The 57,671-nt window shown below is 52.8% G+C and carries 49 protein-coding genes and 1 tRNA gene (2 of these 50 cut by a window edge); 22 read left to right on the top strand and 28 right to left on the bottom strand.

The window, feature by feature from the left end:
- The 5 genes from ACVL1J_RS14930 to ACVL1J_RS14910 form a co-directional block, all read right to left on the bottom strand.
- Window positions 1-411: the 5' portion of a hypothetical protein gene (locus tag ACVL1J_RS14930; protein ID WP_341237097.1), read on the bottom strand. It extends 501 nt beyond the left edge of the window; 411 of the gene's 912 nt are visible here — the first part of the coding sequence; it begins with the start codon at window positions 409-411; the stop codon falls past the left edge of the window.
- Between the two features lie 3 nt (window positions 412-414).
- Window positions 415-1,152 (bottom strand): phosphonate ABC transporter ATP-binding protein, encoded by a 738-nt coding sequence (locus tag ACVL1J_RS14925; RefSeq protein WP_341237098.1) that lies wholly within the window; start codon window positions 1,150-1,152, stop codon window positions 415-417.
- Complete coding sequence (gene phnE / locus ACVL1J_RS14920; protein WP_159568498.1) at window positions 1,149-2,030, bottom strand: phosphonate ABC transporter, permease protein PhnE; 882 nt, start codon at window positions 2,028-2,030, stop codon at window positions 1,149-1,151. The genes ACVL1J_RS14925 and phnE overlap by 4 nt, the downstream gene beginning before the upstream one ends.
- 18 nt (window positions 2,031-2,048) lie before the next feature.
- Window positions 2,049-2,915, bottom strand: coding sequence for a phosphate/phosphite/phosphonate ABC transporter substrate-binding protein (locus tag ACVL1J_RS14915; protein ID WP_341237099.1), 867 nt, complete (start codon window positions 2,913-2,915; stop codon window positions 2,049-2,051).
- A gap of 136 nt (window positions 2,916-3,051) precedes the next feature.
- Complete coding sequence (locus ACVL1J_RS14910; RefSeq protein ID WP_341237100.1) at window positions 3,052-3,954, bottom strand: VTT domain-containing protein; 903 nt, start codon at window positions 3,952-3,954, stop codon at window positions 3,052-3,054.
- A gap of 183 nt (window positions 3,955-4,137) precedes the next feature.
- On the opposite strand from ACVL1J_RS14910, the gene ACVL1J_RS14905 reads away from it, so the two are divergent.
- Entirely contained in the window at window positions 4,138-4,422 is a 285-nt protein-coding gene (locus ACVL1J_RS14905) for a sll1863 family stress response protein (RefSeq protein ID WP_159568495.1), read from the top strand.
- Between the two features lie 12 nt (window positions 4,423-4,434).
- Here the strand turns inward: ACVL1J_RS14905 and ACVL1J_RS14900 are convergent, their stop codons facing one another.
- On the bottom strand, window positions 4,435-6,042 hold the full coding sequence (locus ACVL1J_RS14900) for a neutral/alkaline non-lysosomal ceramidase N-terminal domain-containing protein (RefSeq protein WP_341237101.1): 1,608 nt from the start codon (window positions 6,040-6,042) through the stop codon (window positions 4,435-4,437).
- 13 nt (window positions 6,043-6,055) lie between these two features.
- Window positions 6,056-8,515 (bottom strand): hypothetical protein, encoded by a 2,460-nt coding sequence (locus tag ACVL1J_RS14895; RefSeq protein ID WP_341237102.1) that lies wholly within the window; start codon window positions 8,513-8,515, stop codon window positions 6,056-6,058.
- 126 nt (window positions 8,516-8,641) lie between these two features.
- Between ACVL1J_RS14895 and ACVL1J_RS14890 the strand changes: the two genes are divergently transcribed.
- Entirely contained in the window at window positions 8,642-9,241 is a 600-nt protein-coding gene (locus tag ACVL1J_RS14890) for a TetR/AcrR family transcriptional regulator (protein ID WP_341237103.1), read from the top strand.
- A gap of 4 nt (window positions 9,242-9,245) precedes the next feature.
- On the opposite strand, the gene ACVL1J_RS14885 is transcribed toward ACVL1J_RS14890, so the two are convergent.
- The 3 genes from ACVL1J_RS14885 to ACVL1J_RS14875 form a co-directional block, all read right to left on the bottom strand.
- Window positions 9,246-10,598, bottom strand: coding sequence for a DUF4382 domain-containing protein (locus ACVL1J_RS14885; protein ID WP_341237104.1), 1,353 nt, complete (start codon window positions 10,596-10,598; stop codon window positions 9,246-9,248).
- 92 nt (window positions 10,599-10,690) lie between these two features.
- Window positions 10,691-13,063 (bottom strand): TonB-dependent siderophore receptor, encoded by a 2,373-nt coding sequence (locus tag ACVL1J_RS14880; RefSeq protein WP_341237105.1) that lies wholly within the window; start codon window positions 13,061-13,063, stop codon window positions 10,691-10,693.
- A gap of 91 nt (window positions 13,064-13,154) precedes the next feature.
- Window positions 13,155-14,495, bottom strand: a complete 1,341-nt coding sequence (locus tag ACVL1J_RS14875; RefSeq protein ID WP_341237106.1) for a sigma-70 family RNA polymerase sigma factor — start codon at window positions 14,493-14,495, stop codon at window positions 13,155-13,157.
- A gap of 552 nt (window positions 14,496-15,047) precedes the next feature.
- Here ACVL1J_RS14875 and ahpC point away from each other — a divergent pair.
- Both ahpC and ahpF read left to right on the top strand, forming a co-directional pair.
- The gene (ahpC, locus tag ACVL1J_RS14870) at window positions 15,048-15,611 is read left to right on the top strand and encodes an alkyl hydroperoxide reductase subunit C (RefSeq protein WP_159568490.1); all 564 of its coding nucleotides are present in this window, start codon (window positions 15,048-15,050) and stop codon (window positions 15,609-15,611) included.
- Window positions 15,612-15,708: 97 nt separating this feature from the next.
- Window positions 15,709-17,280: an alkyl hydroperoxide reductase subunit F gene (gene ahpF, locus ACVL1J_RS14865; RefSeq protein WP_341237859.1), complete on the top strand. Its 1,572-nt coding sequence runs from the start codon at window positions 15,709-15,711 to the stop codon at window positions 17,278-17,280.
- Window positions 17,281-17,327: 47 nt separating this feature from the next.
- Here the strand turns inward: ahpF and ACVL1J_RS14860 are convergent, their stop codons facing one another.
- Genes ACVL1J_RS14860 through ACVL1J_RS14850 form a run of 3 tightly spaced genes read right to left on the bottom strand, consistent with a single transcriptional unit; the run spans window position 17,328 to window position 19,674 of the window.
- Window positions 17,328-17,651 (bottom strand): DUF3325 family protein, encoded by a 324-nt coding sequence (locus ACVL1J_RS14860; protein ID WP_159568488.1) that lies wholly within the window; start codon window positions 17,649-17,651, stop codon window positions 17,328-17,330.
- On the bottom strand, window positions 17,644-19,362 hold the full coding sequence (locus tag ACVL1J_RS14855; protein WP_341237860.1) for a PepSY-associated TM helix domain-containing protein: 1,719 nt from the start codon (window positions 19,360-19,362) through the stop codon (window positions 17,644-17,646). The genes ACVL1J_RS14860 and ACVL1J_RS14855 overlap by 8 nt, the downstream gene beginning before the upstream one ends.
- A 12-nt stretch (window positions 19,363-19,374) precedes the next feature.
- Window positions 19,375-19,674: an iron uptake protein gene (locus ACVL1J_RS14850; RefSeq protein ID WP_341237861.1), complete on the bottom strand. Its 300-nt coding sequence runs from the start codon at window positions 19,672-19,674 to the stop codon at window positions 19,375-19,377.
- A gap of 161 nt (window positions 19,675-19,835) precedes the next feature.
- On the opposite strand from ACVL1J_RS14850, the gene ACVL1J_RS14845 reads away from it, so the two are divergent.
- The 3 genes from ACVL1J_RS14845 (at window position 19,836) to ACVL1J_RS14835 (ending at window position 23,394) form a co-directional block, all read left to right on the top strand.
- A complete protein-coding gene (locus tag ACVL1J_RS14845) occupies window positions 19,836-20,417 on the top strand; it encodes a hypothetical protein (RefSeq protein ID WP_491665456.1) in 582 nt (193 codons plus the stop codon).
- A gap of 56 nt (window positions 20,418-20,473) precedes the next feature.
- The gene (locus ACVL1J_RS14840; protein ID WP_341237863.1) at window positions 20,474-22,399 is read left to right on the top strand and encodes an alkaline phosphatase D family protein; all 1,926 of its coding nucleotides are present in this window, start codon (window positions 20,474-20,476) and stop codon (window positions 22,397-22,399) included.
- Between the two features lie 104 nt (window positions 22,400-22,503).
- Window positions 22,504-23,394 carry a DMT family transporter gene (locus tag ACVL1J_RS14835; protein ID WP_159568484.1) on the top strand — a complete coding sequence of 297 codons (891 nt, stop codon included), beginning with the start codon at window positions 22,504-22,506 and terminating at the stop codon, window positions 23,392-23,394.
- A 23-nt stretch (window positions 23,395-23,417) separates the two neighbouring features.
- Here the strand turns inward: ACVL1J_RS14835 and ACVL1J_RS14830 are convergent, their stop codons facing one another.
- The 3 genes from ACVL1J_RS14830 to ACVL1J_RS14820 all read right to left on the bottom strand — a co-directional run bounded on the left by ACVL1J_RS14830 (window position 23,418) and on the right by ACVL1J_RS14820 (window position 26,407).
- Entirely contained in the window at window positions 23,418-25,046 is a 1,629-nt protein-coding gene (locus tag ACVL1J_RS14830) for a Tad domain-containing protein (protein ID WP_491665455.1), read from the bottom strand.
- Window positions 25,039-25,476, bottom strand: a complete 438-nt coding sequence (locus ACVL1J_RS14825; RefSeq protein WP_341237865.1) for a TadE/TadG family type IV pilus assembly protein — start codon at window positions 25,474-25,476, stop codon at window positions 25,039-25,041. The genes ACVL1J_RS14830 and ACVL1J_RS14825 overlap by 8 nt, the downstream gene beginning before the upstream one ends.
- A gap of 355 nt (window positions 25,477-25,831) precedes the next feature.
- Window positions 25,832-26,407 (bottom strand): hypothetical protein, encoded by a 576-nt coding sequence (locus ACVL1J_RS14820; RefSeq protein ID WP_341237866.1) that lies wholly within the window; start codon window positions 26,405-26,407, stop codon window positions 25,832-25,834.
- Between the two features lie 133 nt (window positions 26,408-26,540).
- On the opposite strand from ACVL1J_RS14820, the gene ACVL1J_RS14815 reads away from it, so the two are divergent.
- The 4 genes from ACVL1J_RS14815 to ACVL1J_RS14800 are packed head-to-tail and all read left to right on the top strand — an operon-like array spanning window position 26,541 to window position 28,865.
- Window positions 26,541-26,924 carry a PA2779 family protein gene (locus ACVL1J_RS14815; protein WP_341237867.1) on the top strand — a complete coding sequence of 128 codons (384 nt, stop codon included), beginning with the start codon at window positions 26,541-26,543 and terminating at the stop codon, window positions 26,922-26,924.
- Window positions 26,921-27,874 (top strand): PA2778 family cysteine peptidase, encoded by a 954-nt coding sequence (locus ACVL1J_RS14810; RefSeq protein ID WP_341237868.1) that lies wholly within the window; start codon window positions 26,921-26,923, stop codon window positions 27,872-27,874. The genes ACVL1J_RS14815 and ACVL1J_RS14810 overlap by 4 nt, the downstream gene beginning before the upstream one ends.
- Window positions 27,874-28,137, top strand: a complete 264-nt coding sequence (locus ACVL1J_RS14805; RefSeq protein ID WP_159568480.1) for a SemiSWEET transporter — start codon at window positions 27,874-27,876, stop codon at window positions 28,135-28,137. Before ACVL1J_RS14810 ends, ACVL1J_RS14805 begins: the two co-directional genes overlap by 1 nt.
- A complete protein-coding gene (locus ACVL1J_RS14800) occupies window positions 28,134-28,865 on the top strand; it encodes an SDR family oxidoreductase (protein WP_341237869.1) in 732 nt (243 codons plus the stop codon). The genes ACVL1J_RS14805 and ACVL1J_RS14800 overlap by 4 nt, the downstream gene beginning before the upstream one ends.
- 7 nt (window positions 28,866-28,872) lie before the next feature.
- On the opposite strand, the gene ACVL1J_RS14795 is transcribed toward ACVL1J_RS14800, so the two are convergent.
- Entirely contained in the window at window positions 28,873-30,159 is a 1,287-nt protein-coding gene (locus ACVL1J_RS14795) for an NAD(P)/FAD-dependent oxidoreductase (protein WP_341237872.1), read from the bottom strand.
- A gap of 203 nt (window positions 30,160-30,362) precedes the next feature.
- On the opposite strand from ACVL1J_RS14795, the gene ACVL1J_RS14790 reads away from it, so the two are divergent.
- The 3 genes from ACVL1J_RS14790 to ACVL1J_RS14780 are packed head-to-tail and all read left to right on the top strand — an operon-like array spanning window position 30,363 to window position 35,301.
- Window positions 30,363-31,523 (top strand): efflux RND transporter periplasmic adaptor subunit, encoded by a 1,161-nt coding sequence (locus tag ACVL1J_RS14790; RefSeq protein WP_341237870.1) that lies wholly within the window; start codon window positions 30,363-30,365, stop codon window positions 31,521-31,523.
- A 24-nt stretch (window positions 31,524-31,547) separates the two neighbouring features.
- The gene (locus tag ACVL1J_RS14785; protein WP_491665454.1) at window positions 31,548-34,718 is read left to right on the top strand and encodes an efflux RND transporter permease subunit; all 3,171 of its coding nucleotides are present in this window, start codon (window positions 31,548-31,550) and stop codon (window positions 34,716-34,718) included.
- The gene (locus ACVL1J_RS14780) at window positions 34,702-35,301 is read left to right on the top strand and encodes a TetR/AcrR family transcriptional regulator (RefSeq protein ID WP_159568476.1); all 600 of its coding nucleotides are present in this window, start codon (window positions 34,702-34,704) and stop codon (window positions 35,299-35,301) included. Before ACVL1J_RS14785 ends, ACVL1J_RS14780 begins: the two co-directional genes overlap by 17 nt.
- A 34-nt stretch (window positions 35,302-35,335) precedes the next feature.
- Here the strand turns inward: ACVL1J_RS14780 and cueR are convergent, their stop codons facing one another.
- Window positions 35,336-35,755, bottom strand: coding sequence for a Cu(I)-responsive transcriptional regulator (cueR, locus tag ACVL1J_RS14775; RefSeq protein WP_491665453.1), 420 nt, complete (start codon window positions 35,753-35,755; stop codon window positions 35,336-35,338).
- Between the two features lie 2 nt (window positions 35,756-35,757).
- Window positions 35,758-37,989 carry a heavy metal translocating P-type ATPase gene (locus tag ACVL1J_RS14770; RefSeq protein WP_341238058.1) on the bottom strand — a complete coding sequence of 744 codons (2,232 nt, stop codon included), beginning with the start codon at window positions 37,987-37,989 and terminating at the stop codon, window positions 35,758-35,760.
- Between the two features lie 124 nt (window positions 37,990-38,113).
- On the opposite strand from ACVL1J_RS14770, the gene ACVL1J_RS14765 reads away from it, so the two are divergent.
- Complete coding sequence (locus tag ACVL1J_RS14765; RefSeq protein WP_341238059.1) at window positions 38,114-38,314, top strand: heavy-metal-associated domain-containing protein; 201 nt, start codon at window positions 38,114-38,116, stop codon at window positions 38,312-38,314.
- Here the strand turns inward: ACVL1J_RS14765 and ACVL1J_RS14760 are convergent.
- A complete protein-coding gene (locus ACVL1J_RS14760) occupies window positions 38,311-38,946 on the bottom strand; it encodes a class I SAM-dependent methyltransferase (protein WP_341238060.1) in 636 nt (211 codons plus the stop codon). The genes ACVL1J_RS14765 and ACVL1J_RS14760 overlap by 4 nt on opposite strands.
- Before the next feature lie 36 nt (window positions 38,947-38,982).
- Between ACVL1J_RS14760 and ACVL1J_RS14755 the strand changes: the two genes are divergently transcribed.
- The 3 genes from ACVL1J_RS14755 (at window position 38,983) to ACVL1J_RS14745 (ending at window position 42,982) form a co-directional block, all read left to right on the top strand.
- The gene (locus ACVL1J_RS14755) at window positions 38,983-40,380 is read left to right on the top strand and encodes a sodium-dependent transporter (RefSeq protein ID WP_341238061.1); all 1,398 of its coding nucleotides are present in this window, start codon (window positions 38,983-38,985) and stop codon (window positions 40,378-40,380) included.
- Between the two features lie 80 nt (window positions 40,381-40,460).
- Window positions 40,461-42,431: an alkyl/aryl-sulfatase gene (locus tag ACVL1J_RS14750; protein ID WP_341238062.1), complete on the top strand. Its 1,971-nt coding sequence runs from the start codon at window positions 40,461-40,463 to the stop codon at window positions 42,429-42,431.
- A gap of 107 nt (window positions 42,432-42,538) precedes the next feature.
- Complete coding sequence (locus ACVL1J_RS14745; RefSeq protein WP_159568471.1) at window positions 42,539-42,982, top strand: VOC family protein; 444 nt, start codon at window positions 42,539-42,541, stop codon at window positions 42,980-42,982.
- 16 nt (window positions 42,983-42,998) lie between these two features.
- Here the strand turns inward: ACVL1J_RS14745 and ACVL1J_RS14740 are convergent, their stop codons facing one another.
- From ACVL1J_RS14740 to acs, 5 genes are all read right to left on the bottom strand, one after another.
- A complete protein-coding gene (locus ACVL1J_RS14740) occupies window positions 42,999-44,333 on the bottom strand; it encodes an NAD(P)H-dependent oxidoreductase (RefSeq protein ID WP_341238063.1) in 1,335 nt (444 codons plus the stop codon).
- 77 nt (window positions 44,334-44,410) lie between these two features.
- On the bottom strand, window positions 44,411-45,019 hold the full coding sequence (locus ACVL1J_RS14735; protein WP_341238064.1) for a DsbA family oxidoreductase: 609 nt from the start codon (window positions 45,017-45,019) through the stop codon (window positions 44,411-44,413).
- Window positions 45,020-45,303: 284 nt separating this feature from the next.
- A tRNA-Ser gene (locus ACVL1J_RS14730) sits at window positions 45,304-45,394 on the bottom strand.
- A 69-nt stretch (window positions 45,395-45,463) separates the two neighbouring features.
- Window positions 45,464-47,509, bottom strand: a complete 2,046-nt coding sequence (locus tag ACVL1J_RS14725) for a VC_2705 family sodium/solute symporter (RefSeq protein WP_341236446.1) — start codon at window positions 47,507-47,509, stop codon at window positions 45,464-45,466.
- 112 nt (window positions 47,510-47,621) lie between these two features.
- The gene (acs, locus tag ACVL1J_RS14720) at window positions 47,622-49,604 is read right to left on the bottom strand and encodes an acetate--CoA ligase (RefSeq protein WP_159568467.1); all 1,983 of its coding nucleotides are present in this window, start codon (window positions 49,602-49,604) and stop codon (window positions 47,622-47,624) included.
- A 203-nt stretch (window positions 49,605-49,807) separates the two neighbouring features.
- Between acs and ACVL1J_RS14715 the strand changes: the two genes are divergently transcribed.
- Both ACVL1J_RS14715 and ACVL1J_RS14710 read left to right on the top strand, forming a co-directional pair.
- A complete protein-coding gene (locus ACVL1J_RS14715; RefSeq protein WP_159568466.1) occupies window positions 49,808-50,347 on the top strand; it encodes a TIGR00645 family protein in 540 nt (179 codons plus the stop codon).
- 34 nt (window positions 50,348-50,381) lie between these two features.
- Window positions 50,382-51,902, top strand: coding sequence for a fumarate hydratase (locus ACVL1J_RS14710; RefSeq protein ID WP_341236447.1), 1,521 nt, complete (start codon window positions 50,382-50,384; stop codon window positions 51,900-51,902).
- 10 nt (window positions 51,903-51,912) lie between these two features.
- On the opposite strand, the gene ACVL1J_RS14705 is transcribed toward ACVL1J_RS14710, so the two are convergent.
- Together ACVL1J_RS14705 and ACVL1J_RS14700 are read right to left on the bottom strand one after the other, a co-directional pair.
- Entirely contained in the window at window positions 51,913-52,683 is a 771-nt protein-coding gene (locus ACVL1J_RS14705; RefSeq protein WP_341236448.1) for a M48 family metalloprotease, read from the bottom strand.
- Window positions 52,684-52,804: 121 nt separating this feature from the next.
- Complete coding sequence (locus tag ACVL1J_RS14700; protein ID WP_341236449.1) at window positions 52,805-54,718, bottom strand: propionate--CoA ligase; 1,914 nt, start codon at window positions 54,716-54,718, stop codon at window positions 52,805-52,807.
- Between the two features lie 174 nt (window positions 54,719-54,892).
- Between ACVL1J_RS14700 and ACVL1J_RS14695 the strand changes: the two genes are divergently transcribed.
- Both ACVL1J_RS14695 and ACVL1J_RS14690 read left to right on the top strand, forming a co-directional pair.
- Complete coding sequence (locus ACVL1J_RS14695; RefSeq protein ID WP_491665452.1) at window positions 54,893-55,927, top strand: extracellular solute-binding protein; 1,035 nt, start codon at window positions 54,893-54,895, stop codon at window positions 55,925-55,927.
- Between the two features lie 187 nt (window positions 55,928-56,114).
- A complete protein-coding gene (locus ACVL1J_RS14690; RefSeq protein WP_491665451.1) occupies window positions 56,115-56,717 on the top strand; it encodes a TetR/AcrR family transcriptional regulator in 603 nt (200 codons plus the stop codon).
- An 88-nt stretch (window positions 56,718-56,805) separates the two neighbouring features.
- On the opposite strand, the gene ACVL1J_RS14685 is transcribed toward ACVL1J_RS14690, so the two are convergent.
- A protein-coding gene (locus ACVL1J_RS14685) for a MaoC family dehydratase (RefSeq protein WP_491665450.1) crosses the window boundary here: on the bottom strand, window positions 56,806-57,671 show its 3' portion. The gene runs 25 nt beyond the window's last position; only the last 866 of its 891 coding nucleotides appear in the window; its start codon lies off the right edge, out of view; the stop codon is at window positions 56,806-56,808.

Here is a 57,671-nt window from a genome sequence, read left to right as displayed (position 1 = left end):
GGGCTGCTGTTGCGCAACCCGTTTTAATTCGGTGTGAATAAAATTGGATCGATCCACCACACCTTGATCCACATTCTCAGGGTAAGCACAGCCGCAATCGGCCACGTCCAAAGGCTCGCCCAACTCGGCTTCTACATTGCCCAGAATGCAATCGTGTTTCAACACGCGCTGGTTGATGTGAACAAAGTCTTCAGGCGATTTGTTGAACCAGTTGAAGTCACCGTTGAAACAAATGCGAACTTCACCGGTCTCATGTGCGGCCAGTTGCTCAATGGTGTCCAGCGCGTGCGCATTGCCATACACACCACCCACCACGTACAAGACATCGCAGGCAATCAAGGGGGCTTGCGCAATTTTTGCAGCACCGTATTGGTATCGAATGGGGCAACTGCGCCCGGCACTGTCGTTCATCTTTTACTCGTACAAACTGTTCAATTGTTCTTGCGTCAACTCATGGCTGGCGCAATCGAGAACCACCTCACCGGCCTTCAGGCCAATTACCCGGTGACTCAACAATGGCACCAAGCTCACATTGTGTACCACGGTAATCAAAGTGGCATTCTCACTCGCTTTCACCAGCAATTCACACACTTCATCGGCAGCCGTGGGGTCCAGCGCAGCAGTGGGTTCATCGGCCAATACCAATTGTGGCTGCTGCATCAGCATGCGGGCAATGGCCACCTTTTGGCGCTCGCCACCGGAAAGTTTGTCGGCCCGCTTGTCTGCCAAATGTGCCATACCCACAGCCTTCAATGCCGCTTGCGCGCGCTGTGTTTCCTCGGTGGTGAAAATACGTGCCCAACTGCGCAACCGTGGCATGCGGGCCAAACCACCCACCAGCACGTTTTCCATCGCGCTCAAACGGGTGACCAAATGCAAGCCTTGCAGTACTTGCCCCACTTCGGCTCGCACTGCACGCAAATCGCGCTCGCGCTTGAACGGATACACAGCACGTTGATTGACAACAATTTGACCGGCTGTGGGCTTCACGAATCCGTTCAAACAACGCAGCAAAGTGGATTTTCCTGCACCATTGCGTCCAAGAATGGCCACCTTCTCGCCATGCGCAATTTGAAGTGAGTCCACTTTCAGAATGCGCCGCCCGGCAATCACCATTTCAAGGCCCTGAATTTCAATGATGTTGCTGCTCATAGCAAGGCCGTCCGAATTCTGCGGCTGATGGCATCAAATGCAGTCACCATGAGCACCACCACGATCAGGATGGTAGAAAGCCTGCCCCATTGAAACAGCGACACCGCTTCGGAAATCAACAGGCCCAAACCACCGGCACCGATGATGCCCAGAATGGTGGAATCGCGAATATTGTATTCCCACAGGTACAGGTGGCTGCTGACCCATTGCGGCAACACACTGGGCCACACCGACCAGAAAAAGGTTTGAGAAGGGCTTGCACCCACACCCTTCACCGCTTCAATGGAAGCCATATCCAGCGTTTCAATGGATTCGGCAAACAATTTGCCGTAAGTACCCAAGCTGTGAAAGGCAATTGCCAAAATACCCGCCGTGGGGCCAAGGCCAACAATGCCCACCAACACCAAACCGAATACCAAAGTGTGAATGGATCGGGACGTGTCCAGCACCAGCCGTGACAATGCAGTGAGCAAACGGGGGGCCTTGATGTTCTTTGCGCTGAGCACACCAAAAGGCAAGGCTAAAATAGCGCCCAACAAAGAGCCCAGCGTGGCAATTTTGAAGGTAGTCCAGGTGGCAAAGCCCAATTGCACCAACCACCGTTGTTCAACTTCTTGCCGGTTCTCGGTGCGCAGCACGGTGCCATCGTCGCTTGTGTATTCATAGGCGGGGTCACCCAGCCACACATCCACAAAACTGGGGCGGGCAAACTCGGTGGCAGTTTTGATGAAATTGGCCACTGGGTTTCGGCCCATGGTCAAATCACCCGCCGTGGCCAAGCTGTACACGCAGGCAAAAACAATGAGCGCATACAAAAAAACCAGCCCAAAAAAACCGAGCCGGCCTCGCAAGTGAAGCTTGAACTGCATCCAATTCATGGTGTGAAAGCGCTTCCCTTATTTGGGCTGCAGGCGGCCGGTGGCCAAGCCTGCATCACGAATGGGCTTGTAATAGCTGTTGTCTTTTTTCGCAAATCCTGTGTAGCGCGGGGGCAGCAGGTTGGGCTGGTTTTTCAGCTCGGCACCAATGCCCACCAAAGCCTCTTGCAACTTGGCCACAAAAGCTTTGTCCTCGAACAACTTGCTGCTCACGGCAAATGCATCGTTGGGCAAGGGGTCGGAAGTCCAGATGATTTTTGAATCTTCGGCCTTGATCAGACCGTCGGCAATCATGGCATCGCGGTTGCGGTTGTAATCGGCACCTGCATCAATCGCACCCTGGGTGACCTGGGTTTGAATGGCCTGGTGGCTGGTGTTGATCACTTTCGAGAAATAGGTGTCAGGATTAATGCCCTGCTTTTGAAAGTAATGGAAGGGAATCAGGTAACCCGATGTAGAACCTTTGTCGCCGAACGCAAATGTTTTGCCTTTCAAATCAGCCACACTTTTAATGCCACTTTTCGGATTCGTGATCATGATGCCAAAGTATTCTGGCTTGCCTTCATATTCAATAGTGGCCACAGCCTGTGCCTTGGCTTCGTTGTTGGCCAGCACATAGCCCCATGGGCCCATTAGCGCAATGTCGGTTTCACCGTTGGCCAATGATTTCGCCAACCCTTCCCAGCTGCTCACGGTGCGCAATTTCACGGGTTTGCCCAACTTCTTTTCCAGGTATTGGGCCAATGGTGTGTAAGTTGCGTCGTTTTTGTCTTTGTCGGGTTGATACAGACCCACGCCAAATTGAATAACCTCTTGGGCAATAACGGGGGTTGAAACAAGGGCAAAGCTGAAAGCGCCGAGCAGGGCTTTGGTCAATAAACGCATGGTCAGGTTCCGTAATGAAATGGATAGTTGGAATAAATCGAAAGTTACAAGGCTTATTACGCTAAGCAAGCCACAAAGGTTACAGGAATTTGAATTGAATTCGGCGGCGATTATTGCGGCTGTGGAGCCCAAACGCTTAATTCGATTGCTTGCTGGCCAGCCAAGCCTCGTATCCGCCCTGCATGGCCTTGGCTCGCTTGTAGCCTTGCTTGCGCAACAGCCCAGCCACATGTGCTGCGCTGACATCGTCAGGGCAGGCACACATGGTCACAATCAAATCTGTCTTGGGCCATGCACGTGCTGCAGCAATTGCACTTTCTGCATTGGCGGGCAACCAACCTGCCATGGGCTCTGCTTCTTGAACAATGGCTGGGCGAAGGTCGATTAAACGCAGGTTGGATTGCCCGGCTTTGACCCAGGCCAAAACTTCCGCAGCAGGCACTTTCGGCATTTTCAGGCGAGATTGAAAAGCGTCCCTTCGAGCCAGCTTCCACATCAACCAAAAGCTGCAAATCAGCGCCGCAACCACACCTACAATAAACAGATTGTCCTGGAGTGCTGCGAATATCGCGTTGACCTGATCCTGAAACAACCAGCCAGCGAGCAAGGCCGCCATGGCCCACAAAAATGCGCCCAGCGCTGAGGCCAAGGTAAAGCTGAGTATGGACATTTTCACGGCACCGGCAATGGGTGGTGCCACAGTCGAAAAACCAGGAATAAATTTGGCCACCACCAGTGACCAAGGGCCCCACACGCGGAAACGGGATTCTGTTTGACTGACACACGATTCAGGATTGATCGACAATTTGCACAGCACCGCCAAGACCCGGTAACCGTAATAACGGCCTGCGAGGTACCACACCCAATCGGCAATCAGCGATGCTGAAGTTGCAACCACGGCCAGCAAAAAGACACCTGACCACTGCCCCGACAAACTGGCCGACAGAATCATCGTGGGAACTGCAGGCACAGGGGCACCCAACTGCTGCAACAGCACGTTGAAAAAAACCAATACTTCAGTGGTTTCGAACAAAGACATGGAAGATACAGCCCTTCACTGCATTGCGGTTGTTGAGCCGCCCACTATAGATAGCAACATCATAAGCAATTTCAACAGCCGCGATTCATGATTAGAGTAAGCGCTCTTCGAATGAGCGTACTTTCAGTCACAAAGTGTTGTTACCCTGATACTTCCAGTTTTAAACATGAAGGAGTACACACCATGGCAGACCTCGAACACTACAAGGCAAAACTGAATGCCCAGTTGGACGAATGGAAAGCAGACCTGGACAAACTCAAGGCCAAGGCCGACGGTAAGTCAGCTGATGCCAAGCAAGAGTTGAATGAATCAATCGACGCACTGGAAGCCAAACTGGCCCAAGGTCGTTCGAAACTTGAAGAATTGAAAGGTGCCAGCGCTGAAGCCTTCGAAAGTTTGAAGGACGGAGCAAACAGCGCCTGGGACAACATCAAAGAGGCCTTTGACAAGGCCAAGTCCAAGTTCTAAATATCTTGGGGCTTACCGCTCAAACAGCGGATCGTAAGCCTGCAAGTTCAACGCTGGGGTTGTAAAAGGCCCCAGCGACACCGTTTCCTCGTAGAAAGACTGGCATTCAAAAAGGCCATTTCCAAACTCGTTTTCCGTCAGGATATAACCCAGCGAATTGTGGGTCAGGCCCATTAACATCATCGGGTTGCTGCTTCGTGCGCGAATGGAATCTGCCATGCCTTTGGAGCCCTCGCCGGGAATCGTTACAAGTTCCAGCACTTTGCCTTTGCCCTGCCCCAGCTGAATTCTGCTGACAGGTGTTTCAGCGTACAAGGCCGCTTGTGGAAGATTTTCATAACCAGGAATGTTGGCGGCCAACTGTTCGCCCAGCGGCGTGAAGTTGTAATAACCATTGAAACTGCGCAAGCCACCGGCCCCCACAAACAAAGGATTGGTCACCGGCAAAAAGGCTGTGGCGTGGTTCACCAACAAACCACCCTCCACCTTCTTGCGCGTCGGCAAGGTATTCATGGCCGCCTGTGCCACAGCCACCCCCATGGCATTGGCTTTCTCATAAGGGTCATTCGCCGCTGGCGCACGCGGTGAGGAATCGGCAATTGCTCCGTTGTAATACAGCACAGTGGAATTGAAATTGCGCTCCAGTGTGCGCAAGGCACCGCCCACCCAGTCGGTGTGAACCAAGCGGTTGCTGGAATTCAAGACAGTGGGGTGTGCCGAGTAGTTCAACACCGACCCCAACACATCACCACGTGCCGTGCGGGCTTGCAGCAGGGTCAGCGTGGGGTCAGGCGTTCTTGAGTCATCGGGATCGCAGCGCCTGAAGTTGTTCAATCGGGCCTCACCTTCGAGCACTGTTTGCGCAAAATCAAGGTAAGCAGGTTTCAAATTGGCCACTGCCTCGGCAGCTGCTTCTGCAGCCAATTGATACAGGCCACCTTTCAAGGCCGGGTCGCAGGCTTGTGCCGGATCCGCCTGCTCGCAACTCAACCAGCTTGCCGGCACACCGCCCCAAAGCCCTTGCAAATCGGCACCGGAATGCGAATGCGTTTGGGCAAACAACACATTGTTGGGCGGCACATTTGCAGCTTGCGCAACCGCTGCTTTCAATTTGTTTTGAATCACATTGCCCGCGCCAATGGCGTCGATGGTGACAAACACCACACGGTTGGCTGGTTCGGTCTGCCCTTCAAGCACAAACACGCGTACGAAGGTGCCATCACCGATGCCGTTGGCAGGTGGACCACCAATGTCAAAATTCACAAAATCTTCAGGGCCATTGAACTCAAAACCACCATAACCACCCAGATTGAATTGCTGCAGCTTGCCAACAATGGGCGTGCTGCTGGTGACCACACCCTGAATTTGTGCGGGTGTTGGGTCAATGTTGCGCTTGGCCGATGCGGCACGAAACTGGGAAGTGTCGAGTAAATTGGGATTACCGCCACCGCCATTGCTGCCGCCGTTACCCCCGCCATTGCCAGGCGGCGGGTCCACAATGACCGGCGAGGAATTTTCATTGGTGTCGGTTCTCGATGCGGTCACCGGGTCGTTGTTCGAACCCAAACACGCTGACAACAGCAGGCAGAGCCCCATCACATTCCATTGAATTATTTTCATTGCCACATCCCCACTATTTCAATGACGGGTTGAACCCGCGAGAGCTGCAAGGCATGCCGTTGCACACATCAATCAATGCACCCTGCTTTTTCAGGAAAGCAGCCTTCATGTCCATGTTTTTTTGTTCATTTCTCGGATGCCCGTGCGGATCGGCACCGTAACCACTGGCCATTGGCCGGTTGTCCAGTGGTGGGGGCGCACTGCCATTGGGGTTGGCCGAGCCATCGGCGTTGGTCATGGGGCCGCTGTCCCACACGGTGAGGGCATTGCCCACATGGGGATACTTTTTGATGCAGGGCAAACCAAAATAAGGATGATCATCGGGGTGCCTGCGACCAAACGACACATTCGGGAACTGCTCCTGTTCAGCACGCACTGCGGGGTGCACTTGCTTGAGCACCGCTGGCCCGCGCTGGGCGGAAGGCCCACCCACCACCGCCGGGCATTGCAAGGGCGCTTCAATGGTGCGTGCCATGACCTCGGCAGTGTTCATGTACACCTGATGATCTGCAAACGCCGGGATCAGCAACACGCGCTTGTTCGGGCGGGTTCCGGGCAACTCCCGGCCTGGCACCAAACTCCAGGCGTAACCATTGTTCTCGCCCCGGTCCCACAGCATTTGAATCAGCGAAAGAATGAATTGTTGATCCAGCGAGGCCGGATAAGCCTCGTAAAAAGCCGGGGCATACGGTGCAAAATCAACAGACCGCTGCAACAAGGTGGAATACGCCATGCCCGGCACACCCAGTGTCGCGGCTTGAATATCCGGTGAAATGGCAGTGACGGGTCCACCGTTGATGCCGCCTTGCGAATTGCCATCGTAAAAAAGTTCGCTGCGGTCAATCAGGCATTTGCCGTCTTTCTGAAAAGCAGGATGCGTGCAAAAACCATTCACGGAAATCATGGCACGCCCAAGCATTGTGAAGTTCAGGAACCCTTGCTGCAGGCGATCGGTTAAACGGTTAAAACCACTAAAATCGGCCAACATCGCTACAGTGCTGGCCAGGTCACCACCAGCTGCATCCCAGAATGGATCGTACTTGCGGTTGTCATCCGGGTCGTCAGGCTGGTTGCCCGTGGCCAAGCCTGCCCAGTCCACCATGCAGAACAAAAAGTTGTGGCGTTCGGCCATGGCCCGCACATTCAAATCATAGGTGTTGCCTTCATCGCGCGAGCCCAACAAACCATGGCCGTACAACGAGGCACGCGCTGGCTCGCCGGTATCCAGATTCTTGCGGGCGATTGAACAAATGAAAGGCACGCTGGCATTCGGTGTCAACGGGTTGCGTTGGGGCAATGCGGTGGCCGGGCTGCCCGTGGGCACCAGTGGGTAGTTGTAAGTGCCGCCCGACAAACAATTGGGGCTGGTGAGAAAACACGGCACATCAATATGCCCCCGAATTCGACGGGCGGTAATTTCACTGGCGGATCCGTTTTCAGGATTTTCAATAACGGCATCAATGGTGAAGTTGGGCGATTGTTGTGCAGTGGCTTCAATGGATACATCGCGCGCATGAATTAAGCGCTCCGTGAGATTGCGACCCGAGGCCACTGTGAAATCCCAGGCCAGGTAAAGATTGTCCCGTTCAACCCCGGCCATGCTCAACACACTGAATATATTTTCCATCAGCGGCTTGCGCGCATTTTGTGCCGCGTTGGCCAAGGGCAAACCATCTCGATAGGCTTTGAACACTGAACCGGGCTCGATGTTGTCGCCCGCACTGTTTTTCAGGTTGCGCAGGGCCACAATGTAACGGCGACCCGGTTCCAGGTTTTTCGCGACCCGAATAAGCAAGGCGGGGCCGGGCTCAGCACTGGGCAAATTCAATTGCCCTTGCGTAATGTTGGCATCGAGCTCGGCCCAAATCAGCTGCTTTTTCAAAGTCAGCGTGTCGATCAATACGATCGGCTGATTGCGCTGCAAACTTGCTTCGATATGGGTAATGGGTACAGCACCCGTTTTTTGTAAATCCAGACCAGGCACGCGCGCCAAGATGGGCTGTCCTGGAGAAAATCCGTCGTTGCGGTTCCAGTCTGTGGGGTCAATTGGTTTGCCCACAATATTTTTAGGCATGGCCAACACATTCAAATTCACCCGCATTTTGGTGTCAGTTTGGGTGTCGGCTGTCGTGAAGTAATTGTTTGGAAACGGGAACAGGCAATAAGCTGGGTCCAGTGGATCACAACGCTCGGCACCCGCTGGTGCTGCACCTGTTCCTGCTGGCTCGGTTCGAACAACCGGGTCTTTGGGAAACAGGGGTGGCGAACCCCCACCACTGTTACTCCCGTCACCCTCGCCATCATCGTCCGAATCACCAGGATTGTCTGAATCCACAGGCGTATCAGATTCTTCCTCGTTGGGATTGGTCATTGTGGGGCTGTCGGTTTGGGGCGAACCAGAATCACCCATGCACCCGCCCAATAGCACAGCCCAAGCCAATACAATGGCCCCACCCCAGTTTGTCGTCCTCATGTCTCTCTCTTTTAGCGTGGGGTCTTGTGTTCGACCCTTAAGTTACATTACTGTAACCAAAGATTAATTTAAGAAGTTGTAATATGTCTAGTGTAGTTTTTCCACTGTAAATTCAACGAGTTAAACATGTTAAAACAAGCGCAAACCCGCATGAAACCTGAGGATCGAGAGCGTCAATTGCTCGATGTTGCGCAACGGATGTTTGTGGAAAGCGGCTACCAAGGCACGGCCATGGAAGACATTGCCAAGGCTGCAGGTGTGACCCGGCCAGTGGTGTACAAACTGTTTGGCAACAAAGACGGCGTGTACCTGGCATGCCTGAAAAAAGCCCGCGACGTGCTCAATGCTTACATTGTTGATCACGCCTTGAAAGGCGAAGGTTTACAAGGTCGCTTGCGTGGAGGTATCGAGGGCTATTTTGCCTTTGTTGAATGCGAGCGCGATGCGTTTCGTTTTCTCTACGACAGTGGTGCCGCAGTGGCAGGACCCGCCTCGGTTGCAGCCAGTCAACTGCGTTTTGACACAGTCAATCGCATTGCAACGTTGCTGAGTGATCTGAAAGGTGTGGTGTCTGACGAAGAAATTGTAGCCACAGCCCACGCCTTGTCGGGCGCGGGTGAACAACTGGCGAAGTGGTGGTTAACGCAGCCCCTGGTGCCCAAAGCCACGGTGATCAACACCATGTTTAATCTGCTTTGGGCGGGGCTGGCTCAACACCAGGGTTGAATAATCAAGGTGCTGGTGCGCTTGAGAAATCGAAGTCATTGGTGATGACTTCACGAGGCGCATCTACGGTGCCCACAAATCCGGGATCAAAACTGGCTGCTGCAGTTTGTACCACCGGTGTTAAATCCACGGGCTCGGCAATGGCCATGACCATGTAATCCCCTTCCACTGCGGTGTCGATGGTGAAGTTGAACGTGCCAGTTGATGTGTACGGCGCTACCTCAGGCGCATCCACCGGCAAGGTGAATGAGTAGCCAGCCGTGTCTCCCATGCCGGTCACCACGCCAGCCGAATCAAACGTTTCATACGACAGCTGAGCCGAATTGATCAGCACTGTGGCACCCACAGACAAGGTTTGCGTAATGTCCACAAAAGTGGCGGGCTTCATATCGTCGGTATTGGTCACTGTACCAACCGCATCACCTTCAACAGTTGCTGGCAGCAACACAATTTCATTCTCGTCAACCGCGGTAGTTGAATCTGGATCCAGATTCACCAATTCGCCTTCGGGTACCACCACATCGGTGACCACTTTGGTGACGAAACCAGGCGCTGTGAACACCAAATCATAGGTGCCGGGCGTAACCTGCGCCAGAATGAAGTTGCCGTTCTCATCAAGGTCTGTTGACTCGATTGGCGCAGTGGCACGAACCACTTCACCATCTTGCTGAAGAGAAACACTCACACCCTCGGGCACCAGGGCATCGGCCACAGAACCACGCACGCCCGACGACAAACGGGGAATCGCTGTGAGCACCGGTTTCAGCAAAAAGTTGCCTGAGCCACCGGCCTCTACCACCGACTGACATGCATCAAAATCAATCAGCAAATCGGCCACCTGCCCCTCGGCCACATCAATACCCACATTGATCTTCACACCGCTTTGCTGGCCACTCGGTGTTTTCAAATCTTCGAAACCACCAGCGCTAAATACCACATGGTTGGGTGCGCGACTTGGGTCTGCGTCGGGATCAAATTCAATGTCGGCAGGATCAGCAGTGGCATTGTCCACCAATACCAAACGAACCTGCTGCACCCGACCAACAGGCAAGGTGACCTCGCCAAGTTCCTCGATCACGCCATTCTGTAAATCAAGCAAATCAATTTGACGCGGCTGTTCCAGCACCACTTCCGACCAGCCCGCACCATCGGGCTCTGCGTTGGCGCTGTTGTTCACCCGAATGCGATCAACGGTCACAAAGACATTGTCGTAACCACAAGACGGTGCATCGGTCATTGCGGTACGCAATGTACCTGTTCCGGCAGAATCACCGCCACCGCCTCCACACGCTGCCACGAACAGTGCCGCACAGGTAACCGCCAATGTGGATTGAATGAGTGTTTTTCTCTTGTGCATCGCTATCTCCTTGAATGCCCGATTAAAAATAGGTCTGAATAAATTCGGGCGACCTAGTTCTAACGAGCATTCAACAAAAAGGGTATACAGGCTTAAAACTCCAGGCTTGCAGTCAGGCTGACAGCGCGTTTGCTGCCAAAGTAGATGTTGCGAAACGTGCCTTCATTGAAATAAGTTTTGTCTGTTACGTTTTGAACCAGAACACCCACTGTTGCATTTTTGCCCTGTAATTTTGTGGTGTAGCGCAGGCCCACGTCGGCGACAGTCCATGAAGGAAGAAAAACGGAATTACTGGCGTTCAAAGCGCGCTTGCCTGCGTGGCGCACACCAAACTGTGCGGTCAAACCCTGCACGCTGGTGGCCTGGTCTAGCCACAAGGTAGCCTGCCGTTCCGCCACGCCCTGCGGAACCTTGCCATCATTGGCGGGTGTGCCGGTATTCAATGCTTTCGCATCCAGCGCCACAAGCCCGGCATTGATGCGCCCGCCTTCCCAAATTTCCCCAGTACCTGTCAGTTCAAGCCCACGATGGCGGCGAGTTCCAAAATACCCAAATACATTGCTGGCCTGGTCCAGGTAACTCAGCGGTACTTCTGTCTCAAACAAGGCAGCTGTAGTGATTAAGCTGCCATTGAACCACTCGGTTTTTATGCCGACTTCAGTTTGCTCAGCGGTAACTGGTTCTAATTGCTCGTTTCGGTTGTTCGCAGTGTTCGGTGCGGTACCGCCCTGCTCCAGGCCTTCCAGGTAACTTGCGTAAATTGATGTACTTGGCACCGGCTTGTAGATCAAGGCCATAGTTGGCGTGGTTACCGTGTCTTCGTACACAGTGGGGCTGAAAACCGAGAAAAACTCCACATCTGAACTGCGCAGGCCCAACAAAGCCTGCCATTGGTCATTAAAAGTAATGAAATCAGAAACAAACATGCCCTTGTCGCGATTCACGAACGCGACATAAGTGTCGGGCGCCTGGGTCATCGGGTCGGGAATTATCACTGGGTTATACAAATTCGACGTCCCGGCCACCTGAAATACGCCGTCACCAAAAGCGGCAACCAGTTTGCGTTGTGTATAACCGGCTGCCAGTTCGTGGCGCACCGCGCCCCAGTTCACGTCGCCGCGAACTGCAAATTCCATATTGCGTGAATCACGCGTTTCACCGGGCGATTTGTATTCTTCAATGTCAAAATCGCCATTGGGTTGAATATTTCCGATATTCGCGCTGAAGTCGTCACGATACAGGTGTGCATCATTGATCTTGAACGATGCCTTCCATTTGTCGTTGATTCTGAAATCAGCGGCCAGTGCATATTCGCGGGTTAATGTGTCGTACGTGGCCCAGGGTTGCCCCAGGTAACGCGATGGGTCAACACCCTGTGGAACCTGCCCGTTGGTGTTGAGTTCAAGCGATGGTTGGGTGGTGCCCTCACGCTGGTCTACCTGTGCATCGAGTTGTATGGTCAACCTGTCTGTGGCCAACCAGTCAAGCGCAACCGAGGCAAACCCGCGATCAGTTTCAACTTCATCTACAAAATAATTTTCTTGCCCGCCAGCGGCATTGATCCGAATACCTACCCGACCATCTTCGGTCAATGGACCGCCCACATCGATACCAGGCATGAAGGTGCCAAATTCATCCACAACAACTTCCGCCTTTCGCTGCCAAGTGGGTGTTGGGCGCTCTGTCACATAGTTAATCGCGCCGCCCGGTGCAGCAAAACCTTGCAAGAAACCCGTCAAGCCGCGCATCACTTCCACGCGCTCAATGTTTTCAAACGGGGTTTTCGCCTGGTTGGCAAACAACACGCCATTTTTGTAATAGTTGGTCCAGTTGTTCAAGCTTAGGCCGCGAATGGACACCGCGTCGTAGTAACCCACCGCGGAGAACGAACTGGTCAGTGAAGGGTCTAGCCGCACCAGATTGGCGAGATTGTTCACACTGGCACTTTCAAGTTGTTCGCTTGAAATGACATTCACAGAGAACGGCGTTTCCAGCAATGAACGTTCACCCAGAACACCAATTTTTGCATTCTTTGCAGAAAAACCGGCTGCTGCAGGTGCGCCGTACACAGGTTCGCCATCGGCGGTTACGGTCACTGCCTTCAAGGTTGCTGCACCAGTTGGAGAATTTTTAACCAAGGTATAGCCAGTCGATGTTGGCTGCAAAGCCACACCAGTACCCGCCAACAATTGCGTGGCCGCTTGCTCGAAGGTGTACTGACCGGTCAAGGCAGAATTGCGAAGACCATTGGTTAAAGACGGGTCATAAGACAACACCACACCTTGCTGCTGGGCCAGCAAATTCAAAGACGCTGAAAGGACCCCTGCCGGGATATTGACTGTGCTTTGTTGGGCAAACACCGAGGCACTTGCAAAAAACGAGGCCCCACCAACACCGGCCATGGCCAGGTGCAAACCCAAAACAACGGGAGAAAGCTTGCGGGGCAATGCAAATGAAGAAGACATAATTATTTTTCCAATTCACCAAATGGGTTGAAACAAAGGTTCAACCCATATGCCAATTGAAAAACAAAAAAGTACAGTGATAGACAACAATTTATTGGGTGTGATCGCGAGCCACCAACAACACAGGGCTTGCAGCCAATTTGTGGCGCTGAATCAATTGGACCGGCAAAGCGTCCTGTAGCGCGGCCAGGGCAACTTCTGGCTTGTTCAGCGGGAAAGTACCCGAGACAAGCCAGTTTTCCACTGCGGCATCACAATGAATTTGCGCGGCTCTGTAACGGCTGATTTCAGCGGCCCATGTTTTCAAGGAAACAGAATTGGCAACATACAGGCCACGCACCCAGGCTGCCCTGTCTGCTGAAAGCTCGCCGTGCATGACTAGACCATCAAACCCAAACTCCGCTTGCTCACCAGCCTTCAACAGGTGTCTTGTGCCTTGTATCAATGGTTGCCATTGAACCATGTCTTCAAACACTTCAATTTTAGTACTGCGTAATTTTTGTTCAACAGAAAATACAGTGCCCAAGGCTTGGGCATATCCTTCCCGGGTTCGCACCACGGGTTTTGGTTGTTGTGAATCAAAGACACCTGCTGTACGAATCATGATTCGCCCACGCCGTAACACAACCAACTTTTGAGTTGTTGTAAATGCAAGTTCCACCGCAGTGTCGGAATCAAGCGTGATTTCACTGCCATCGGGCAAGGTGTGAGTTTGAATTTCGCCCTTGGCGCTTAGCAAGTCCGCGGAATAATCGCTGCGACGATACCCATAAAACAACCCGCTGGTACCGAACAAAACAGCCAGTGATTTAAGCAGGGCACGGCGACTGAAACGCGGCATGGCTGCCAAGGCCCGGGAAGACACTATTCGCTGCTCTGGATTGATATTCGAAAGATGTTTGGCACCTTGCTCGAAGTCCAGACAGCTTTGTTGCGCCTGGGCCATGTATTTCTTGACCATGCTCAACGAAACACCCAATTCCAGCGCGATGTCTTGCTGCTTTTTGCCTTCCAGTTGAGCCAACAAAAAAGCCTTGCGAACTTTCCATGGCAATTCTCGCAAGTATCGATCAAGCTCCAGCAGTGTTTCGAACAAGACGGCTTTTTGCTCTGGGCTAGGTGTATGTTCGCAGGGATGAGCCGCCAACGAAGCAAGATATGCTTTTTCCAGATCTGCCCGCCTGTAATGGTTAACCAACAAACCATGTGCCATTGTGGCTAACCAGGCTTTAGGTTCACGAATGGCTGGCAACTTTTGTCGCTGCTCATACAACTTCACGAAGACGTCTTGGGCAAGCTCACAGGCCACGTCATTGCAACTTAAGCGACGTTGAAACCAGCCCGCCAACCAATCCACATGTTTGCCGTAGCAATGAACGAACTCGAGATCCAGAGCGTGTTCCTGAAATGTGGAATTACTATCACTGTGCATGAAAAACCAAGCTGAATCAGCGCTTAAATTTTTATTAATGAGAATTATTTTCGTTTATATTGACAAGGTTTTGCACCGCTGTCAAGATCGGCCCATTACCAGTCACAAACCTGTGCCATGAAAATTTCCGCACCGCACCATCCATTCGCAATTATTGCTGCCACATTCTCTCTAATGTCAGCTTGGTCCCAATCAAGTCTTGATCCGCACCACCCCGCAAGCAAAAGCAGGCACTTGTTAATACGCAAGATCATCAACAACCTGAACATGCTTAAACAGCATTCCGAGATCGATCCCACCTTTGCCGTAGTCGTCGCCAACATTGAGAAGTCGTGGACAGAGATTGCTCAGGCTTGTGGCATGGAATGTAACTGCCAGACATATTCCCTTTTGCATTAATCACTTGCAGCAAACAATAAAAAGTTCACTGAACGATAGTGAAAATTTATTCTAGAATTTTTCCAATAATATTTTGCAATCGCACAAAATTTTGGTTAAAATCACTTTGAATTTAAATTACTAACTGTTCATTAACTTTTTGGAGGACTGCAAATGTCTCTGATCAACACCACAATCAAGCCGTTCAAAGCCACTGCGTACTGGAATGGCAAAGAAATCAACCTGACCGAAGCCGACGTGCTGGGCAAGTGGTCCGTTTTCTTCTTCTACCCTGCCGACTTCACATTCGTATGCCCCACTGAATTGGGCGACCTGGCTGACCAGTACGAAGAATTGAAAGCCATGGGCGTGGAAGTGTTCTCTGTGTCCACCGACACCCACTACACCCACAAAGCCTGGGCTGACGCCACAGAAACAATCGGTAAAATCCGCTTCCCAATGATCGGTGACCCCACCGGCCAGATCACACGCAACTTTGACGTGATGATTGAAGAAGAAGGTTTGGCACTGCGCGGTACATTCGTACTCGACCCACAGGGCGTGATCAAGGTCATGGAAGTGCACGACCTGGGCATTGGCCGTGACGCATCTGAACTGAAGCGCAAAATTCAAGCTGCCCAGTACATCGCCAAGAACCCAGGCCAGGCTTGCCCAGCCAAGTGGAAAGAAGGCGACGCCGCTTTGACTCCATCACTGGACCTGGTTGGCAAGATCTAAATTCAAATCACCTTTGAATTGGTAGTAGTAAACCGCTCCCCACAAGGGAGCGGCCCCATGTTCAAAAACACATGAAGAACATCCCCCGGAGTACCCCATGCTCGACGCAAACATCAAACAACAACTGAAGACCTATCTGCAGATGCTGCGGCACCCCATTGAATTGGTGGCCTCGCTCGACAACAGCGACAAAGCGCGCGATATGGAACAGCTTGTACAAGAAATCGCAGAGTGTTCAAACCAGGTTTCCGTGCGCCTGGACGGCGACTACAACCTGCGCCCCTCCTTCTCGATTGCCAAGCAAGGCGAAGAAGGCCGCGTGCGTTTCGCCGGTTTGCCCATGGGCCATGAATTTACATCGCTGCTGCTGGGCTTGCTGCACGTGGGTGGACACCCACCCAAGGTGGAAGCAGACGTGATTGAACAAATCAAGGGCTTGCAGGCGCCGGCCAATGGTGGTCACTTTGAAACCGTGATTTCGTTGAGCTGCCACAACTGCCCCGACGTGGTTCAAGCTTTCAACACCATTGCTGCATTGAACCCGGCCTTCAGCCACACCATGATTGATGGTGGCATGTTCCAGCCACTGGTGGAGCAGCGCAAGGTGATGGCCGTGCCCACCGTGTTTCAGGGCACCCAAGGTGACAGCAAGGAAAGTTTTGGCTCAGGTCGCATGACGCTGGAAGAAATTATCGCCAAGCTGGACACTGGCGCTGCTGAAAAAGACGCGGCCAAACTGAACGCCAAAGGCGAGTTTGATGTGTTGATTGTAGGCGGTGGCCCAGCAGGTGCTGCCGCTGCAATTTACGCCGCGCGCAAAGGCGTGAAAACTGGCGTGCTTACCGAGAAATTTGGTGGCCAGGTATTGGATACCCTCGGCATTGAAAACTTCATTTCCGTGAAAGAAACAGAAGGCCCAAAACTGGTGGCTGCACTGGAACAACACGTGAAAGAATACGACATTGACGTGATGAGTTTGCAACGCGCCAAAGCCTTGCAAAAACTTGCGGATGGCAAGGTTGAAGTGGAGCTGGAGAATGGCGCCAAGCTGACCAGCAAAACCATCATTCTGAGCACCGGTGCACGCTGGCGCGAAATGAACGTGCCCGGTGAAGCCGAGTACCGCAACAAAGGCGTAGCCTATTGCCCCCACTGCGATGGCCCCCTGTACAAGGGCAAGCGCGTGGCGGTGATTGGCGGTGGCAACAGCGGTGTTGAAGCCGCCATTGATTTGGCCGGCATTGTGAAAGAAGTCACCTTGTTTGAATTTGACACCAAGCTGAAAGCCGACGCGGTGCTGCAGAAAAAACTGAACAGCTTGCCAAATGTGCGGGTGATTTTGAATGCACTGACCACGGAAGTAAACGGCGATGGAAGCAAGGTGTACGGCCTTAGCTACAAGGACCGCGCCACTGATGAAGTAAAGCAGGTTGAACTGGAAGGCATTTTTGTTCAAATCGGTTTGCTGCCCAACACCGACTGGCTGAAAGGCACACTGGAGTTGAGCAAGCACGGTGAAATCGTGGTGGACCACAAAGGCCACACCAGCATGGAAGGCGTGTTTGCCGCAGGCGACTGCACCACAGCGCCTTACAAGCAGATCATTATCGCCATGGGCGAAGGTGCCAATGCCTCCCTGGCGGCATTTGATCATTTGATTCGTCAGTAAACTGGCGACTTGAAAAAAGCCCGCTGGCAACAATCAGCGGGCTTTTTTTATATCTTCTGGTTAAGTGGACAAACCACTTTCAACACACCAGGCCTGTTGGCAAGCGCAAAGGCCACCGCCACAGCCGCCCCAACCATCAACATAATCCACACCAGCGCGGCAATCGAAGGCCTGTCAGCCACCAAACACACAACCAGTGATACCAACAAAGCGGTGTAACCCAACACCTTCAGTGCCACTCGGGGTGGACGACTTTCGGCCAATGGAATCTGCTTCACTTGAGCCCAATGCACGTCCATGGACAATGCCAGCCAAGCCATACCCACCATGCTGAGCAAGGCGGCAGCAGTTAGGTAAAGTGCTTCAGGCATGGGCCACCTCGCCCGCTTTGGATTCAGTCTGCTTCTCGCCTTTTGAAGTCAATGCCGGTATGCCACGCTCGCGCCGCGCAAGTTTCAACGCCGCCCAGCCACCAATGAAGGCACACACCAACAGGCTTAAATCAACACCAGCCACAGGCCAATAAGTGTCGGTGAAAATTGTTTTAAACAAGTGATCTCCGGTAGTGGCCCAGTTCAACACCACGGCTGAAATACTGAGCGCCACAAGGCCCCAACACTGTTCGCGCCAAGCCGGGTTGAACAAGCCGAGCGCTACGGGTGCGCTGCGAACATAAGCGTGCAGAAAGCTCAAAGCCCAAACGGTCCAGAAAGCTGCTTTTTCCCAATCGGCTTTGCCCAACATGTCTGGTGGCAAAATGCGATTCATCACCAACATGCCCACTGCGGCCATCACCATACCGGTTACGGTGGTTACTGCCAGCGAGTCGACCACTCGGCTGGCATTGCTGCCACTTTTTGCGTGCTGAGTCTTGCGTTTTTCAACAAAGAAAACAAAGCCGGTTGCGATACACACAGCACCCAATAAGCCACCCAACACATACAGCCAGCGAAGAAACCAGTGTTCAAAGTGCTGCAAATGCAGACCTGTCAAAAATTCATTCACCTCTGAAACAGGCGTGCGTGGCGGGTCTTCACTAAGCACTTCCCCGGTGCTGGTTTTAAAATGAATACCCTCTCCCACCAAGGCAACCCGGTCGCTGCCTGCGCGGTAAATGCTCACATAACTGTTGGCATCGCCAACATGGTGCATCACCAAGAATCCCACTTCCCCGGCCATGTCGCGGCCTGCCCAACGGCGCTTGGCCTCTTCCACCATGGCATCCACACTGCTCATTGTGCCGGGAACACCCGCAGCAGCATGCGGCAACCCAGTGGAGGCAGCCTCGTGAATTTCATGCTGTTTGTGAAGCGGATCGAGCATGGTGCTGGTCACGGGCAAGAAATAAAAGCTGGCGAAAATGACCAAACCCGTGAATGCAAAAAAGAAATGAAATGGCAAGGCCACAACACCAGTCAGATTGTGCAAATCCAGGCTGGCGCGTTGCGTGCGCTTCCAGGGGCGAAAAGTGAAAAACTCGCGGAACACCTTGCGGTGCATGATGACACCCGTGACCAGCGCCGCAAGCATCATCAAAGCGGCCAAGCCCACAATCCAGATGCCCAGGTTTTTCCACTTCAACTGCAGGCTGTAGTGCATGGGGTAAAACCAGTGGCTGCCAATTTTCAGTTTGTCGTCTGGCAACACCGCACCCGTGCGCGGATCAAGCGTCACATTTTTGTGAATGTGATTGTGATCCTCGGGGTTTTTGGCCAGTGGCACACCGTAACCCACGCCCGCCGCCAAAACAGGGTCGCGGTGGGTCACATAGGCCCAGTATTCGTCTACAGGCAATTCAGTGCGCGGAGTCATTTCGCCTTTGGCTGGGTCGTGCAGCCTTGGCATGTTCGTGGCGTAATCCACCTCATCGGGTTCAAGCTGTTGCAAGGCGGGCAACAATATCTTGTCAAACGAGGGCATGGGCTGGGCTTCAAAGCGTGTTTCGGGAATGGCCCAACGGTCTATTTCACGGTCGAACACCGACAGTGATCCGAAGAAAAAACAGACCATCAACACAAAACCCAACACCAAACCAAACCAGGTGTGCACCCAAGTCATGGACAAACGGAAATTACTTAACACCCCACTACCCCTTCAAGACAACATGGTTTGTTGAATCAACCAGGCCGACAGAGTCATCACAGCGCCACCCCCAGCCAACACAGCCCATACACGGGCCACACTGCGGCAGGCAAATGCCCACAGAAATACGCCAAGAAACACCAAAAATGCCAGCATGAGTATTCCGGTTTCAGCCTCGTGAAAATCGACCCCCAATGCCGCCAGCCCGGCGATACCGAAGGAAGCAAAGCCCCAGGTAAATGCATAGCCGCCAAGCAGTGCGCTCAAAATTCGATTAGTTACCCAAAGATTCACGCCGCCAGCCTTGTTCATTCACAAAACACTCGTAATTTTTAATGAACAGTAATGATAATTATTCCTACTTATTAAATCAATTGATCAAGTGATTTAATTTGCCTATTGCTGGTTTCAAGAAGGCGAGGCCGGGGTCATCTGCTAGCATCAAACAGTTGTAACCTGATTCGCCAAAACCAATGTCCATGCTGAAACTCAATATCGGGGCAATGCTGATCCTGTTGGCAAGCCACACGGTACACGCCCAAACCCCCACCCCGCCCCTGGTTGACGAAAGTGAATTGCGCACCTGCCTGCAGCTTGAACAACAAGGCCTGAAACGATTCAACACTCTTGAACAACGCGCCAGCGACCTGCGTGGCAGCGAAAAACTACTGAACGAACGACGTGTTGCCCTGCGGAATCAGCAAACAAATCTGAACACAGGCAAACCGGACAAGAACGCGGTGGATGGTTTTAACGAGGATGTGAACACCTTCAATTTGCAAGCCGACCAACTGAATGCTGACAAGGCGGTCTTCGAAAATGATTCCCGCAGCTACGACGACTGGATCAACAACACCCTGAAGCCGGCCTGCAACAAGGTCAGCAACAAAGCAGTCAACCCGGTGACCTCCTATTACGCTTGCGGCTTTGATGGCACACAAGCACTGAGCGACACACCGCACTGCAAAACTTTGCCCAACCTTGATCAATTGAAAGCGTGTATTCAAAAGGCTGGCAGCAAGGCCAAAGCGCAGGAAAGCTGTCCACCAAATTAATAGTAAAACGTTGATAGGGATTGTGTATTTTTCCCCCACCTCACCCCAGTCGCAGTATGAGCATCAACACCCTTCTGGCCGGCCCTGTATTGCGCCGCATGCAAAGCGAGCGAATTACCCTGTGGTTGGCAACCTCCAAGCCCGTGCAATGGCGGCTTGCCCTGTTTCCAGACAAACACGATTCGCAAGTGCATGAAATTCGCGGGCATTGCCGTGAACTGAAGGTGGCAGAACATTTCTACGTTCATTTGATCGATCTGCCCCTGAGTATGCCCTTGCCCACTGACAGCTGGGTGGGCTATGAACTCAGCTACAAAAACGACACAGACGGTGAGTGGATCAACCTGACCCAAGAATCCCCCCACTTGCTTTATCCCGGTAAAAGCACGCTGGGCTTTGTCATTCACAGCCGGGTTCAAAGTGTTTTGCACGGCTCGTGTCGAAAGCCCCATTACGCACGCAAGGAAGGCACATCTGCGGGCGACGGACTGGTTCGGGCCGACCAGCATTTGCTTGAACTGGCTGACACACCCACCGAGTGGCCGGCACTATTGATGATGGGCGGCGATCAAATTTACACCGACGATGTGGCTGGCCCCATGCTGGTGGCCATACACCGCTTGCTTGATGAATTGAATTCACCCGCAGAACACCTGCCCGGCACACAGTTGGAGACCAGCCACACCCTTCACCGTGAGCAACCGCATTACTACACGCGCGACCAGTTGCTGCCCAAAACAAAAGCCAACAAAGACATTCGTACAGTGCTGTTTACAGGTGTAAAAAAACCGGTATTCACCACAGACAATGCACGCAATCACCTTATTTCGCTGGCCGAAGTCATGGCCATGTACCTGCTGGTGTGGTCGCCCATCCCATGGCGCTACACAGAAATGACCATTCCTGTGGACGTGCCCACCGAGTTCGCTGAACGCTATGAAGCGCAACTTGAGGCCATGGAAGAATTTGTCGCCGAACTCGATTGCGTACACCGCCTGATGGCCCACATCCCCGTGGCCATGATGTTCGATGACCATGACATTACTGATGACTGGAACCTGAGTGCCGAATGGGAAGCCACTGCCTACAGTGAACCATTTTCACGCCGCATCGTCGGCAATGCACTTGTGGCCTATCTTGTTTGCCAGGCATGGGGCAATGCACCAGAAAACTTTTCCGGCGACATGATGAATCGCTGCGACGAAGCACTTCAATTGCCCGGCGAAGAAGCGCATGAAGAACTGATCACTGAACTGATTGCCTTCCGCAGTTGGCAATACAAGTGGGACACTGAGCCAACACTGATGGTGGTCGACACGCGAACCAATCGCTGGCGCTCAGAATTCAACCCTGCTCACCCTTCGGGCTTGATGGACTGGGAATCCCTGTCGGAGTTACAGCAAAGGCTGCTGGGCCATGATGCAGTGTTGCTGGTTTCACCTGCGCCGATATTCGGGGTCAAATTGATTGAAACCATCCAGAAAGCATTCACCTGGTTTGGCAAACCGCTCATGGTCGACGCCGAGAACTGGATGGCCCACCGAGGTGCTGCCAGCACCTTGTTGAACCTGTTTCGGCATGGAAAAACACCACAAAATTTTGTAATTTTGTCGGGCGACGTGCACTACTCATTTGCTTACGAGGTCGAGCTTCGGAGCAAGAAAAACAGCCCCAATATTTGGCAAATTACCAGCAGCGGATTTCGAAACGAATTTCCGCGCAAACTGCTCGACATTCTCGATCGTTTGAACCGGTGGCTGTATGCGCCCTGGTCACCGCTGAACTGGTTCACCAAACGCCGCAAAATGCGGATAGTGCCGCGCAAACCTGACCACGGCAGCCGTGGAGAACGGCTGGTCAATGGCAGCGGCGTTGGCTTGCTTACGCTTGATTCCAACGGTGCACCGCTAAAAATTACTCAGCTACTGGCCGATGGCGACTCGATCGACTTCAGAAAACGAATGGAAGACGAGGCACATTAGTCGTAATAAATTGTTTAATTGTTTCGGGAATTGCTCTCGGGTCGCCTCACGAACATTGAATACTTAAGCATACTTGCGCATTCACTCGCTACCTGCTGAAAACCATGAGTCAAGCCAGTGCGCTACGATTGTTGTTGCTGTCCATGATCTGGGGCTCGTCATTTGTATTTTACAAAATTGCGGCGGCCGACATGGCACCTGCTTTCATGGCGGCGCTTCGGGTTGCGTTTGGTGCCGTGTTTCTTGGGGGGTTGTTCGCAATTACCCGAAAACAAACCCAGGTCGCAAAACGCTGGAAGCTTATTGCTGCAATTGCCGTGTTCGCTTCTGCCCTGCCTTTCACCTTGGTGGCTTATGCCTCATTGACCGTAACAGCATCGGTGCTGGTAATTATCAACGCCACAGCCCCAATATGGGCCGCACTAGTGGCACTGGTGTGGACCCGCGCTGTGCCTGCCCCCATGGCCTTGCTTGGGCTTGTTTTGGGCCTGGTGGGCGTTGCAATCATCGTAGGCTTTGATGCAACCACATTAAATACCGAAGGCGCAGAACTGGGTGTGGCTGCCGCACTGGGTGCCGCAGCCTGCTACGGCATAGCGACAAACATGGCAAAGTATTTGGGCAACGACATTGATCCCCTGACCAATGCATTTGGCTGCTTGCTTTTGGGTTCATTCATTTTGCTGCCTTTTGTGCCATTCAACCTGCCCGAACAAATACCGGCAGTCAGTAGCTGGCTTGCCATTCTGGGTGTGGGTATTCTTTGCAGTGGTGTGGCCTACTTGCTGTACTTCAGGTTGGTGATGGACATTGGCCCCACATCAGCGCTGACCGTGACGTTTTTGACACCCGTATTTGGCGTGTTGTGGGGCAATCTGTTTCTGGACGAAACTGTGGGCTGGCACACTTTCATCGGGGGGCTGGTGGTGCTGGCAGGCACTGGCCTGGCAGCAGTGTACGGCCTGCAAAAAATCGAAGCCGTGCCCGTGGATTAACGCATTCCCGTGGCAACCTTCTTTTATCGGGTCAACACCACGCTTTGACAATCCATGGAATCTACATTGACCACCACATTGTTCAAATCAATACCAAGAACTTGAAGCAATCCATCCAGTATGTCCCCAACAGCACCGAGAATCGGACTCAAAACTAGCCTTAAAGCAATTAGTAGCGTATTGACCAATGCATCCACAGTCGCTTGTATCAATGGCCCAACAAGAGGAAGGTTGACCCCTAAGTTTAGTTGGGTATTTGACAACAAATTGCCAAGGGTTTGACCCAAATCAAGATCCACTGTTTCCTGGAAAGGAGCCACACCGTCGAAACTCAAGTTGACGGGATCAGCCCTAAGGCTTGTGCTTGCACCAGCGGTGACCCCCGCATTCACCAAGCCCAAGAAGGTGACGTTCAGAATGTTCGCTGGCGCACCGCAAGTCAGCGCGCCAACGGTGGTATTCAAGTTTGCAGAACTTTGCGCAATGCAGACATCCGCCACGGAGGGAACCACGGTCATCTGAACATTGTTTTCAGCCCGAGGATACCGGCATGTCAATTGATTGACCTCAGCCAAACCACCCGCCACGCGCATCTGCAAGCGCATGTCCAATGCGCTGAGACTAATCAGCGCCAAATTCAGGTTCAAAGGCTGTCGAATACGAACACTCAAGGCAACTTGCGCGGTTTTTGCACTTGCTATTGGGTCCTTGAAGGGCATTTTTCGACCCACAAACACTTGGGGTGCCTCGAGAATGTTCACTCCGACATCCAGGTTGAGAAGCCCTGAGGAAATAGGCAGAACGTAGCCCACCCCCTGCACTGAGTTCAGCACCGTCACTTGGATAAGTTCACCCAAATTGACTTCCAGCGGCGTGTTGGTTCGACCCGACAAGTCCAGCGCCAACAAATCGCCCACCGACAAATTAACGCTGTTCAATGGACCACTCAATGCGCTCAGCAATCCTTCAACCGGCATTTTTTCGGCGTCAGTCGCATTGCCCACCAACAAGGAATCCTGGAGTAGTCCAAGCGCCGATACGTTCAGCGAGAGCAGGTCATTCACATTGCCAACGCCCAACTCAGTGGCCAGTGCCAGCAAATCAACACGAATATTGCTATTTAGCAGGCTGCCCCATTGGGCCACATTCAAATTGATTGCCCCCCCACCCAATGCAGTCAACAAGCCATTCAATAAAGCGGACTGGCTGGTGCTAACCGACGCCAGGGATGACGCAACCGTACCGACTATTGTCGGGGCCACTGTTGCCTCTGCAAGAACAGCGACCTCGCGGTCAGGCAAAAACACAAACAGTCCGTTAACCGGGCGGACAATGCGGACCCTGCTGGTGATGGAGTTGTCGCAATCGTTGGTGGGTGCGTTGTCGATAATGCACTCAATGGTCAACGCATCGTCTTCACTCACGCCGTTGGCCAGTGCAATGGCTTGTGCTTCAGCAAACTCAGGGCCGTTGGCCATTTGGCGTGCAGCGGTTAAAGCAACCAGATCAGCAACACCCTGCAGGCGGGTTTTTTCCCAAGCCGTGTGGCCCACGGCAAGAACGCCCAAGGCGCCCACACTCATCATGAGCACAAACACGGTCAAAATTGAATAGGCACCGCGTTGTGATTGGTGTGAATTTGGCTTAACCATCATTGGGCTCCACACGTGTTGTGGACTGGGCAGACAAGTTCTCGGGCAAAGGAATAAAGAAGGAATTGCCCACCAAAGGGTTACGGCTGTAATTGGGATAATCGAGGCGAACTCGAAGGCAGGTGGAATCGCCACAGGCAAAAGAATTCACAGATGGCACAACACTTTCACGAAAAGGCCCCACATACGCGGGCAACAAATCTGCAAGTGCATCTCGTGCAAGGGTCTCGTAATCACCGACCGAGAAGCCGCTTCGATACACAGTGGCTTGACGTGCTGCCTCACTGGTGGTGTTGTTCATGATCAACATGGCACCCAACAGCACCGAGTACTCCACAATCGCGAAAACAACGGCCAATAAAATGGGCAGTGTCAGCACCAGCTCAATCATGAGCGCGCCCCGCTGACGTAGATTGGAATTGCTCTTCATGATTGAATGGTCTTTGTCGAAGGGGTTAATCAAAAAGGGTTAACAACACTACCTAAGCACTTTGCCATTCAACACTGAGAACAATAGGAATGAATAGGATCAATTTTACCCTTTTATTTGGGTAAACGAAAAATATTTCACTTATCTTTCAAGTAGATAAAGATTATCGCAATATCTAAATCAAATTCTACCAAACAATTGCTTGAAAAGAATTACACCAATATTGTGTCAGTTTTTTACTTATAAACAAGATGCTCTTTTAATGATTTATTTGTTATTTCAATCCGGGAGACCATAAAAAAAGCCGACTATAAAGCCGGCTTTAAGAGGCAAAACAAAACTTAAAACTTACAGATTAATCATCCCGGCCTCGGCCATGTTTTCCGTGCCCATGACCACGGTTGTCATTTTTCCAGTGTTTACCACCATGCCCACGGTGATCATGTCGATCGTCGTTGCGACGGTATTCACGGCGATCATAGTCCCGGCGGTCGTAATCGCGGCGGTCGTAGTGGTCACGGCGATCATAGCCACCGCGGTCCACGTAGGTGATGCGGTCCCGATACACATATCGCTGTTCAATGTAGCGCGGGCTGAAGTCGTAGTAGTCACGAGACCTTACAAAATACACAGGGCGTGAACAGGCGTCATAGCGACCGCAGTAACGACCCCACTTCTTGAGATGTCCGGGTGGCACGTGCAAGTAGACTGGCGCCAGGATCCGCGAAGGGCGAGTCACAATCAAAGGCTGGCCGTACACCAATGCCGGGTAGCGCCCATTGTCAATATTGACAGACCCATACACGCCGGGAAGCACTTCCCCACCCACGCCAATTGATATATTGACGGCATGCGCCTGCATGGGAGCCAGAGCAAGACCAGTCAAAACAGCAAAACTGGCCGAAAAAATTCTGAACAATCGAGTTTTCATCACAAATCCTCCTTGCGGTGATGTCAACTAAAACGCTTCGACCCTCGTTTGGTTGACTCGGAATAAACGAGCAATAAAGCTTGTTTAACTCTATGATGGTCTTTCCCACACACAAGAATGATGGAGTAATAAAATGACTAAAACTATGCGCGCAACGGCAATGGCAGTTTTGTTGAGCTTTTCAAGCAGCTTTATCGTGGCACCTGCCCACGCAGCGATCGTGAGCACTGAGGAAGCAGTGGCCATGCACCAGCAAGACCGCTCTGAACTCAAGCAATTCTTTGATCGCGAAGACATCGCCAAAGCCCTGCAATCTCATGGCGTAAGCCCAGAGGTAGCCAAGGCCCGTGTTGATTCAATGACCGAAGAAGAAGCACAGAAACTGGCAGCTCACATTGAAAACGCACCTGCAGGTGCCGGCATTGTTGGTGTACTATTTACTGTCTTCATTATTTTGTTGGTAACCGACATTCTTGGATTGACCAAGGTATTCCCGTTTACCCGTTCCGTTCGATGAAATTAAGTTTTTCTAGTACCGGCTGGACCCGCTTGGCGGGTTCAGCAGTACTTGTAGGGCTGTTGGCCTCTTGTTCAATTTTGCCAACAGTCCCGCAAGACCTTCAAAATACCGTCCAGACTCAAGCCCCTGTTGAACTCAAAAATGTGCCGTTTTTCGCGCAGGAAGAGTTTTATTGTGGCCCATCCACACTGGCCATGGTGCTTAACCACGCCGGTGAAAACACTGAACCCAACAAACTGGCTGAACTGGTTTATTTGCCGGGTCGCCAAGGCAGCTTGCAACTTGAAATGCTGGCCGCACCACGCCGCTTGGGCTACTTGAGCTACCAGATAGAACCCAAACTACCCGCGCTGTTTAACGCCCTGAATGCTGGCGCGCCAGTGGTGGTTTTGCTGAATCTGTCATTGCCCATTGCACCACAGTGGCATTACGCCGTGGTAATCGGTTACGAGCCTGCCAGCAACAACATAATTTTACGATCCGGCCCCAAAGAACGTGAGCTGATCCCTGTGGCGACTTTCCTGAAACTTTGGGAACGTTCCGAGAACTGGGGCTTCACGGTGATTAAAACCACCGTTGAGCCACCCGCCTACGTGAATGCGCAAGGCTACTTGAATTCGGCCGTTGCACTTGAGCGCTCCAGCCCTGAAAAAGCCGGCCAAGCCTACCAGCAAGGCGCAAGAGCATGGCCCACCGAACCGTGGTTTCACTTTGGCTTGGGCAACCTGGCCTACAGCGCCAAAAATTATGTTGAAGCCGAGCAACACTACCGCAAGGCGGTGGGTGTGTACCCCGACATGGCAGACGCCTGGAACAACCTGGCCGAAACATTGATCAAGCTGGACCGCAAGAATGAAGCCCGTGCAGCGATCAACAAGGCCATTGCCATTGGTGGTGGGCGCCTGGCTGCCTACAAAGAAACAGCCCAGAAAATCCAGGTTGACTGATGCAAATTGATTGGGCCCAAACACTGGGCTTTCTGGCAGCAGCACTGACCACCTTTTCATTCATTCCACAGGTGGTGTATTGCTGGAAAACACGCGACACCCGAAGCATTTCTTTGGGCATGTACGCGTGTTTTTGTTTGGGTGTGCTGTTTTGGCTGGTATACGGCTTGTTGGTGCAACAATGGCCTGTCGTGGTTGCCAATGCTGTTACTTTGCTGCTGGCCAGCTCTATCCTGTTTCTGAAACTGAATCAAAAACCATGATCAAAGCCATCTTGACGGGTCACAGCAAAGGGTTGGGATTGGGTATTGCACGTGCATTGCTGGAACGGGGGCATGCAGTTTTGGGCATTTCCCGCTCACAATGCGATGCGCTTGAACTGCAATACCCCACGCTTTTGCAGCAAATAAGCCTTGATTTGGCCAATTCAGCCTCTCTTGATTGGCTGGAATCCAGCCGTGATCTGAATGATTTCATTGCAAATACAACACAACTGCTGTTGATCAACAATGCAGGACTGGTGTCTCCGATCGGCCCCCTGGGTTCACAGGCAACGCTGGATATTTCTCGCAGCGTACAACTCAATGTCACCGTGCCTTTGGCCATGAGCGCCTTGCTCACCCAAAAAATGCAAAGCCATCAAAAACTACGAATACTGCATGTATCCAGTGGGGCCGCGCAAAGCGCTTACCCTGGCTGGTCGGTGTATTGCGCCACCAAGGCAGCACTCGACATGCATGCAAAGGCGGTTCAACAAGACCAAAGCCCAAATGTGACCATTTGCAGCCTGGCACCCGGCGTCATCGACACTGGCATGCAAACACAAATTCGGGAAACGGATGAATTGCTGTTTCCCAACAAACAACGTTTCATCGAGTTAAAAAACACCAACTCGCTGAGCAGCCCGGAAACAACAGGTGAGCAGTTGGTGCACTACCTGTTGAGCCCGAACTTCGGCAAACTTGCCGTTGATGATCTGCGCGCCCACTGATTCAGTTTTAATGCAGCTTCACCAACGGTGTGGCACGCTTCAACAGAAAGCGAGCCATGGCCAACAAGAATGTTTTCAGGCCGCCAAGCACCGCGTAATGGTGCATCAGGTGCAAGCTTGCGTACATGCTGCGCGCAAAGAAACCGTCCACAAACATGCTGCTGGCCTTGAACAAGCCACCCATCAAGCTGCCCACTGAACTGCGCGAACCCAGCGACACCAGCGAACCATGGTCTTTGTACAAATAGGGTTTCCCGGGCGCGACTTTGCCACGTTCTGCATTCAAAATTGTTTTGTAAATGTAGTCGGCCTGCTGGTGCGCCGATTGGGCGCGTGGTGGCACCATGCTGCCGTCGGGTTGCACACAGGCTGCGCAATCGCCGAGCGAAAAAATGTGCTGCTCGCCTTTCACCCGCAAATCGCCCTCCACTTCCAGCTGGTTGTTGCGGTTCACTGGCAAACCCAAATTGGCCAGCCACGCGGGTGCTTTAATACCGGCGGCCCACACACACAAATCGGCCTTGTAACGATTGCCACTGGCGTCCTCTACCTGTTTGGATGAAATTTCAACCACCCTGCAGTTGTTGACTACCGTAATGTGTCGTTGCTCCAAAAGGCGCAAGGCTGCGCTGGACACGCTCTCGGGTAGCACGGGCAAAATACTGGACGCACCTTCCAGAATGGTAATGGTCACATCGCGTGCAGCATCAATCCGGCTAAATCCATAACGGCTGTGCACATGGCTGGCCTCGCGCAACTCTGCGGCCAGCTCAACGCCTGTGGCACCGGCACCAATAATGACAATGTCCAGGCTTGCAGACGGATCGAGTTTTTTACGCAAATCAAGTGTTGCCAAGTGTTTGAGCATTTTCAGGCGAAAACTCTCGGCCTGTTGCGGCCCATCCAGAGAAATGGTGAAGTCTTGCGCGCCTTTCACGCCGAAATAATTCGATTGACTGCCCACAGAAATCACAAGCGTTCCAAACTGCAACACGCGCCTGGGCAATACCTCATCGCCCACATCGTCCCGAACCGCTGCAATTTCAACCTGTCTGTCACGACCATTCAAACCTTCCATGGCACCCAGTACAAAATTAAAACCATTGTTGTGGGCCAACATTGGATAGGACAAACCCTCCTGATGAATGTCCAGCGTACCGGCTGCAACCTCGTGCAGCGAGGGCTTCCAGATGTGGTACATCTTGGCATCGACCAAGGTAACGCGGTCTGGACCAAGCTTTCGCCCCAACTTGCAGGCCAGCTCCAGGCCGCCTGCACCACCACCCACAATCATGATTGACGAAAGGTCCAAAAAGTTCTCCCTGAAATAGAAGGCTGTTGTCACATTAGAAACCCAACATGGCTTTGGAGCAAATCCCGTTCCTGCTCAGGTGTTTACCCTGAATTGACATACAATTTCTTCAATGAAAAAATGAACGTTCATTCAGCCATCTTGTCTACACACTGTTTCCGCATTGCTTATATCGAGGTAGTACCATGATTATTAAAAGAAAAATGGCGCTAGCCACCAGCGCTTTATTGACTGTTGGCACGTTAACTCTGGCTGGCTGCGGCAGTCAAGAAGGCGGTGCAAATGCTGCGGCCACGCCGGCATTGCCCAAAGTTCGAATTTTTGAAGTAGCGGCCAAACCCGTGTCGCTGTACACCCAATTACCAGGCAGAACCAGCCCGTACCTGATCGCCGAAGTTCGCCCACAGGTCAACGGCATCATCAAGGCGCGTCAGTTTCAGGAAGGTGGCGATGTAAAAGCCGGTACCTCCCTGTATCAAATTGATGCTTCCACCTACCAAGCCGAATACGCCAGCGCCAAAGCCATGCTTGAAAAAGCAGAGGCCAACCGGACCAGTGCAAAAATTCGCAACGACCGCTTTCAAGAGCTGGCAAAACTCAATGCAGTCAGCCAGCAAGAACGTGACGATGCGTTTGCCGCACTGAAGCAGGCTGAAGCCGATGTGGCCTCAGCCAAAGCTGCGGTTCAGTCTGCTCAAATCAACCTGAGCTACACGAAGGTAACCGCACCCATCAGTGGCCGAATTGGCCGGTCAAGCATTACCCCCGGTGCGCTTGTGCAGCAGGGGCAAGCCAATGCCATGGCCACCATTCAACAGCTCGACCCAATTTATGTTGACTTGACGCAATCGACCAGTGAATTACTGCAGCTAAAACGTGACCTGGAAAGTGGTGTGCTGAAAAGCGCCGGAAAAGACGCTGCCAAAGTGACATTGAAACTGGAGGACGGATCGAGCTATGCCCAAGAGGGCAAGCTGCAATTCAGCGATGTGACCGTGGACCAAAACACCGGCACCGTGACCTTGCGCGCCGTATTCCCCAACCCGAAACTACAATTGTTACCCGGCATGTATGTGCGGGCCTCGCTTGAGGAAGGCATCCGCGAAAACGGCATTCTGGTTCCGCAAAAAGGAATCATGCGTGATGCAACCGGTGCGCCATCAGCGTTTGTTGTTGGTCAGGACAACAAAGTCGAAAAACGAAGTGTAGAAACCGCCAGAGCCATTGGCGACCAATGGCTGATCGCCGAGGGCCTTCAGGCAGGTGATCGCCTGATTGTTGAAGGTATCCAGAAAGTTCGCGCCGGTCAGGAAGTTGAAGTCCTTTCCGACTCCGAGAACAAGTAAACAACGCCTGGCAGGAGTAGTAGCATGTCCCGATTTTTTATTGATCGCCCCATTTTTGCGTGGGTGATCGCCATTGTCATCATGCTGGCCGGTGCGCTGGCCATTTTCAGTTTGCCTGTTGCGCAGTACCCCGCCATTGCGCCGCCTGCTGTCACCATTCAGGCCACCTACCCCGGTGCCTCTGCTGAAACCCTGCAAGACTCGGTCACCCAGGTGATTGAGCAACGCATGACCGGTCTGGATGGATTCCGCTACATGAAGTCCACCAGCGACTCGACTGGCCGACTGCGAATTGAGCTCACATTCGAGCCCGGCACCAACCCGGATATTGCACAGGTTCAAGTTCAAAACAAATTGAGTTTGGCGGTTCCCTTGTTGCCCGATGCCGTGCAACGCCAGGGTATTCAGGTCACCAAAAGTGCAGCAGGCTACCTGCTGGTGATTGCCTTTACCGCTGTCGATGGTGCCTACACTTCAACGGAACTGGCCGACTTCATTACCACCAACGTACAAGACACCATCAGCCGGGTCAGCGGCGTGGGTGAAGTACAGGTATTCGGAAGTCCTTATGCCATGCGCATTTGGTTGAACCCAGACAAGATGAACCAGTTCAAGGTAACGCCAGGCGATATTCGCAACGCAGTGCGGGCCCAGAATGCACAGGTTTCAGCCGGTGAGCTGGGGGGAGCCCCTGCGGTGAAAGGCCAATCATTGACGGCCACAATTACCGCACAGACCTTGCTGGAAACACCAAAAGACTTCGAGCAGATTATTTTACGAACCACTGAAGATGGTGCAACCGTGCGCCTGAAAGATGTTGCGCGAATTGACTACGGCAGTGAAAACTACAATATTTTGCCGCGCTGGAATAGTCGCAACGCCTCGGGCATCGGTATTCGTCTGGCTTCCGGTGCCAACGCGCTTGATACAGCAGAGGCTGTGATTGCAGGAATGGAGCGAATTACTCCCCTGATTCCGGAGGGCATGGAATGGGACGTCGCCTATGACACCACGCCATTCGTGAAGATCTCGATTGAAGGCGTGGTTAAAACACTGATTGAGGCGATCATTCTGGTTTTCCTCGTGATGTACCTGTTCCTTCAAAACTTCCGCGCCACTCTGATTCCAACCATCGCAGTGCCCGTGGTGTTGTTGGGTACCTTTGCGGTGCTCTCAGTATTCGGCTTTTCAATCAACACGCTAACCATGTTCGCCATGGTACTGGCCATTGGCTTGCTGGTAGACGACGCCATTGTGGTGGTTGAGAACGTGGAACGTGTGATGGCAGAAGAAGGTTTGTCGCCTTTGGAGGCCACACGAAAATCGATGGATCAGATTACCGGTGCATTGGTGGGTATTGGTTTGGTGCTGTCGGCTGTATTCGTACCCATGGCGTTTTTCCCAGGCTCAGCCGGTGTCATCTACAAACAGTTTTCAATCACGATTGTATCGGCCATGGCCTTGTCAGTGCTTGTGGCGTTGGTACTGACACCTGCACTGTGTGCCACCATGCTCAAGCCGATTGAGAAGGGTCATGCTCAAGATAAAAAAGGATTCTTTGGCTGGTTCAACCGTAAATTTGATTCCAGCAATGCGCGCTATCAAGGCATGGTGGGGCGCATGCTGCACAAGTCGGGGCGCTACCTGATTATTTACGGTGGTTTGCTGGCGGTTGCGGCCTTCATGTTCACCCGCCTGCCCACTTCGTTCCTGCCCGACGAAGACCAAGGTGTGTTTTTCACGCAGGTGCAATTACCCGCAGGTGCTACCCAAGAACAAACCCTGCAAGTGCTGGCCAAGATGGAAGATTACTTCCTGAACCAGGAAGGCGACAACGTGAAATCCCTGTTCACCGTGGCAGGTTTCAGTTTCTCGGGCACAGGCCAAAACTCGGGTATCGGCTTTGTGCGCCTGCGTGACTGGAGCGAGCGTCCCGGCAAAGAAAACTCTGCGGCAGGCATCGTTCAACGCGCATCCAAAGAATTTGCAAGCTGGCCTGAAGCACAAGCTTTTGCATTTGCACCACCGGCCATTCGGGAATTGGGCAATGCATCTGGCTTCAATTTGTTCATTCAAGACCGCACAGGGCTGGGACGTGATGCCTTGCTGCAGGCCAGAAACAGCATGATCGGCGAAGCCGCGAAAAACCCGGTGCTGGCTGGCGTTCGACCCAACGCCACCGCCGACACACCGCAATACCAACTCGATATTGACAATGCCAAGGCGGGTGCACTCGGTGTGAGTGTTGCGGAAATTAGCGACACACTCACCTCGGCCTGGGGCGGCAGCTTTATCAATGACTTCCTGGACAGGGGGCGGGTGAAACGCGTGTACATGCAAGCTGATGCACCTTTCCGCATGTTGCCCGAGGACTTGAACAGATTCTTCGTGCGTAACAACGATGGCGAGATGGTGCCCTTCTCCAATTTTGCATCCGCTCAATGGTCAATGGCATCGCCACGCCTTGAGCGTTACAACGGTTTGCCTGCGGTTGAAATTCAAGGACAGGCGGCACCAGGCATGAGCTCGGGCGACGCCATGGATGCGATGGAAGCGATTGCTGAAAACCTGCCAGAGGGCATGGGCATTGAGTGGACAGGTTTGTCATACGAAGAGCGGCAATCCGGTTCGCAAGCCCCCCTACTCTATGCATTGTCATTGTTGATTGTGTTCTTGTGTTTGGCTGCGCTGTACGAAAGCTGGTCCATCCCATTTGCAGTCATGCTGATTGTGCCCTTGGGCGTAGTGGGTGCCCTGCTGGCGGCCAGCGGCCGCGGCTTGGCCAACGATGTTTACTTCCAGGTCGCCTTGCTGACCACGGTGGGTTTGTCCGCAAAGAACGCAATTTTGATTGTTGAGTTTGCCAAGGAGCAATTCGACCAGGGCCGTGATTTGCTGGAGGCCACACTCGACGCGGTGCGCATGCGCTTGCGCCCCATCATCATGACCTCACTGGCCTTTGGCCTGGGTGTAGTGCCCTTGGCCATTTCGACAGGTGCAGGTTCAGGCAGCCAGAATGCGATTGGTACCGGTGTATTGGGTGGCACCATTTCTGCAACCGTGTTGGGTATTTTCTTTGTGCCCATGTTCTTCGTGATAGTGACTCGCCTGTTTGGCAAAAAGCGGGCTGAAGAAAATGTCGACCTGGCAAGCGGCGACCAAACGGGAGGAATCAGCAATGATCAACGAGGCTAAAACCACAACCAGCAAGGCGGAACTACGCCGCCAACAAATTCTGGATGCTGCTGCCGAATGTTTCAGAAAAAGTGGTTTTCACGGCGCCAGCATGTCGGAAATTGCCAAGTCCTTCGGCATGAGTGCGGGCCACATCTACAATTACTTTCAGAGCAAGGAAGCCATTATTGAAGCCATGGTCAAGCGCGACCTTGACCAGGCGCTTGAGCGGATTGCAAAAATTCAGGGGGAAAAAGACATTCTGAAAGCCATGCTTGGCACGGTGGACGAAGGTGTACAACGGCGCATTGACCGCAGTGAGCTGGACACGGAAATTTTGGCCGAGGCGGCACGAAACCCAAAAATTGCCGCGACAGTGCAATGCACCGACGCGGTAATTCGTGAAAAGGTAACCCACCTGATCAAAGGCATTCAGCCATTGAAGGATTCGCCACCCTGCGAATTCAGCCTTGCTGCGAAATCAACCATCTTGATGGCCTTGTTTGATGGCCTGCAAATTCGGGCCATTCGCGATCCGCACATGAAAGCTGACGACATTGCCCGCGTATTGAAAAGTGTCATTCAACAGATGCTTCAAAACTGATTTTGGTGCAGTAAGCACCGGAGGCACTCAAACGCTACCCAGCTGCCAAGCCCTCGAGTATTGGGCAATCCGGGCGGGAATCACCCTTGCAGCAATGAACCAAGCGCTCCAGCTCGGCCTTCATTGCATTCAATTCCCGAATTTTTAACTCCAGCGCATTCAGATGCGACTGCGCCAATTTTTTCACTTCCCGGCTTGGGCGCGATTTGTCCTGCCACAGGCCGAGTAGTTCTTCGATTTGCTTGATTGAAAAACCAAGGTCTCGGGAATGCCGTATAAAACGCAACAGATGCAAATCTCGATCGTTGTAAAGTCGATAACCCGCATCAGTGCGATTGGCCTCGGGCAGTAAACCCACCTGCTCATAGTGACGAATCATTTTGGCGGTGATACCCGACTCCATGGCTGCCTCACCAATGGTGAACCATTCCTTGCGTGTCAATTCAGCGTACATATTCACGACTCCACCGTTTCAGGTTTTGACAATTTGGGTTTCCAGCGTGTCAGCAACAAGGCATTGCTGACCACACTGACTGAACTCAGCGCCATGGCAGCACCCGCAACCACCGGGTTCAGTAAACCCATGGCTGCAAGGGGAATGCCCACCGCGTTGTAAACAAATGCCCAGAAAAGATTCTGCTTGATCTTGTTGTAAGTGCGCCGGGAGATGTCAATGGTTTGAGCCACCAATGCCGGGTCAGGCCGCATCAGCGTAATGTCCGCTGCGTGCATGGCCACTTCGGTTCCACTGGACATGGCAAAACTCACATCGGCAGCAGCAAGCGCTGGTGCATCGTTGATGCCATCGCCCACCATGGCAACCACCTGGCCTTGTTGACGATAGTGCGCCACTGCCTCGCTCTTGTTGTGGGGCAACTGTTCGGCCTGAACCTCTGAGATACCGAGCGCTTGCGCAACACGTTGCGCACTGGCCCTTGAATCGCCAGTCAGCAGCACCGACTTCACCTGCAAGGTATTCAAATTTTTCACAGCGGCATGGGCGCCCGGCTTCAATGCATCCCCAAACCCAAGGGCACCGAGCAATGCCACACGACCGTTGTCTTCTTCAGCCACCCAGGCGTGGGTGGGCGCATTGTCGGGCAGGCCCGTTGCAACCGTATTCAAAGCCGAATCAGTGACCCCCAATTCATGCATCCAGCGCGCCGTGCCCACATATACACGTGTGCCGTTCACAATACCGCTGACACCACGCCCAGGTTTGTCTTGCAACTGCATGGCCACTTGCCATGCAATACCTTGATCCTTCGCATGGTTCAACACGGCCGATGCCAAGGGGTGAGCACTGCCAGCCTCCACGGCGGCGGCCTTGCCCAGCAAATCATCCAAGCCATTGGTGTTAAGTGGCACCACGGCGCCCACAGAAGGCTTGCCTTCGGTCAGTGTGCCGGTTTTGTCAAACACCACGGTGTTAATGCGGTGGGCCAACTCCAGTGCCTGTGCATCTTTAATCAAAATACCATGCCGTGCTGCCACGCCAGTGCCCGCCATAATTGCAGTGGGTGTGGCCAAACCCAGCGCACATGGGCAGGCAATGACCAACACCGCCACGGCATTCAAAATTGCCAATTCAAGATTGCCGCCCTCGGCGAGGAACACCCAGTAAAGCAATGTAAGCGCTGCAATCACCAACACCACGGGTACAAACACGGCACTGACTTTGTCCACCAATTTTTGAATATCGGGCTTGGCAGCTTGGGCGTCTTCAACCAAACGAATAATTTTGGCCAATGTGGTTTCAGCGCCTACCGCGCTTACTTCAATCAACAAGCGTCCATCCAGATTCACGGCACCGCCGGTCACTTTACTACCTGGCGATTTCTCAACAGCCTGGCTTTCTCCGGTAATCAAGGCCTCATCCACATGACCCTCGCCTTCCAGTACATGGCCATCAAGCGGAATCCGCTCACCGGGTTTCACGACCACCCGCATTCCCACCGCCACACTGGCAATTGGCAAGACCTCTTCCTGCCCGTTCTGAATCACCGTGGCGGTGTCGGGCCGCAATGCTTGCAAGGCTGCGATGGCTGCGGTGGTTTGTCGCTTGGCGCGCGCTTCAAGCCATTTGCCCAACATCACCAAGGTGATTACGGCTGACGAGGCCTCAAAGTACAAATGCGGGTTGCCCTCTCCCATCATGTAAGCCGACAACCCAAACGCCGCCGATGTACCAATGGCCACCAGCAAGTCCATATTGCCGGTTCGGTTCTGAATGGCTTTTAAGGCGCCGCGATAAAACCGCGCACCCAGCCAAAACTGCACCGGGCTGGCCAACAGCAATTGAACCCAGCCAGGCAACATGAGGTGCTTGTCAAATAACATGCCCACCATGGGCAACACCAGCGGAAGCGTCAGCAAGGCACCCCAAAGCACCATCAGCCCCTCTTTGTCGGTTTGCCTGGTTTGTGTTGCACCCGCAGCAAGTTGAGGCCACTGCTGCGTATCCTGAATTGGCTTGGCCTCATAACCGGCCTTCTCGACTGCAGCCAACACTGCGGATAGCAATTCTGGTTTGCTTAGTTGAACGCGTGCTTTCTCGGTGGCCAGGTTCACGGTGGCGCTGATCACACCAGGTGTGGCCAGCAGGGCTTTTTCAACTGCGCTAGAACAAGAAGCGCAGCTCATTCCGCCTACAGCGATGTCAATGGCATTGGATGATTTATTATTCATGCTTGCTCTCTGCGATTTGATTGAAGCATTGTCAACCTTGCCATAATGTCAAGGTCAATGCCTTGACCTTACCATGATTGGAAGGTTCAGACTACAGTTGTATTGAACTAACCGGAGACTTGAAATGATTGAACTTACAGTTGAAAAAATGAAATGTGGCGGTTGCGCCGCCAATGTGGAACGCGCAGTAAAAGCGCAAGACGTGGCCGCGACAGTGCAAATTGACCTGACGCAAAAGCTGGTTCAGATTCAGAGCAATTTGCCTGCAGCGACTTTGGCCAAAACAATCAGCGATGCTGGCTACCCGGCACAAATAAAAGTCTAACTGGCTTCAGAATAGGCCGCGCCCCAATAGTTGTAGGTGAATGCTTTGGGGCCTGGCACATACATGGTTTCAATTTCACTGACTTGAAAGCCACCTGCTTTCAACAAAGCTGGAATATCGCGGTTTAAGTGACAACCACCAGCCAACTTGCCCCACACCGGTTGCAAACGGTTTTGAGTATTGCGCACGGCTTCATCCGGGGCCACTCCATGCTCACAAAACAGCAATTGACCGCCAGGCTTTAACACCCTGCGCATTTCCTTCAAAGCCTGTACCGGTTCGGGAATGGTGCACAGGGTGTAAGTCATCACAATGGTGTGAATGCTGGCATCGGGCAAAGGAATTTTCTCGGCTGGCAAGCCCATCAGCTCAACACTCAAACCCGTATGCGCAATGCGCTTTTTGGCCAGTCGATGCATTTGCATTGCGGGATCCAGGCCAATGATTTTTTCAACCTTTGTTGCATCGTAATGGCGCATGTTCAGGCCGGTGCCAATGCCGATTTCAAGCACCTTGCCCGTGGCCTTGGGCACCACTTTTTGGCGTTGCCTGTTAATGGCTTTCATGCCGCAAGCGAAATCGAGCAAGGTCGGCAACACATGACGGTCGTATAATTCGGCAATCAGTCCCAATTTTTGTCCTTTTTATATTGAGGAAAACAGGCCACCATGCAAAATAACCCGGATCAGTTCAGTTCCAAAATCGGCTTTGTACTGGCGGCCGCCGGCTCAGCCGTGGGTATCGGAAACCTGGTTGGTTTTCCCGTAGCCGCTGCAAAAAATGGTGGCGGCGCGTTCCTGTTACTTTACATTTTTTTCGTGGTGGCCATTTGCCTTCCGCTCATACTCGCTGAACTCAGCATGGGGCGTGCCACGGGGAAAAGCCCTTTGGGTGCATTCCGGGAAATTTCCAAAGGGCACAAGGGCTGGGTGTTGGCAGGTGCGCTGTCACTGATCACGCCCTTCATGATCGCAGTCTTTTACACCGTGCTCACTGTGTGGTTACTGGGATATTTTTTGGTGGTGCTTTCCGGTCGCTTGGACCAACTGGCCACACCGGTATATTTCGGCGGTTTTATTACCAGCCCATGGATATTTGCCTACCTGGCAGCAGTCATTGGCATGGTGGTTCTGGTGCTGAAAGGTGGTGTACGCGACGGGATTGAAAAAGCCTCGCGGCTGCTAATGCCCATGTTGTTCATCATGCTGATCGGTTTGGCCGTGTTTGTACTCACGCTGCCCAACGCCAGCGCCGGCTTGAAGTTCTACTTCACCCCGCAACTGGACCGAATTACCTGGAGCGTGGTCAACGGTGCCTTGTCGCAGGCCTTCTTTTCCCTGTCGCTTGGCATGGGCATTTTAATCACCTATGGTTCGTATTTGCGCAAACAAGACAACCTGGTTCAATCTGCAAAAATGCTGGCTTGCACCGACACAGGTGTGGCAATGGTAGCGGGCCTCATGACCCTGCCTGCAATTTTCGCCATTTACCCCAACACCAACCCCAGCGAACTCAGCGATTCCTCTGTGGGTTTGATCTTCTCGTTCTTCCCCAATATTTTCATGGCCATGGTGCCCAAGTTTGGTTATGCCATGGCCAGCTTTATTGCAGCAACATTCTTTTTGCTGGCCTTCGTGGCGGCCATCACTTCGCTGGTGTCCATCATTGAAGTACCCGTGGCCGCATTGAAAGCCGAGAGCAGGCAGACTCGCAACAAGGCTTTGGCATTGGTGATCACGGGGGTGTTGGTGGGTGCCGTATTCAGCGCTTTGTCTTTTGGGCAGGTGAAATGGCTTGCTGAATTTGCGTTTTACGCTGGGGCCAACAAATCGCTTTTCGATGTGTTGGTGGATGTGTTTTACGACACCATACTGCCCTTCAACGGCCTGCTCATTTGTCTGCTCGTGACATGGCAATGGAAGCGCCACAATATGGCAGCAGAGATGGCCAGTGGCGGCTCAGGCGGCTGGCTTGAACGGTACACCCATGCCGCCATTGCATTCTGGATCCCTGCCATTCTGGCCACCGTGTTTGTCATCACGGCGACCAACAAATTCTTCAGTTGATGAGCGACTAGATTACTGGCACGCACAGTGCCACTTTTTATGCTGTAATAGGAAGAGTCAAAAAATATTCCGGAGACAGCATGAAATCACCTACAGCATGGTTTACCCCTGCTTTGGTCGCGCTCGCCCTGTTGGCAGCCTGTTCCAAGGCACCCACTCCCATCGACCCCAACAGTGCAGCCAGCGAATACACGCAGGCATTTCATGCCCAAGTTGCCGAGAACACAGATTTGGTGGACACCGCCAACAATGCCGATGCCCGCAAGGGTTTGATCGCCAAACCCACTGGCAAAGTCTTGAACGACGAAGGTGAGGTGATCTGGGATTACGACGAATTCAATTTCATTGAAGGCAAGGCCCCCGGCACAGTGAACCCCAGCCTGTGGCGGCAAGCCAGCCTGAACAACCAGATTGGCTTGTACAAAGTGGCCGATCGCATTTACCAGTTGCGCGGCTTCGATTTATCAAACATGACGCTGATTGAAGGCGAGAAAGGCTGGATTGTAGTTGACGTGCTGACCAGCGAGGAAACTGCGCGCGCAGCCATGGCCTTTGCGCGCAAGCACTTGGGCGATAAACCGGTGACTGCCATTGTGTTTACCCACAGCCATGTGGACCACTTTGGCGGTGCACTGGGTGTACTCAGCGCCGAGGAAGTTGCTACACGCAAGGTGCCCGTGGTGGCACCCATCGGCTTCATGGAAGAGGCCACCAGCGAAAACCTGCTGGTGGGCATGGCCATGGCACGCCGATCCATTTACATGTACGGCAAGCGCCTGCCACGCAGCCCTGAAGGCTTGATCGACAACGGTTTGGGCAAAGCCGTGGCCTATGGCAAGGTGGGCATATTGCCGCCCACACTGGTGGTGAAAGAAGCCAAGGAAACCCATGTACTCGATGGTCTTGAATTCATGTTCCACAACGTGCCGGGTAGCGAGGCCCCTTCAGAATTTGTATTTTATCTGCCCACATTAAAGGCATTCGGCAGTGCTGAACTGTTTGGTCACACGCTGCACAACCTGTACACCCCTCGCGGTGCCAAGGTGCGCGACGCCCTGAAGTGGGCTGCTTACATGGACGAGGCCATTGCCTATGCAGGCGATGCCGAGGTGATGTTTCACCAGCACAACTGGCCCGTGTGGGGCGCTGAAAACGTGCGCAGCTTTATGGAAAAACAGCGCGATGTGTACCGCTTCATTCATGACCAAACTGTGCGCCACATGAATGCGGGCTACACCTCCACGGAAATCGCGGGAAAAGTGGCCATGCCACCCGCCCTGAACAGCTTCCTGAGCGGGCGCGGTTACTACGGCACCGTGTCGCACAACGTCAAAGCGGTGTACCAGTTTTACATGGGCTGGTTCGATGCCAACCCTGCCAATTTGAACCCCCTGCCCCCGGTTGAAGCCGCAAAAAGGTATGTCGATGTAGCGGGTGGTATGGATGCATTGCTGAACAAGGCCGAAGATGCCGTGAACAAAGGGGAGTACCGTTGGGCAGCCGAGTTGTTGAAACATGCCGTGTACGCAGAACCCGAGAACGCACGCGCCAAAGGCTTGTTGGCCAAGAGTTTCGACCAGATGGGCTACATGGCCGAGTCTGCGCCCTGGCGCAATTTTTACCTGACGGGTGCACTTGAATTGCGCGAAGGCGGTTACACAGAAGGCTTCAAACGCACGGCATTTCTCGACATGCTGAAACACACACCCACTGAGCGCTTTCTGGAAGCCATGGCGGCTTCACTGAACAGCGAGAAAGCCGAGGATGAAGACATTCAAATTAATTTAGTGTTTTCAGACACACAGGAAAGCTACGTGCTGCGCATCAACAACAGTGTGTTGCACCACCGCGCAGGCAAACCAGAGAACAACTCTGCGGCCACGCTCACCTTGAGCAAGCCATTCTTTCTGAACATGATGACCGGTGAAGCTGGCGCCACCGACTTGCTGTTTTCGGATCAAACCAAAATCGATGGCAGCACGATCAAACTGGGTCAGTTCTTCGGCATGCTCGAAAAAGCCACAGGCAATTTCAACATTGTGACGCCGTAATTCATTCTGAGCTGTGTCAGTAATATTCGGGTTTCCACGATTGGCCGGGAAACCCGAACAACCCTATAGTGTGCGAATGACCAACCACTCATTTCCCGGTAATTCACATGTCCTCAGCCCAAGCCAAACACGCCACACTTCAACCCTTTCACCTTGCTTTCCCGGTCACCGACATTGCTGTGGCCCGCAAATTTTATGGCGAAGTCATTGGCTGTGAGGAAGGGCGAAGCGCACCACACTGGGTGGATTTCAACTTTTATGGCCACCAATTGGTGGCACACCTGGCACCCGAAGAAGTGGGGTGCAAAGCCAACAGCAGCGTAGACGGCCATGCCGTGCCAGCCAAGCATTTTGGTGTCATTTTGACCATGGAACAGTGGAATGAACTGGCGGATCGCCTGAAAGCGGCGGGCACCAAGTTTGTAATTGAGCCTTACATTCGATTCAAAGGCCAGGTGGGTGAACAAGCCACCATGTTCTTCATGGACCCATGCGGCAATGCACTTGAGTTCAAGGCCTTTGCCAACATGGACCAGATTTTCGCAAAATGAGTTTTGCCAAAGAAGCTTAACTAAAGCTTTGCTCCATTTCACGGCGGAATTTCACCGCTGTGGAATTGGCATCAAACGCCACATCATTCCAGCTCACCGGCTGGCCCGCCTTCACGGGTTTCAGCAACTTCACACCATGTGCCAAGCCCAATGGCAAACCGCCCAAGGCCAACGATTCCTGCGCAGGCAACAGCTTGCCGTACACGGTGTAACCACCTTCGCCATCCAGCATTTCACCCGCCTGTAAATCCCGTTTGGCTGTGGCCACCACATCGCCATGCCAGCAAATGGGCGCGCCGGTTGCCTCGCCCCGAACACCGATGGATGCCACTGAAATGCCAAGTTCCAACCCGATCAAGTGGAAGGGTTTGTACATGCTGGAATACTGCCCACTGGGGTCGGTGATCAAACCATATTCCTTGAAGCAACGGGCCACGTATTCACTGTCGGCCGCGAAGGTGACATACACCCCCCAACGCAAATCCCGAAACACTGGGCGCGTGTCCCGTTCCACACTGGAAATCACTTCCACCTGGCCGCGCTGATCCAGAATGCCACCGTGTTCACGTGGCTTCAGGATTCGCGCCAAGTCGTCGACACCCACAGCGGGAAACTTCAGGCCGCTGGGCGCGGCCAAACCCGTGGCATTGGCCACCGCTGCCATTTCAATCGCACTTTTGGTGCCATCCAGAAAGCTGTTGAACATTTGCGCATTCATGCCACCCTTGGCTGCATCCTCGGCCGTTAAACCATAGTGGTTCCACACGGTGTCGGGTGTGCTTTCATGGTACGTGGGCAAGTACTTCGTACCTTTCCCTGCGGCCACCACCGAAAAACCGGCAGCCCTCGCCCAGTCCACCATCTCGAAAATCAGCGCAGGCTGATCGCCGTAGGCCAGTGAATACACGATTCCTGCTTCGTCGGCCTTGCGTTTCAGCAAGGGACCCGCCAACGCGTCGGCCTCAACATTCACCATCACAATGTGTTTTTTATATTCGCAACAGGCCAGCACATGGGCAATTCCCACGGCAGGGTTGCCGGTTGAATCAATAACAATGTCCACGAAAGGCGACTCAATCAGCTTCATGCCGTCGTCAATAATCGCGGTGTTGCCCTGCTTGGCGGCCTGTTCCAATGTGGCCGCGTTGTAGGCCTCTTCTTTCCAGCCCACGTTTTTAAGCGCAGCACGTGCTCGATCTGGTGATAAGTCTGCAATGCCCACCATGTGAATGCCAGGTGTTCGCGGTACTTGAGAAAGATACATGGAGCCAAATTTGCCGGCACCGATCATGCCAACGCGCAGGGGCTTGCCTTCAGCGGCACGCTGCTGAAGCTTGGAAAATAAATTCATGGTGACCTTTTGTGGTGGGTGCAGATTTGGCGTACAGAATAACCCGCACACACCATGCCGGAAAACCCGAAGTATCCCTACCCTTGCGCGCGCTGAATTGCCTCACGCAACATTTGAACATTGGGTACACCCGAGAAAAACTGATTTCCAACCAAAAGTGAAGGCACCGCCTGAATGCCCATTTGTTGGGTGTGTTGAAGATCGGCATCGTGCTGCGCATTGGATTGGGGAGAATTCACGAATTCATCCAGGCCAGAGGGATCAAGGTTGAGATCCTGAAGAATGCTTTTAAGGATTTGGGTATCGCCAATGTCCTTGTTCTGCTGAAAAAACGCTTTCATCACCGCAGTGGTGTATTCATTGCCCTTGCCCTGCTGCTTGGCATATTGCAAACCCAAAAACGCCTTGCGCGTGTAAGGCTGTGGTGACACGGTAGGCAATTTGATCGGCACACCCAAACGCTCAGCCATGGGGTACACCGATGCCTTCCACACACGCGGCAAATATTCATCTTCGGGTTTCAACGTGGGTGTTGGGTAGGGGCGCAGCTCGAAGGGCATCCACTCCAGTTCCACATTCAAACCTTCGACAGCCTGCTCGATAATCGATTCGCCAAATAAACAGAATGGACACACAAAATCGGTCCAAACCTGGATTTTGACGGGGGTGTTGTTGGGGCTCGGCATGGGGTGCTCCTGAATTGAATGCTGCTAGCGATGACCGTTAGTTTGCCACTTTAACGCGCCCCTGCCGCGAGCCTCACTCAAGTTCGTCTCTTGCATGGTCGATTCTCCCGGCTTTGCCACTCCTGCGCGCCGCTTACGCGTCACTGGTAGTGTCAATTCTCCCGGCTTTTCGCTCGTAGGCGAAAAGCTTCGACTCCCCCACGCAAAGTCCGCAGGGACTTTGCTTCTCTGCCGCCCTGAAATGAAAAAAGCCCTGAACACAGTTCAAGGCTTTTTGTAATTTCTGGCGGAGAGAGGGGGATTCGAACCCCCGATAGGCTATTAACCTATACACGCTTTCCAGGCGTGCGACTTAAACCACTCATCCATCTCTCCGCGGTAAGCGCGAGAGTATAGCAAAGAATCCCCTTGGGTATCCAGTGCATTCTCATCGCATTAAACATTTCATTCAGATTCAGGCACGCGCAGCACACGCATTACACCGGGCGCTTCGTCTTTGCGCCCACCAGCCAGCGAGGCCACCACCATGGCCAAAGCGCTCAGCGGAATCGTAAACACGCCACTGGCCACACCGCTTAAGCCAACAATTTGCACCGCATCCAGGTTAAACAAAGCCATGAACGACGCATTGGTCAATGCCAAACACAGGCTGGAACTGACAAACCCGGTGCCCATGGCCCACAGGGCTCCCCTGCGCGTGGCACCACTCCAGAAAATACCCGCTACCAAAGGCACAAACAGACTTGAAGCCGCCAAGGCAAAAGCCGAACCCACAAGCACCACAATGTTGCCGGGTTGCAGGCTGGTGATCCACGCGGCCATCAACGCAGCACTCAACAGCGCAATTTTTGACATGGTTACACGGCGTTGTGCGGTCGCCTCAGGGTCAAGCACGCGGTAGTACAAGTCGTGCGACAGGCTGCCCGCAATGGCCAGCAGCAAGCCATCAGCCGTCGACAATGCCGCAGCCAAACCACCTGCCGCAATCAGCCCCGAGAGAAAAAATGGCATGCCAGCAATTTCGGGCGTAATCAACACCAAAATATCCGGGCTCAGGCCAATTTCCGCAAACTGAACCACCCCATCCTGATTCACATCCTGCAAAGTAGCCAGGCCCGGCATTACCCTTGACCATGCCGCAATCCAGTTGGGAATTTCGTTGTAACTCAAACCCACCAGGTTTTCATAGACCACCACTTTGGCGATCACACTTAACCAGGGCGAAGCCAGGTAAATCACCAAAATGCAGCCCAAAGCAACCACCACCGACCAACGGGTTTGCGATGCATTTGGCGTGGTGTAAAAACGCATGATGATGTGGGGCAAGGCCACCGTGCCACACATCAACGTAAAAGCCACCGCCAGAAAACTGACCAAGGCCTTGGTATTGGACAAGCCGGAATCATCGTTCACTGAACCAAAATGCGGCACACTCGCCTTCACTTTGTCCAGGTAACGCTGCTTTTCCTGACTCCATTTGAGCTTGGCAGCTTGAGGATCCCTGGGGAAACCGCTCAATACCCTTTCAGCAGCTTTGATTTCCTGAAACGTCGATCCATCGTAGCGGGCCAATTCCAGGTTCTTACGGCGTGCTTCATACCCCTCTGCCCACGACGAAGGCAAGGTGTCGATCAACAACTGATAACGATCTGCTTCGCGCAAATAAACACTGCGCACTTCCGCTTCTGCCGGGTCGGCAAAAAACTTGCGTTCCTGGGCTCGCACATACTCTGGGAAACTGGTGGGTCCGCCGTCTACAAAACGCTCGCTACTGCCCTGACCGGTGAACCCGATCAAGGCGACCACACTCACCATCATCGCAACAATCATGACAATGTATTGCGCAACCGCTGTCCAGGTTACTGCACGCATTCCGCCTAAAAATGAACACACCAAAATACCGGCAAGCCCGAAGAAAACACCAATGCCAAATTCAACGCCAGCGAAACGCGATGTGATTAATCCCACAGCATAGATTTGCGCAATCACATACACAAAAGAAATACTGACAGTCATCAGTACGCAGATCAACCTGACTGCCCTGCCCTTGTCGGCCCCTGCGTAGCGCGCTGCCAAAAAATCGCCCACCGAGAAAAATGCAAACTTGCGCAGGTAAGGCGCAATCAACAAGGCGATCAACACAAAGCCACCAGTCCACCCAACCAGCAAAGCCAAGGCTTCAAATCCACTGTAAAAAAGGGTACCGGCAACGCCAAGAAAAGACGCAGCACTCATCCAGTCAGCTGCGGTGGCCATGCCGTTGTACACGGCAGGCACCGTGCGCGAGGCCACAAAGTATTCATGCATGTCCGAGGTTCGGCTAAGCAAGCCGATGACCGCATAGGCACCCAAGGTAATGAAGATGAAAAAGTAACCAATCCACTGGCGACCAATTCCATAGTCTTCCATGATGGCGGCACCCGCAATGCACACCAAAAAGCCGAAGGTAAGCACTGAGAAAAACCGGGTCAGGCTGAGCGTAAAACTCATGAATGCACTCCTGGCGCCTCGATTCCTTCAAACGAAAAAAACCAGCCCACCGAAGTGGAACTGGTTTTTATGAAAGCCCACAATTCCCCGTTCACGGAGAGAGCCGGGCCGATCAGTTGGGTTTGCCCAGTTGATCCAGAATGGCAGGGTTTTCCAAAGTGGAGGTATCTTGCGTAATTTGCTCGCCTTTGGCCAAACTACGCAACAAGCGACGCATGATCTTGCCTGAACGTGTTTTCGGCAGATTGTCGCCAAAACGGATTTCCTTGGGCTTGGCAATTGGACCAATGTCTTTGCCCACCCAGTTGCGCAGGTCCATGGCCAGTTTTTGCCCGGCCTCACCCGTTGGTCGATCGCCTTTCAACACCACAAAGGCCACAATCGCTTCACCGGTCAAATCATCGGGGCGGCCCACCACTGCGGCCTCCGCCACCAATTCATTGGCGACCAGTGAACTTTCAATTTCCATGGTGCCCATGCGGTGGCCCGATACGTTCAACACGTCGTCAATACGACCCATGATCGTGAAGTTGCCGCTGGTTTTGTCGCGTACTGCGCCATCACCGGCCAGGTACAATTTCCCACCCAGCTCTTCAGGGAAATAGCTTTTCTTGAATCGCTCAGGGTCGCCCCAAATGGTACGAATCATGGCAGGCCACGGGCGTTTCACCACCAAAATACCACCTTGCCCATTGGGCAAATCGCCACCCACTTCATCCACCACCGCGGCCATAATACCGGGCAGCGGCAAGGTGCACGAACCGGGCACCAGCGGTGTGGCGCCTGGCAATGGTGTAATCATGTGGCCACCGGTTTCGGTTTGCCAGAAGGTGTCCACGATTGGGCACTTCTCGCCACCCACATTTTTGTAGTACCACATCCAGGCTTCCGGGTTGATCGGCTCGCCCACCGAACCCATCAAGCGCAGGCTTGAAAGATCATAGCTCTTGGGATGCACTTTCTCATCGGCCTCACACGCCTTGATCAGCGAACGAATCGCGGTGGGTGCAGTGTAGAAAATTGTCGCGCTGTGACGCTGAATCATTTCCCAGAATCGACCAGCATTGGGGTAAGTGGGCACACCCTCAAACACAATTTGCGTGGCGCCCACAGCCAAGGGGCCATAGGTAATGTAGGTGTGGCCGGTAATCCAGCCGATGTCGGCCGTGCACCAGAACACATCGTTGGGCTTGATATCGAACGTCCACTTCATGGTCAATGCAGCCCATAGCAGGTAACCTGCCGAACTGTGCTGCACGCCCTTTGGCTTGCCGGTTGAACCAGACGTGTAAAGAATGAACAGCGGGTGCTCGGAATCGACCATTTCAGGCGCGCACACATCGCTTTGCTTGTCTGCCAAATCGTGCAGGTAAACATCACGGCCGCCCTGCATGCCAACATCGGCACCAGTGCGCTTGTACACAATCACATTCTTGACAGCCTCGCAGCCGCCCAGGCTCAGGGCTTCATCCACAATCGCCTTCAGTGGCAACTGTTTACCACCGCGCACTTGCTGGTCCGCAGTGAACACAGCCACAGCGCCAGTATCCACAATGCGATCTTGCAAGGCTTTGGCTGAAAAACCGCCAAACACCACCGAATGCGTGGCACCAATTCGCGCACAAGCCTGCATGGCAGCCACACCTTCAACACTCATGGGCATGTAGATAACAACGCGGTCACCTTTTTTCACGCCCAGGCCTTTCAGGCCATTGGCAATGCGGCTTACCTTGCCCAGCAGTTCTTTGTAGGTCACCTTGGTGACTTCGCCACCATCGGCTTCGAAAATCAAGGCCACTTTGTCGCCCAGGCCAGCTTCGATATTTTTGTCCAGGCAGTTGGCCGACACATTCAATTCGCCGCCGGTGAACCACTTGTAAAACGGGGGCGTGGATTCATCCAGCACCTTGTCATAGGCCTTGGAAAATTGCAGGTTCTCTTTGGCCAAACGCGCCCAAAAACCTTCGAAATCCGTTTCAGCTTCCTTGCACAAGGCGTTGTAGGCGTCCATACCGCCAATCGTGGCGCTGCGCTGCCAGTCGGCACTGGGCTCAAACACACGCGTTTCGTGTGACACTGATTCGATCGATGACATCCTGTCCTCCAAGAGTTACTTGATTTTCTATTAATTTAGGTTGAATAAACAATAGGCAAAAGCTCTTACTCTCACCTTACACCATGGCGCACCACAGCAATTTGCATTCCAGCTGGGTATCGGCTACGTCGGTGTAGCTTGGTTCTGCTATAGTTTGCGCCATCATCCCTTCAACCATTGCTGCACTGCACACTTGTCTCAAAATGGAACAATACAAACCGAAGCCACCTGCCCTTGCCCGCCTTATTTTCATGAGTCGTTGGCTACAACTGCCGCTCTACCTGGGTTTGATCATTGCCCAAGGTGTTTATGTTTATCATTTTTTAATTGAGTTGTGGCATTTGGTAGGCGGTGCAATTGAGCACACCTTGACCGAGGCCGGCATCATGCTGATCGTGCTGGGTTTGATCGACGTGGTCATGATTTCCAACCTGCTGATTATGGTGATCGTGGGTGGATATGAAACGTTTGTCAGTCGAATGCATCTAGAGAACCACCCTGACCAACCCGAGTGGCTGGATCATGTCAATGCCTCAGTATTGAAAGTGAAACTGGCAATGGCCATCATCGGCATTTCGTCCATTCACCTGCTGAAAACGTTTATCAACGCAGAGCAATACGATGAAAAAACCATCATTGCGCAGGCTTCCATCCATGTCATCTTTTTGCTTTCGGCTGTGGCAATTGCGTACTGTGATAAATTGCTGCACCAATCCGTACCCACCAAAAGCCATTTAAAATAAGCCAACGGCACACCATTGAAAGCAGGAGTTGTTTATGAACACCATCAAGCAAGAAGACTTCATCAGCTCAATCGCCGATGCCTTCCAGTACATTTCGTACTACCACCCGCTCGACTACATTCAGGCTTTGGGCAAAGCCTACGAGCGCGAGGAAAGTGAAGCCGCAAAAGACGCGATTGCGCAAATCCTGACCAACAGCCGCATGTGTGCCGAGGGCAAGCGCCCAATTTGCCAGGACACCGGCATTTCGGTGGTGTTTTTAAAAGTGGGCATGAATGTGCGTTGGGAGTCCACGATGAGTGTGACGGACATGGTCAACGAAGGTGTTCGCCGTGCCTACCTGCACCCTGACAACAAACTGCGCGCCTCGGTACTGCTCGACCCCGCTGGTGCACGCAAAAACTCCAAAGACAACACCCCTGCTGTCATTCATTACGAAATTGTGCCCGGCGATGGTGTGGAAGTCATTTGCGCAGCCAAAGGCGGCGGTTCCGAAAATAAATCAAAAATGGTCATGTTGAACCCATCCGACTCCATCGTGGACTGGGTATTGAAAACCGTGCCTACCATGGGTGCAGGCTGGTGCCCACCCGGTATTTTGGGCATAGGTATTGGTGGTACGCCCGAGAAGGCAATGTTGCTCGCCAAAGAAAGCCTGATGGCCCCCTGTGATATTCACGAATTGCTTGAACGTGGCCCCAGCAACCGAATCGAAGAACTGCGCTTGGAGCTGTACGACAAAGTGAACTCCTTGGGCATTGGTGCACAAGGCTTGGGTGGCCTGACCACGGTGCTGGATGTAAAAATTCTGGATTACCCAACCCACGCCGCATCATTGCCAATCGCCATGATCCCCAACTGTGCGGCCACACGCCATGTGCATTTCCATTTGCACGGTGACGGCCCAGCCAAACTGGAAGTGCCCAACCTGGCCGACTGGCCGCAGGTCAGCTGGACAGCCGATACCGAAAAAAGCAAACGTGTGAACCTGGACACGCTGACCCCAGCGGAAGTGGCAAGCTGGAAGCCTGGTCAAACGTTACTGCTGAACGGCAAAATGCTGACTGGCCGCGATGCTGCCCACAAGCGAATTGCCGACATGCTGCAAAAAGGCGAAAAGCTACCCGTGGACTTCACCAACCGCGTGATTTACTACGTGGGCCCAGTCGACCCCGTGCGCGACGAGGCTGTGGGCCCAGCAGGCCCCACCACCGCCACCCGCATGGACAAGTTCACCCGCATGATGCTGGAGAAAACGGGCCTGATCGCAATGATTGGCAAGGCCGAGCGTGGCCCTGTTGCCATTGAAGCAATTCGCGACAACAAATCAGCCTACCTGATGGCTGTGGGCGGGGCAGCCTACCTGGTGTCCAAGGCCATTACCAATGCAAAAGTGGTGGGCTTTGAAGACCTGGGCATGGAAGCCATTTACGAGTTTGAGATCAAGGACATGCCAGTGACCGTGGCCGTGGACAGCACCGGTATTTCCGTGCACAACACCGGCCCCAAAGAATGGCAAGCCAAGATCGGGAAAATTCCGGTCAGTGTGGCCTGAACCTGCAAGCCTATGTACCGCTGGTCTTGCGCCACCACCTTGGCAAGGCGCAGGCCAGCACTACAAAAGTAAGCAACACCGAAACTTCGAATCCGTGCAGGGTATCGCCTGCGTAACCGTCTTCTGCACCGGAAGCTGGCCAGCTTTCCACTACTGACTTCACCGCAGAATCAATCGAATCGATTGGCTGAGTATAGCTAGCTACCAAGCCTGCCAATACTTCAGTGTCGTTTAACTGCACAACCAAATCATTGAAAGTACGCGAGAAATCCTCGGCCTGTATTGCCTCTTGCCCAGACTTTATTTTTGCGACTCGCAAAGTACCTTCCGGGTGTTGAATGCTTTTGGTTTCACCGAGCAAAAACGAGGCGCCTGCCACAGGGTCATGCCCCAGTCCCAACACCAGCTGCGCGCCGAACAAATCAGCTTCCAACTCCATTTCACGCATCAGCTTGGAATAGTCGCGCTTCATGTCAAACGACAACATGAACTCGTCGAATGTGGAATTCACACCATACTGCTGCTGAATTTCAAGGGTTTTTTGAGGGTGTTTCAACACCAGATGCCCATATTCATGCGCGACCAAAAATGCCAATTGATCACTGTTCATGAACTGGATCCGATCAAGCCCAATGCTTAAATTCGCAGCGCCCTGTTCATCAATCCAAGTGCCAACCATGGCGCTGTCTTCTGTGAAATGAACTTGCGTTGGCACACCATTGAAAAAATGATGGTCAAACAGCACACTGAGCTTGAGTACGTCCAGCGAATGATTTGCCATTCAGTAGCCCTCCCTGAAACGGCCAGTGACAAATCATTAAAGCATGTTTTAAAACACTGCACAAAACTGAAACAAATCCATTTTTACGGGCTTGTTTCAGTGCTTCAGGCGTGCTGCTGATTCAATCCATGGCACTTTTGATTTGCGCCAGCGCGGTGGGATCTTCAATGGTGGTCATGTCGCCAGGATCACGGCCTTCACACACCGCCTGAATGGACCTGCGCAAAAGCTTGCCTGAACGGGTTTTTGGCAGCACATTCACAAAATAAACGCGTGCGGGCCGGGCCACAGCACCCAACTGGCCGTCTACCACTTTCATGATTTCCGATTCCAGCGCTTTTGCTTTGGCAGCATCCAGTTCATCGGCCGCCTTCAAAATGGCAAACGCCACTGCAACCTGTCCTTTCACCTGATCGGCCACGCCCACCACAGCCACCTCGGCCACAGCAGGGTGAGAAGAAATACTCTCTTCAATTTCGCGTGTACCCAAGCGGTGGCCCGCCACGTTGATCACATCGTCGGTACGTCCAAGGATAAAAAAGTATCCATCTTCATCGCGAATACCCCAATCGAATGTGGAATATACCTGCCGGGTTTTGAAGCTCGACCAATAAGTTTTTACAAAGCGTTCGTCATCGCCCCACACGGTTTGCATGCAACCCGGTGGCAAAGGCCCCTCAATGGCGACCACACCTTTTTCATTGGCCTTGCAGGGCTGCGCGGTGTCCTCGTTCAACACATTCACATTGAAACCAAACACTGGCACGCCCGGGCTACCCAGTTTGCCCGGCATTTCCTCAACACCACGCTGAACGGCCAAAATGGGCCATCCGGTTTCAGTTTGCCAATAGTTGTCCACAATTGGCTTGCCAATTGCACCGGAAATCCAGTCCGACGTGGTTTCATCCAAAGGCTCGCCCGCAAGGAACAATGCCTTTAGCGAACTCAAATCGTATTTGCTCAAGTAAGCGGGGTCTTGTTTTTTCAGCACTCGCACGGCTGTGGGCGCCGAGAACAACACCGACACTTTGTGGTCTTGAACTATCTTCCACCAAATGCCGGCGTCTGGCCGAATGGGCAAGCCCTCGTACATCACAGTGGCCATGCCCGCAATCAACGGACCATAGATAATGTAGCTGTGCCCCACCACCCAGCCGATGTCGCTGGTTGCAAAGAATGTTTTTCCTTTTTCACCCATGAAAATGTATTTCATGGACGCAGCCAATGCCACGGCATATCCACCCACATCGCGCTGCACGCCTTTGGGCTTTCCGGTGGTTCCGCTGGTGTACAGAATGTAACTGGTGTCGGTGGCTGCAAGCCACGTAACCGGCACTTTGGCCGTCGCCAATTCCTTGCGCAATGTGGCGTAATCCTGATCGCGACCGGCTACCGAAGTGAAAGACACCAAACCGCGATTCACCATAAGCACATTGCCAGGTTTAAAGCTTGAGCGTTCAATCGCTTCGTCCAGCAAAGGCTTGTAAGCCACCGCCTTACCTGCCCTGGAACCCGCGTCCGCCGACACAATCACCTTTGGCTTTGCATCTTCAATTCTTGAGGCCAGGCTGTGCGACGCGAAACCGCCAAACACCACTGAGTGAATCGCGCCGATTCGCGCACAGGCCAACATGGCAAATGTGGCTTCGGGAATCATCGGCATGTAAATCAAAACCCGATCACCTTTTTTCACGCCCATTTTTTGAAGCATTGCAGCGGCTATTTGCACCTCTTGGTGCAATTGGCGAAAGGTGTAAACCTTTTCCTGATCAACTTCGGTCGACACATAGATCAAGGCTGGCTTGTCACCCAACTGATCCAGATGTCGATCCACGGCGTTGTAGCACAGGTTCGTTTCACCACCCACATACCACGTTGCAAACGGGGGTTTGCTGTCGTCAAGCACCTTCTCGAACGGCTTTTGCCAATGAATCAAATCAGCCTGTCTGGCCCAAAAACCCTTTGGATTGCGGATAGATTCGTCATATAAATTCTGGTAAGTCCCGTTGGACTGATACTTCGCTTGCTCAACCACAGCGCTGTCTCCTCATTCTTGGTGCACCCAATGTAGAAACCCGCGCTTACGACACTCTGACTATCGCTAAAATTATTGTTAAACGAGAACACTTCTTGTTACATAAATAATTACTATTTGCTAGACTAGTTAGGTAAAAGTAACTCAACCACTCTCAGGAAAGTCCCAATCACCATGAAGAACACTTTCAAAACACTGATCTCAGTTTCAATCGCCAGTTTGATTGGCTTCGGTGCTGTAGCCCAAGCCGACGACAAAGTAATCAACCTCTACTCGGCACGCCATTACTCGACCGATGAAAAAATGTACGAGGACTTCACCAAGCAAACCGGTATCGCCATCAAGCGTCTTGAACTGGGCGACGAAGCGTTGCTTGAACGCATGCGCAGCGAAGGTGCTCGCAGCCCAGCTGACGTAGTACTGCTTGTTGATGCGGCCCGCTTGGCACGCGCCCAACAAGACGGTTTGTTCCAACCAGTGAAGTCAAAAGTGTTGTCCGACCGGATTCCAGCGCAGTTCACCGGTGAGAATGGCTTGTGGTATGCATTCTCAGCCCGCAGCCGCGTGATTGTGTACAACAAGGCGAACGTTGATCCCAAACTGGTCCAGAATTACGAAGACTTGGCCAAGCCAGAAATGAAAGGCAAGGTTTGCACACGTTCTGGCTCACACCCCTACATGCTTTCCCTGATGAGCAGCATGATCAGCCACCTGGGTGAAAAAGGCGCAGAAAGCTGGGCTCAGGGCGTAGTAGACAACATGGCCCGCAGCCCCAAAGGCGGCGATACCGACCAGATCCGTGCTGTAGCCTCCGGTGAATGCGGCGTGGCTTTGAGCAACAGCTACTACTGGGTTCGTTTGTTGAAATCTGACAAAGCCGAAGACACAGAAGTGGTGTCAAAAGTTGGCTTTATCTGGCCCAACCAAAGCAGCTACGGCGTTCACATGAACGTGTCTGGCGGTGCAGTTGCTAAAAATGCGCCCAACCGTGAAGGCGCTGTCAAGTTTCTGGAATACCTTGCCAGCGACTCTGCCCAGAAGTACTTTGCAAATGGTAACAACGAGTGGCCCACAGTTCCCGGCGTGAAGGTAGACAATGCTGCGCTGGAATCTCTTGGTGCCTACAAACAAGACGTAACACCGGCGAAAACACTGGCTGCCAACACAGCCCTGTCGCAGCAAATCATGGATCGTGTAGGGTACAAGTAATAAAATTTAGTAAGTTACCGATCGCTGATCAGTAAAAAAGCCTCACACTTTTTGTGGGGCTTTTTTTATTCACAAAACTGAAAGAAGCTTGATACACTTCAAAATGTCAATGTAACCGGCAAGTAAATTGGTGAAAAAAGCGAACGATAACAATAAAAACGCAGCGCCTACCCTGGAAACAAAACGCTTGGGCACTCGAAAAGTTCCCAAAGAACAGCGCATGGGCCAAATCCTGGATGTTGCTGGCTCAGTGTTTTCTCGCCACGGCTTCCACTCCACCAGCATGGAACAAATTGCTGAAGGCGCAGGTGTCACCAAACCCCTGCTCTACCGCTACTTTGGCTCCAAAGACGCGCTTTACCTGGCCACCATCACACAAGTGGGCAATCACCTCATGTCTGGCCTGTCCATATTGATGGCCAACCCAAATCCCAAAGAGCGACTGAAATTAATCATGTTCAGCTTTTTGACATTTGTAGAACGCCACCGGGACGGTTGGTCGGTTTTGTACAACGAAGCGCTGACAAGTGTTGGTCCGGTTGGCGAGAAGGTGGCCTTCTTTAGAAACAGCTTCATTGAAGCCTCGGCCAAAACCATTGAAGAACTCAACGACCCCTCGAAAGCCAAAAACGACGACAAGGCAGGCATTCAGGCTGTGGCCTTGGCCAACATCATGGTGGGGGCTGTTGAAGCGGGTGCGCGGTGGTGGATTCAGCACCCCGAAATTCCGATTCGGGATATGCAGAAAATGATTGAGACCAGCCTAATGCCGGGACTGTCGGAGAGATAGGACAAAGCGAACTTCGCAAACAACGCCGGTGGAATGATTAGTACGGTGAAGCTTTGCAGCAGCGTTGCATCATTGCGCCGATTCAAGATCAAGCCGCAATGCTTCCCACCATCAGCACTTTCGAATCACGCTCAGCCAGCACTTCAAACTTCGAAGCACCACTGGCAGTGACATGCTTCACTGAAATACCCGATGGCAAAAACACGGGCTGCTTGAACGACAAATCAAACTTGCTTGCACGCGAACACAAACTGGCTTCGACAATGCTCAATGTTTTTGCAGCAGTCCACATGCCGTGCACAATCGCCTGCTTGAAACCAAACATTTTGGCGGTTTGCGCATACAGGTGAATCGGGTTGTAATCGTTCGACACCTTGGCGTACTTGCGACCCTGGTTTTCAGGCACTTTCACGGCAGCATACTGCGCGCCGATCGCACTCAATGGCTCAACGGGTGCAGGTTTCGTCACTGGCTTGGGCATACCCTTCACACGGCACAGAATGGTCATCACGCTGCTCCAGTGCACTTCTTCACCCACCAGAAACTCGGTGTGCACATCAAATTCCAAGCCCAGTGAAATGCTGCGGGTTTCACCCACAGTCACCACCACATCGTAAGCAGTGCCATATTCCAGCGGCTTGCTGCATTCAATTGAATTGTGCAGGTGAACCATGCCCAACATCGGCATGGGGTGCTCTGGGCGGCTGAGCAAATACATGTGCAGTGGGGAAGCCACCACCTGCGGTGCAGTCAAGGAAATTTCATCTTCCTTGAAGCCACACACGGCGTTGTATTGGCGTACCCATTCACGGTCAATGAATACTTTCTTCACCCGGGCACCCAGGCGCGCGGCCTGCGTGTCGGGTTTTGGCTTTTTGTTGGACGTGGTGGCAGCCTTCAGCAGCAGCGCCTTGCCATTTGGAAACTCAGACAGCTCGAAAAATTTCGCCGCTG

This window comes from Limnobacter sp. G6BE5S (assembly GCF_058448965.1).
This window is presented reverse-complemented; position numbering and strand designations above follow the sequence as displayed.

Coding starts and splice junctions, on each gene's coding strand:
- ACVL1J_RS14785 (WP_491665454.1), top strand. CDS start 31,548: ATGTCCCGATTTTTTATTGATCGCCCCATTTTTGCGTGGGTGATCGCC.
- ACVL1J_RS14925 (WP_341237098.1), bottom strand. CDS start 1,152: ATGAGCAGCAACATCATTGAAATTCAGGGCCTTGAAATGGTGATTGCC.
- ACVL1J_RS14830 (WP_491665455.1), bottom strand. CDS start 25,046: ATGGTTAAGCCAAATTCACACCAATCACAACGCGGTGCCTATTCAATT.
- ahpC (WP_159568490.1), top strand. CDS start 15,048: ATGTCTCTGATCAACACCACAATCAAGCCGTTCAAAGCCACTGCGTAC.
- ACVL1J_RS14845 (WP_491665456.1), top strand. CDS start 19,836: ATGTCCATGCTGAAACTCAATATCGGGGCAATGCTGATCCTGTTGGCA.
- ACVL1J_RS14790 (WP_341237870.1), top strand. CDS start 30,363: ATGATTATTAAAAGAAAAATGGCGCTAGCCACCAGCGCTTTATTGACT.
- ACVL1J_RS14810 (WP_341237868.1), top strand. CDS start 26,921: ATGAAATTAAGTTTTTCTAGTACCGGCTGGACCCGCTTGGCGGGTTCA.
- phnE (WP_159568498.1), bottom strand. CDS start 2,030: ATGAATTGGATGCAGTTCAAGCTTCACTTGCGAGGCCGGCTCGGTTTT.
- ACVL1J_RS14715 (WP_159568466.1), top strand. CDS start 49,808: ATGGAACAATACAAACCGAAGCCACCTGCCCTTGCCCGCCTTATTTTC.
- ACVL1J_RS14765 (WP_341238059.1), top strand. CDS start 38,114: ATGATTGAACTTACAGTTGAAAAAATGAAATGTGGCGGTTGCGCCGCC.
- ACVL1J_RS14695 (WP_491665452.1), top strand. CDS start 54,893: ATGAAGAACACTTTCAAAACACTGATCTCAGTTTCAATCGCCAGTTTG.
- ACVL1J_RS14825 (WP_341237865.1), bottom strand. CDS start 25,476: ATGAAGAGCAATTCCAATCTACGTCAGCGGGGCGCGCTCATGATTGAG.
- ACVL1J_RS14900 (WP_341237101.1), bottom strand. CDS start 6,042: ATGAAAATAATTCAATGGAATGTGATGGGGCTCTGCCTGCTGTTGTCA.
- ACVL1J_RS14800 (WP_341237869.1), top strand. CDS start 28,134: ATGATCAAAGCCATCTTGACGGGTCACAGCAAAGGGTTGGGATTGGGT.
- ACVL1J_RS14875 (WP_341237106.1), bottom strand. CDS start 14,495: ATGCACAGTGATAGTAATTCCACATTTCAGGAACACGCTCTGGATCTC.
- ACVL1J_RS14910 (WP_341237100.1), bottom strand. CDS start 3,954: ATGTCTTTGTTCGAAACCACTGAAGTATTGGTTTTTTTCAACGTGCTG.
- ACVL1J_RS14705 (WP_341236448.1), bottom strand. CDS start 52,683: ATGGCAAATCATTCGCTGGACGTACTCAAGCTCAGTGTGCTGTTTGAC.
- ACVL1J_RS14890 (WP_341237103.1), top strand. CDS start 8,642: ATGTTAAAACAAGCGCAAACCCGCATGAAACCTGAGGATCGAGAGCGT.
- ACVL1J_RS14780 (WP_159568476.1), top strand. CDS start 34,702: ATGATCAACGAGGCTAAAACCACAACCAGCAAGGCGGAACTACGCCGC.
- ACVL1J_RS14820 (WP_341237866.1), bottom strand. CDS start 26,407: ATGAAAACTCGATTGTTCAGAATTTTTTCGGCCAGTTTTGCTGTTTTG.
- ACVL1J_RS14880 (WP_341237105.1), bottom strand. CDS start 13,063: ATGTCTTCTTCATTTGCATTGCCCCGCAAGCTTTCTCCCGTTGTTTTG.
- ACVL1J_RS14770 (WP_341238058.1), bottom strand. CDS start 37,989: ATGAATAATAAATCATCCAATGCCATTGACATCGCTGTAGGCGGAATG.
- ACVL1J_RS14745 (WP_159568471.1), top strand. CDS start 42,539: ATGTCCTCAGCCCAAGCCAAACACGCCACACTTCAACCCTTTCACCTT.
- ACVL1J_RS14840 (WP_341237863.1), top strand. CDS start 20,474: ATGAGCATCAACACCCTTCTGGCCGGCCCTGTATTGCGCCGCATGCAA.
- ahpF (WP_341237859.1), top strand. CDS start 15,709: ATGCTCGACGCAAACATCAAACAACAACTGAAGACCTATCTGCAGATG.
- ACVL1J_RS14750 (WP_341238062.1), top strand. CDS start 40,461: ATGAAATCACCTACAGCATGGTTTACCCCTGCTTTGGTCGCGCTCGCC.
- ACVL1J_RS14755 (WP_341238061.1), top strand. CDS start 38,983: ATGCAAAATAACCCGGATCAGTTCAGTTCCAAAATCGGCTTTGTACTG.
- ACVL1J_RS14850 (WP_341237861.1), bottom strand. CDS start 19,674: ATGAACAAGGCTGGCGGCGTGAATCTTTGGGTAACTAATCGAATTTTG.
- ACVL1J_RS14835 (WP_159568484.1), top strand. CDS start 22,504: ATGAGTCAAGCCAGTGCGCTACGATTGTTGTTGCTGTCCATGATCTGG.
- cueR (WP_491665453.1), bottom strand. CDS start 35,755: ATGTACGCTGAATTGACACGCAAGGAATGGTTCACCATTGGTGAGGCA.
- ACVL1J_RS14895 (WP_341237102.1), bottom strand. CDS start 8,515: ATGAGGACGACAAACTGGGGTGGGGCCATTGTATTGGCTTGGGCTGTG.
- ACVL1J_RS14795 (WP_341237872.1), bottom strand. CDS start 30,159: ATGATTGTGGGTGGTGGTGCAGGCGGCCTGGAGCTGGCCTGCAAGTTG.
- ACVL1J_RS14805 (WP_159568480.1), top strand. CDS start 27,874: ATGCAAATTGATTGGGCCCAAACACTGGGCTTTCTGGCAGCAGCACTG.
- ACVL1J_RS14905 (WP_159568495.1), top strand. CDS start 4,138: ATGGCAGACCTCGAACACTACAAGGCAAAACTGAATGCCCAGTTGGAC.
- ACVL1J_RS14860 (WP_159568488.1), bottom strand. CDS start 17,651: ATGCCTGAAGCACTTTACCTAACTGCTGCCGCCTTGCTCAGCATGGTG.
- ACVL1J_RS14815 (WP_341237867.1), top strand. CDS start 26,541: ATGACTAAAACTATGCGCGCAACGGCAATGGCAGTTTTGTTGAGCTTT.
- ACVL1J_RS14885 (WP_341237104.1), bottom strand. CDS start 10,598: ATGCACAAGAGAAAAACACTCATTCAATCCACATTGGCGGTTACCTGT.
- ACVL1J_RS14915 (WP_341237099.1), bottom strand. CDS start 2,915: ATGCGTTTATTGACCAAAGCCCTGCTCGGCGCTTTCAGCTTTGCCCTT.
- ACVL1J_RS14735 (WP_341238064.1), bottom strand. CDS start 45,019: ATGCCGAGCCCCAACAACACCCCCGTCAAAATCCAGGTTTGGACCGAT.
- ACVL1J_RS14740 (WP_341238063.1), bottom strand. CDS start 44,333: ATGAATTTATTTTCCAAGCTTCAGCAGCGTGCCGCTGAAGGCAAGCCC.
- ACVL1J_RS14710 (WP_341236447.1), top strand. CDS start 50,382: ATGAACACCATCAAGCAAGAAGACTTCATCAGCTCAATCGCCGATGCC.
- acs (WP_159568467.1), bottom strand. CDS start 49,604: ATGTCATCGATCGAATCAGTGTCACACGAAACGCGTGTGTTTGAGCCC.
- ACVL1J_RS14725 (WP_341236446.1), bottom strand. CDS start 47,509: ATGAGTTTTACGCTCAGCCTGACCCGGTTTTTCTCAGTGCTTACCTTC.